At 61.1% G+C, this 57,671-nt stretch carries 35 protein-coding genes and 1 riboswitch (1 of these 36 running past the window's edge); of the genes, 19 read left to right on the top strand and 16 right to left on the bottom strand.

Features of this window, described 5'->3' with window-relative positions; all coding sequences use genetic code 11:
- Positions 1-175, bottom strand: a riboswitch (cobalamin riboswitch) (it extends 39 nt beyond the left edge of the window).
- 191 nt (positions 176-366) lie between these two features.
- Complete coding sequence (gene clpB, locus VF436_RS04105) at positions 367-2,949, bottom strand: ATP-dependent chaperone ClpB (protein ID WP_330902711.1); 2,583 nt, start codon at positions 2,947-2,949, stop codon at positions 367-369.
- Between the two features lie 255 nt (positions 2,950-3,204).
- Here clpB and otsB point away from each other — a divergent pair, with 255 nt between their 5' ends.
- From otsB to otsA, 3 genes are all read left to right on the top strand, one after another.
- A complete protein-coding gene (otsB, locus tag VF436_RS04100; protein WP_330902710.1) occupies positions 3,205-3,948 on the top strand; it encodes a trehalose-phosphatase in 744 nt (247 codons plus the stop codon).
- Positions 3,920-5,743, top strand: coding sequence for a glycoside hydrolase family 15 protein (locus tag VF436_RS04095; protein ID WP_330902726.1), 1,824 nt, complete (start codon positions 3,920-3,922; stop codon positions 5,741-5,743). Before otsB ends, VF436_RS04095 begins: the two co-directional genes overlap by 29 nt.
- A gap of 155 nt (positions 5,744-5,898) precedes the next feature.
- A complete protein-coding gene (otsA, locus tag VF436_RS04090; protein WP_330902709.1) occupies positions 5,899-7,263 on the top strand; it encodes an alpha,alpha-trehalose-phosphate synthase (UDP-forming) in 1,365 nt (454 codons plus the stop codon).
- A gap of 153 nt (positions 7,264-7,416) precedes the next feature.
- Here otsA and pgeF read toward each other — a convergent pair whose 3' ends face one another.
- Together pgeF and rluD are read right to left on the bottom strand one after the other, a co-directional pair.
- The gene (gene pgeF, locus VF436_RS04085; protein WP_330902708.1) at positions 7,417-8,187 is read right to left on the bottom strand and encodes a peptidoglycan editing factor PgeF; all 771 of its coding nucleotides are present in this window, start codon (positions 8,185-8,187) and stop codon (positions 7,417-7,419) included.
- The gene (gene rluD / locus VF436_RS04080) at positions 8,174-9,148 is read right to left on the bottom strand and encodes a 23S rRNA pseudouridine(1911/1915/1917) synthase RluD (RefSeq protein WP_330902707.1); all 975 of its coding nucleotides are present in this window, start codon (positions 9,146-9,148) and stop codon (positions 8,174-8,176) included. Before rluD ends, pgeF begins: the two co-directional genes overlap by 14 nt.
- Positions 9,149-9,331: 183 nt before the next feature.
- On the opposite strand from rluD, the gene VF436_RS04075 reads away from it, so the two are divergent.
- The gene (locus tag VF436_RS04075; RefSeq protein ID WP_330902706.1) at positions 9,332-10,168 is read left to right on the top strand and encodes an outer membrane protein assembly factor BamD; all 837 of its coding nucleotides are present in this window, start codon (positions 9,332-9,334) and stop codon (positions 10,166-10,168) included.
- A gap of 76 nt (positions 10,169-10,244) precedes the next feature.
- Here VF436_RS04075 and VF436_RS04070 read toward each other — a convergent pair whose 3' ends face one another.
- The 3 genes from VF436_RS04070 to VF436_RS04060 form a co-directional block, all read right to left on the bottom strand.
- A complete protein-coding gene (locus VF436_RS04070; protein WP_330902705.1) occupies positions 10,245-11,012 on the bottom strand; it encodes a GNAT family N-acetyltransferase in 768 nt (255 codons plus the stop codon).
- Positions 11,013-11,688: 676 nt separating this feature from the next.
- Positions 11,689-13,314: an NAD+ synthase gene (locus tag VF436_RS04065; protein ID WP_330902704.1), complete on the bottom strand. Its 1,626-nt coding sequence runs from the start codon at positions 13,312-13,314 to the stop codon at positions 11,689-11,691.
- Positions 13,315-13,414: 100 nt separating this feature from the next.
- Positions 13,415-14,083: an outer membrane protein gene (locus VF436_RS04060; RefSeq protein WP_330902703.1), complete on the bottom strand. Its 669-nt coding sequence runs from the start codon at positions 14,081-14,083 to the stop codon at positions 13,415-13,417.
- Positions 14,084-15,223: 1,140 nt separating this feature from the next.
- On the opposite strand from VF436_RS04060, the gene VF436_RS04055 reads away from it, so the two are divergent.
- Positions 15,224-17,140: an RICIN domain-containing protein gene (locus VF436_RS04055; protein ID WP_330902702.1), complete on the top strand. Its 1,917-nt coding sequence runs from the start codon at positions 15,224-15,226 to the stop codon at positions 17,138-17,140.
- A 458-nt stretch (positions 17,141-17,598) separates the two neighbouring features.
- Here the strand turns inward: VF436_RS04055 and VF436_RS04050 are convergent, their stop codons facing one another.
- Entirely contained in the window at positions 17,599-18,216 is a 618-nt protein-coding gene (locus VF436_RS04050; RefSeq protein ID WP_330902701.1) for a LysE/ArgO family amino acid transporter, read from the bottom strand.
- A gap of 94 nt (positions 18,217-18,310) precedes the next feature.
- Here VF436_RS04050 and VF436_RS04045 point away from each other — a divergent pair, with 94 nt between their 5' ends.
- Positions 18,311-19,195, top strand: a complete 885-nt coding sequence (locus tag VF436_RS04045) for a LysR family transcriptional regulator ArgP (protein WP_330902700.1) — start codon at positions 18,311-18,313, stop codon at positions 19,193-19,195.
- A gap of 190 nt (positions 19,196-19,385) precedes the next feature.
- On the top strand, positions 19,386-20,495 hold the full coding sequence (locus VF436_RS04040) for a zinc-dependent metalloprotease family protein (protein WP_330902699.1): 1,110 nt from the start codon (positions 19,386-19,388) through the stop codon (positions 20,493-20,495).
- Between the two features lie 711 nt (positions 20,496-21,206).
- On the opposite strand, the gene sucD is transcribed toward VF436_RS04040, so the two are convergent.
- The gene (gene sucD, locus VF436_RS04035; protein WP_330902698.1) at positions 21,207-22,079 is read right to left on the bottom strand and encodes a succinate--CoA ligase subunit alpha; all 873 of its coding nucleotides are present in this window, start codon (positions 22,077-22,079) and stop codon (positions 21,207-21,209) included.
- A 13-nt stretch (positions 22,080-22,092) separates the two neighbouring features.
- Positions 22,093-23,253 carry an ADP-forming succinate--CoA ligase subunit beta gene (gene sucC / locus VF436_RS04030; RefSeq protein WP_330902697.1) on the bottom strand — a complete coding sequence of 387 codons (1,161 nt, stop codon included), beginning with the start codon at positions 23,251-23,253 and terminating at the stop codon, positions 22,093-22,095.
- 487 nt (positions 23,254-23,740) lie between these two features.
- Here sucC and VF436_RS04025 point away from each other — a divergent pair, with 487 nt between their 5' ends.
- Entirely contained in the window at positions 23,741-25,324 is a 1,584-nt protein-coding gene (locus VF436_RS04025) for an ATP-binding protein (protein WP_330902696.1), read from the top strand.
- Positions 25,325-25,577: 253 nt separating this feature from the next.
- Here VF436_RS04025 and VF436_RS04020 read toward each other — a convergent pair whose 3' ends face one another.
- Positions 25,578-26,537, bottom strand: coding sequence for a LacI family DNA-binding transcriptional regulator (locus VF436_RS04020; RefSeq protein ID WP_330902695.1), 960 nt, complete (start codon positions 26,535-26,537; stop codon positions 25,578-25,580).
- A 171-nt stretch (positions 26,538-26,708) separates the two neighbouring features.
- On the opposite strand from VF436_RS04020, the gene VF436_RS04015 reads away from it, so the two are divergent.
- The 5 genes from VF436_RS04015 to VF436_RS03995 all read left to right on the top strand — a co-directional run bounded on the left by VF436_RS04015 (position 26,709) and on the right by VF436_RS03995 (position 35,963).
- Positions 26,709-27,242: a hypothetical protein gene (locus tag VF436_RS04015; protein WP_330902694.1), complete on the top strand. Its 534-nt coding sequence runs from the start codon at positions 26,709-26,711 to the stop codon at positions 27,240-27,242.
- A 130-nt stretch (positions 27,243-27,372) separates the two neighbouring features.
- On the top strand, positions 27,373-30,447 hold the full coding sequence (gene pgmB, locus VF436_RS04010; RefSeq protein ID WP_330902693.1) for a beta-phosphoglucomutase: 3,075 nt from the start codon (positions 27,373-27,375) through the stop codon (positions 30,445-30,447).
- Between the two features lie 77 nt (positions 30,448-30,524).
- Positions 30,525-33,014: a TonB-dependent receptor gene (locus tag VF436_RS04005; protein ID WP_330902692.1), complete on the top strand. Its 2,490-nt coding sequence runs from the start codon at positions 30,525-30,527 to the stop codon at positions 33,012-33,014.
- 188 nt (positions 33,015-33,202) lie between these two features.
- Positions 33,203-34,465: an MFS transporter gene (locus VF436_RS04000; protein WP_330902691.1), complete on the top strand. Its 1,263-nt coding sequence runs from the start codon at positions 33,203-33,205 to the stop codon at positions 34,463-34,465.
- A 73-nt stretch (positions 34,466-34,538) separates the two neighbouring features.
- A complete protein-coding gene (locus tag VF436_RS03995; protein ID WP_330902690.1) occupies positions 34,539-35,963 on the top strand; it encodes a sigma-54 dependent transcriptional regulator in 1,425 nt (474 codons plus the stop codon).
- A gap of 166 nt (positions 35,964-36,129) precedes the next feature.
- Here the strand turns inward: VF436_RS03995 and VF436_RS03990 are convergent, their stop codons facing one another.
- From VF436_RS03990 to VF436_RS03975, 4 genes are all read right to left on the bottom strand, one after another.
- Entirely contained in the window at positions 36,130-37,671 is a 1,542-nt protein-coding gene (locus tag VF436_RS03990) for a response regulator (RefSeq protein WP_330902689.1), read from the bottom strand.
- A 127-nt stretch (positions 37,672-37,798) separates the two neighbouring features.
- On the bottom strand, positions 37,799-38,242 hold the full coding sequence (locus VF436_RS03985; protein ID WP_330902688.1) for a response regulator: 444 nt from the start codon (positions 38,240-38,242) through the stop codon (positions 37,799-37,801).
- Entirely contained in the window at positions 38,239-40,074 is a 1,836-nt protein-coding gene (locus VF436_RS03980; protein WP_330902687.1) for a sensor histidine kinase, read from the bottom strand. The genes VF436_RS03985 and VF436_RS03980 overlap by 4 nt, the downstream gene beginning before the upstream one ends.
- A 176-nt stretch (positions 40,075-40,250) precedes the next feature.
- Positions 40,251-42,587 carry a GH92 family glycosyl hydrolase gene (locus tag VF436_RS03975; RefSeq protein WP_330902686.1) on the bottom strand — a complete coding sequence of 779 codons (2,337 nt, stop codon included), beginning with the start codon at positions 42,585-42,587 and terminating at the stop codon, positions 40,251-40,253.
- Between the two features lie 142 nt (positions 42,588-42,729).
- On the opposite strand from VF436_RS03975, the gene VF436_RS03970 reads away from it, so the two are divergent.
- The 5 genes from VF436_RS03970 (at position 42,730) to VF436_RS03950 (ending at position 49,601) form a co-directional block, all read left to right on the top strand.
- Positions 42,730-43,782, top strand: a complete 1,053-nt coding sequence (locus tag VF436_RS03970) for a LacI family DNA-binding transcriptional regulator (protein WP_330902685.1) — start codon at positions 42,730-42,732, stop codon at positions 43,780-43,782.
- A 49-nt stretch (positions 43,783-43,831) separates the two neighbouring features.
- Positions 43,832-45,142: an L-fucose:H+ symporter permease gene (fucP, locus tag VF436_RS03965; protein WP_330902725.1), complete on the top strand. Its 1,311-nt coding sequence runs from the start codon at positions 43,832-43,834 to the stop codon at positions 45,140-45,142.
- A gap of 9 nt (positions 45,143-45,151) precedes the next feature.
- A complete protein-coding gene (locus VF436_RS03960) occupies positions 45,152-46,129 on the top strand; it encodes a carbohydrate kinase (protein WP_330902684.1) in 978 nt (325 codons plus the stop codon).
- Positions 46,126-47,358: an AGE family epimerase/isomerase gene (locus tag VF436_RS03955; RefSeq protein ID WP_330902683.1), complete on the top strand. Its 1,233-nt coding sequence runs from the start codon at positions 46,126-46,128 to the stop codon at positions 47,356-47,358. Before VF436_RS03960 ends, VF436_RS03955 begins: the two co-directional genes overlap by 4 nt.
- A 269-nt stretch (positions 47,359-47,627) precedes the next feature.
- A complete protein-coding gene (locus VF436_RS03950; protein ID WP_330902682.1) occupies positions 47,628-49,601 on the top strand; it encodes a M1 family metallopeptidase in 1,974 nt (657 codons plus the stop codon).
- 28 nt (positions 49,602-49,629) lie between these two features.
- On the opposite strand, the gene VF436_RS03945 is transcribed toward VF436_RS03950, so the two are convergent.
- Both VF436_RS03945 and VF436_RS03940 read right to left on the bottom strand, forming a co-directional pair.
- On the bottom strand, positions 49,630-50,673 hold the full coding sequence (locus tag VF436_RS03945) for a diguanylate cyclase (RefSeq protein WP_330902681.1): 1,044 nt from the start codon (positions 50,671-50,673) through the stop codon (positions 49,630-49,632).
- A gap of 502 nt (positions 50,674-51,175) precedes the next feature.
- Positions 51,176-51,364: a hypothetical protein gene (locus tag VF436_RS03940; protein ID WP_330902680.1), complete on the bottom strand. Its 189-nt coding sequence runs from the start codon at positions 51,362-51,364 to the stop codon at positions 51,176-51,178.
- Between the two features lie 478 nt (positions 51,365-51,842).
- On the opposite strand from VF436_RS03940, the gene VF436_RS03935 reads away from it, so the two are divergent.
- Positions 51,843-57,671, top strand: a 5,829-nt coding sequence (locus tag VF436_RS03935) for a hypothetical protein (RefSeq protein ID WP_330902679.1), incomplete at its 3' end; no start/stop codon positions are given.

Here is a 57,671-nt window from a genome sequence, read left to right as displayed (position 1 = left end):
CGAGGGGCATCCCCCCCGGCATCCGCGCCTTCCCATGCTCGAAAGCACAGTGGCCATGCGAATCGATACTCGCCTACCGTTGCGGGGGCAGCTCTGGCATGGCCTGTGAAGACGCACCAGATTCCCGTTTAAGCCGCCGGCTGGAACCGTCGGCCACCTTGAGGCGCCGCGATCTTAGCAGCAGTGCCCGACACGTGTTAACGCACGACACGCCAAGTCATCGCATTCGGGCGCACCGCCGGCATCCCTGCCACTGGAAAGTATGACGAGCCAGTGCCACAAGATTGTCCGAACCCTCCCGTCTTTTGAAGGCAAAAAAATCCCGGCAAAAGCCGGGATTTCTGTACGTCGTTCGTGCCGTTTTTTTCAGGCTTTACGGAAGCTCAGATGGTTGCCCTCGGTTTCGACGGTGATCGTGTCGCCAGCCGTAAAACGCCCTTCCAGGATCTCCCTGGCCAACGGGTTTTCCAATTGTTGCTGGATGGCGCGTTTGAGCGGCCGCGCTCCGTAGACCGGGTCGAAGCCCACGTTACCAAGCAGGTCCAGCGCCTTATCATCGATCTGCATGGCCAATTGACGTTCAGCCAGCCGCTTTTCCAGATAGGCGAGCTGGATCCTGGCGATCGCACGAATCTGTGCTTTCTCCAGCGGACGGAACACCACTAGCTCATCGAGGCGGTTGATGAATTCCGGCCGAAAATGCGCTTGCACGACACCAAGCACGGACGCCTTCATTTGCAAGTACTCAGCCTCCGTATCGCTGGAGTGCTCCTGGATCATCTGCGACCCCAAGTTCGAGGTCATCACGATCACCGTGTTGCGGAAATCCACAGTGCGCCCCTGTCCGTCCGTCAGACGCCCGTCGTCAAGTACCTGCAACAGGATGTTGAACACATCCGGGTGTGCCTTCTCCACCTCGTCCAGCAGAATCACACTGTATGGCCGGCGACGCACTGCCTCGGTGAGATAGCCTCCCTCCTCGTAACCGACATAACCCGGAGGCGCGCCAATCAGACGGCTGACCGAATGTTTCTCCATGAACTCACTCATGTCGATACGCACCATGGCGTCCTGCGTGTCGAACAAGAACTCGGCCAAGGCCTTGCACAGTTCCGTCTTGCCCACGCCTGTCGGCCCAAGAAACAAAAATGAGCCATAGGGACGATTGGGATCGGAAAGACCGGCCCGCGCGCGACGGATGGCATCGGACACGGCACGCACGGCCTCATCCTGGCCAACCACGCGATGGTGCAGAGCCGACTCCATGTGCAGAAGCTTCTCTCGCTCGCCTTCGAGCATCTTGCTGACCGGAATGCCCGTCCAGCGTGAGACGACCTCGGCGATCTCTTCGTCGGTGACGCGATCCTGCACCAGCTTGAAATCCTGCTTTTCTGCCGCCTGCGCGGCAGCCAGCTGCTTTTCCAGCTCCGGCAGGCGACCGTATTGGATCTCGCTCATCCGCGCATAGTCCTGCTTGCGCTGCGCGGTTTCCAGATCCACGCGCGCCTGCTCGATCTGCTCCTTGACCTTCGTCGCCCCTTGCAGCGCGGCCTTTTCGGATTTCCAGACTTCATCGAGGTCGGAAAACTCGCGCTCAAGCTTATCGATATCAGTGTCCAGGTCGGCCAGGCGTTTACGCGACGCTTCATCGGTTTCCTTCTTGAGCATCTCGCGCTGGATCTTCAACTGGATCAGGCGGCGCTCCAGGCGATCGAGTTCCTCCGGCTTGGAATCGATTTCCATGCGGATGCGCGACGCGGCCTCATCCATCAGGTCGATGGCCTTGTCCGGCAACTGGCGATCGGTGATGTAACGATTGGACAGCGTCGCCGCCGCCACAATGGCCGGATCGGTGATTTCCACGCCATGATGCACGGCGTAGCGCTCCTTGAGCCCGCGCAGGATCGCAATGGTGTCTTCCACGCTGGGCTCGCCGACAAATACTTTCTGGAAGCGACGCTCCAGCGCTGCATCCTTTTCGATGAACTTCCGATATTCGTCCAGGGTGGTGGCGCCAATGCAATTCAATTCGCCTCGCGCCAGCGCTGGCTTGAGCATGTTGCCAGCATCCATCGCGCCATCGGCCTTGCCCGCGCCCACCATGGTGTGCAGTTCATCGATGAACAGGATCACCCGGCCCTCCTGCTTGGCCAGGTCGTTGAGCACGCCCTTGAGGCGTTCCTCGAATTCGCCGCGGAACTTGGCTCCCGCAATCAGCGCCCCCATGTCCAGCGCCAGTACGCGGCGATCACGCAGTCCCTCCGGCACTTCGCCCTTGACGATGCGTTGTGCGAGCCCTTCGACGATAGCGGTCTTACCCACGCCGGGCTCACCGATCAACACCGGGTTGTTTTTGGTACGACGCTGCAATACCTGGATGGTTCGGCGAATTTCCTCATCGCGGCCGATGACAGGGTCGAGCTTGCCACTCTCGGCACGCGACGTCAGATCGACGCAATACTTCTCCAGCGCCTGGCGCTGGTCTTCGGCGCCTTCGCTTTGCACTTTTTCGCCGCCACGCAGCTTGTCGATCGCAGCCTCAAGATTTGCCTTGGTCGCACCAGCAGCCTTCAGGGCAGCACCAAGCTCGCCCTTGTCTTCAAGTGCTGCCAGCACGAATAACTCGCTGGCAATGAACTGGTCGCCGCGCTGCTGGGCCAGCTTGTCGGTCAAGTTGAGCAGCCGCGTCAATTCATTACCTACGTGTACATTGCCTTCTTCCCCGCTGACCTTGGGCAGGCGCTCCAGCTGCTCGGCGACCCGCTGTCTCAAGGCCGGCACATTGACCTGAGCCTGGGTCAACAACGGTGCCGTCGAGCCACCCTGCTGATCGAGCAGGGTCGCCATGACATGCGCCGGTTCGAGCATGTTGTGATCGCGGCCCACGGCCAGCGACTGTGCGTCAGCCAGCGCCTGCTGGAAACGCGACGTAAGTTTGTCCATTCGCATGGAAGGTATCCCCGCTCAAAGATCAAGTCATTTTGGCGTCATTCGCCACTGCGCATGGATGTATGGACATGGATTTAACGCTTCAAGCGTCCCGGGCGCCAGTCAGCAAGATTTTGTTTAGGTGAAGGGAGCTCTTCACATGTGCTTTGCTACGGTAATCGGGTGTCTGTGCCACTTATTTGTCCCGCCATGCCCGCATCTTCGCCGCTGCCGGCGCCACCCCTGCCGTCAGGGCAGGATCCATGGGCGCTCTTTTTGGATGTCGACGGTAGCCTGATCGACTTTGTCGATCGCCCGGACCAGGTCCAGGTCGGCCAGGACCTGCTCGATATACTGCACCGTGCCTGTGGCGCCCTGGGTGGCGCATTGGCGCTGGTCAGCGGCCGGCCGATCGAGGACCTGATGCGCTTGTTTCATCAGCCGGCCTGGGCCATGGCCGGTATCCACGGCCTGCAATTGCGGCACGCCGATGGTGCGCGCCGCGATATCGAGCTCGATCACGCCGAACGGCAGCGATTACGCCACGCCGCGGACGCCTTGGCGTCACAGATCCCAGGCATCGTCGTGGAAGATAAAGGCATCGCCGTGGCCCTGCACGATCGCCGTAGCGACCCGGCCATGCCGCTCCTAAGCGAGGCAGTGGACGCACTATTGCTGGAGTTGCCCGATTACGAAGCGCAGCCAGGCCATCGCGTCATCGAGATCAAGCCGGCAGGCATGGACAAGGGACGGGCGGTAGCCGAACTGTTGCAGCGTGCGCCGTTCCAGGGACGCGTACCGGTCTATGTCGGTGACGACTTCACCGACGAGCACGGCTTCGCCACGGCCAACCTGGAGAATGGCATCAGCGTTCGCGTGGGTTCCCGTGAGCCCACCCTGGCCCAATACACCCTGGCCGGGCCTGCCGCCGTGCAGGCCTGGCTGATCCATGTTCTCAATGCCCTGGGAGTCACGTTGCATGACCGATTCGATGGAGGAAATCGCGTTCGCCCCGGCTGAGGCAAAAGGCGGTCCGCAGGCCGACCTGTCTCTGGGCGTCATCGGCAATGGCAGCGTTGCCGCGCTGATCGATGCGCAAGCCCGCATCGTATGGTGCTGCCTGCCGCGATTCGATACCGATGCCAGCTTCTGTGCCCTGCTTTCACCCAAACGCGAAGGTGGCGACTGGAGCATCGCGCTGGAGGATTTCGACCGCGCCGAGCAGCAATACCTGCCAAATACGGCCGTTTTGCAGACGCGCCTGTACGACAAGCATGGCGGCGCGATCGAGATTGTGGATTTCGCCCCGCGCTTCAGGGCACACGGGCGGTTCTATCATCCGGTATTGATTGCCCGGCGCGTGCGGCCCCTGTCCGGTTCGCCGCGCATCCGAGTGCTGCTGCGCCCGTTGTGTGACTACGGCGCGCGCGCGCCCCAGACTACCTCCGGCAGCAACCATATCCGCTATATGCTCAGCGACGTGGTGATGCGACTGACCTCCGACGTGGCGACACCACTGATCGAGCGCGGCTTGCCGTTCGGGCTGGATCGCGCGGCCCATTTTGTCCTGGGCCCGGACGAGACACTCACGCAAGGTCCGGCCGAGTTCATCCATCACACCCTGGACAGCACGATCGCCTACTGGCGTGACTGGGTCCGGTACCTGTCCATTCCTTACGAGTGGCAGACGCATGTTATTCGTGCTGCCATCACCCTGAAGCTATGCCAATACGAAGCGACAGGTGCCATTGTAGCGGCGCTGACGACATCGATCCCCGAGTCACCAGACTCGTCGCGCAACTGGGACTACCGTTATTGCTGGCTACGTGACGCGGCATTCACCGTGCGAGCGCTCAATCGACTGGGCGCTACCCGCACGATGGAGGAATACATCCGCTATGTATTCAACCTCGTGGCCGCTGATGACGACCAGGAGATCGGACCGGTCTTTGGCATCCTGTTCGAACATGAATTGAAGGAAATCCAGGTCGAAGCCCTGGCCGGCTATCGCGGCATGGGCCCGGTGCGTGTCGGTAACGACGCATGGCGTCAGCGCCAGAATGACGTCTATGGCTCGGTGGTGCTGGCTTCCGCGCAACTGTTTTTCGACCAGCGCCTGGAAACCCGGGGTGACCAGCGTACATTCACCCGTATGGAACGCATGGGCGAATTAGCCTTGCGCATGGCCGAGCAACCGGATGCAGGATTATGGGAATTTCGTGGTCGGGCGCATGTGCACACCTATTCGGCAGCGATGTGCTGGGCAGCCTGTGATCGGCTGGCGCACATCGCCACCGAACTGGGACTGGACGAGCGCGCCCGCTATTGGCACGACGAAGCCGTCGCGTTGCACGAACGCATCGTGGCACGCGCATGGAATGAAGAAAAGGGCCATTTTGCCGATGCCTACGATGGCGAGCGCCTGGATGCCAGCTTGCTGTTGCTGGCCGACATCGGCTTTCTCCAGGCCAGCGATCCGCGGTTCATCGCCACTGTGGAGGCGATCGGCAAGGAACTTGGCCGCGGCAATTACATGTTCCGCTATATCGCACCGGACGACTTCGGCGAACCGGAGACAAGCTTCAACATATGCACCTTTTGGTACATCGAAGCACTCGCCGCTATCGGCCGCCGCGACCAGGCCCGCGCCATGTTCGAAAATATGCTCTCCCGGCTCAATCCGCTGGGCTTATTGTCGGAAGATATCGCTCCGCAGACCGGCGAGCACTGGGGCAATTTCCCGCAGACTTATTCACTGGTTGGCCTGATCCAGGCCGCGATGAGGCTGTCGCGTCGCTGGGAAGATGCAATGTAACGAAGGTAAAGCCGGCGGCTGCGCTGCCTGAAAAGTCGCTCGCGATGCTCGCTGCAAAGGGTAGAGAGGGGAGCCGGGGGCGAGTTGTTGATCTTCCTCCTTACCCTTTACAGGCGGCGTCCCCGCCCCATTCACGCACTCCAAAGAGGAATCCCATGTCTCGCCTGATCGTCGTCTCAAACCGCGTTGCCATGCCCAACCAGACCGCTACCGGCGGGTTGGCATCGGCCATGCGCGATGCGTTGCGTGAGCGCGGTGGGTTGTGGTTTGGCTGGAGCGGGAAGACCGGCAAGCACACGGCCGGAGAACTGCACCGCCTCAAGGACGGCCCGGTCGAATACGCCACGATCGATCTGTCAAAGGATGATCATGATCACTTCTACGATGGCTACGCCAATCGCACGCTCTGGCCGCTTCTGCACTACCGGCCCGACCTGGTCGATTACAACCGTGGCCATCTGGACGGCTATTTACGAGTTAATACCCTGTTCGCCGAGCGGCTGGTCGAACTGATCGAACCGGGCGATCTGATCTGGATCAATGACTACCATCTCATTCCGCTTGCCTCGATGCTGCGTGAGCGCGGCGTGCGCAACCGGATCGGCTTCTTCCTGCACACGCCCCTGCCAGCGGCGGGCCTGCTGATCGCCCTGCCGCACCATCGTGAGCTGCTGGAAACATTGTCCAGCTACGATCTGATCGGGCTGCACACCGCGCGCGACCTGCGCGCCCTGGAAGACTATTTCCTGCACGAAGCCCATGCCGTCATGCGGCCAGGTCATCGCATGCGCGCGGAAAATGGACGCATTTTCCGCGCCGGGGTGTTTCCGATCGGCATCGACACCAAGCAGGTCGCGGACATGGCCAGACACTCGATCGACCAGGAAGAAGTACGGCAGTTGAGCGCCAGCCTGGACGGACGCGCCCTGATCATCGGCGTCGATCGCCTGGACTACTCCAAAGGCTTGCCAGAGCGCTTCCATGCCTATGAACGCCTGCTTGAACGCGCCTCGGATTTCCACCGCAAGGTGACTTTCCTGCAGATTGCTCCACCCTCACGTACGACGGTGCCGGAATATCGCCAGATCCGCCGTGACCTGGAGCGCAGCGCAGGACACATCAACGGCGTTTATGCCGCTCCCGATTGGGTACCGATCCGCTACGTCAACAACTCGTTCCCCCATTCCGTACTCAGCGGCTACTACCGTGTCGCACGCGTAGGACTGATCACGCCCTTGCGTGATGGCATGAACCTGGTGGCCAAGGAATACGTAGCCAGCCAGAACCCCAAGGACCCCGGGGTACTCGTACTATCCCGCTTTGCGGGCGCCGCACAGGAGCTGACGCAAGCCCTGCTGGTCAATCCGGCCGACACCGAGGAAGTGACCGACGCGTTGGAGCGTGCATTGAAGATGCCGCTGAAAGAGCGCCGCAATCGCTGGCACGCCATGATGGAGACCTTACAGCAGCAAGACATCACCGCGTGGCGTATCTCTTTTCTCGACGCACTGGCCGCATGAGCACGGAGGACCTGGAAACGGGTGACGGGGATGCAAGTCCGACAGCCATGGACAAACCTTCGAAGTTACGATGGCTTTAACGCAAGCTGGATGGCTGGACTCAAGTAGCCGGCTTTCGCGCCGCCAACACCCATCTCCCGCCTACCGCCGCGGCTACCCTTCCAGCCAGACCAGCGACGCAAACCGTCCGCTTCTGGCGCCCTCCCTGCGATAGGAATAGAACCGCTCATCGGTGCGCGTATCGAAGTCACCACCAAAAATCTGCGGCACGCCCATCCGTACCAGTCGATGGCGCGCGAGGCCCGCCATGTCGCATAGCCAATGCCCGGGTCGGGTAGCCTGGAAATAATCAGTGGCCGAGGCATCGACGTGCACGAAGGCATCCCGTACCGGCGCGTCGATTTCATAGGAGGCGGTACCGATGCAGGGACCGATCCAGGCCGTCACGCGTTGCGGCGATACCTGCATCTGCTCGACGGTCGCCTCCAGCACCCCAGCGGCCAGGCCTTTCCAGCCGGCATGTGCCGCGCCGATCTGGTGCCCGTCATCGCTGGCAAACAGTACAGGCACGCAATCGGCGGTCAGGATGGCCAATACGGTCCCCGGCACCCGGGAAACCGCGGCATCAGCCTGAGGCTCATGCTCCCCGGATAATGGACCCAGATCGGCTACCACCGTGCCATGTACCTGCTGAAGCCAGCGCGGCGTCGAAGGCAGGCCCAGCGCCTCACGCAGTGCGCATCGGTTGGCGACGACAGCGTCGATGTTGTCGCCACTGCTCAGGCCCAGGTTGAAACGCTCGAATGGCGGGGCGGACACGCCCGGGCCATGGCGTGTGGTGACCGCGGCCCGGATACCTCGCGGCGCCGGCCAATCGGGAAACACCCAGGCCAGGTCGCCCATACCCGGCTCAATAGTCGTCATGGCCGTGAACGGACAGGTCGCTGCGCAAGGCATCGATCAGGGCCTGCTGGTCGGCCGGGCGCTCGGCCGCGAACGACAACGGCTCGCTCGTGACCGGGTGTTCAAACGCCAGCCGCTCCGCATGCAGCGCCTGACGACGAAATCCTCGCAGGGCCGCGACCAGCTCGGGCGAGGCGCCCTTGGGGAGCTTCAGGCCGCCGCCATACAGGGGATCACCCACCAGCGGATGATTGATATGGGTCATGTGCACGCGGATCTGGTGGGTACGCCCCGTCTCCAGGCTGCATTGCAGCAGGCTGTGTGCGCGAAAACGCTCGCGCAGCCGGTAATGGGTGACGGCGTGCTTGCCGTCCTCCTCGTCACGCACGGCCTGGCGCAGCCGATCGCCCATATGGCGGCCTATCGGCGCATCCACCGTGCCGCCGGCCACCAAGGTTCCCACCACGACCGCCTCGTACTGGCGCTCCACTTCGTGCCGGGACAGCATGTCCACCAAGCCGGTATGGGCCGCCAGCGTGCGCGCGACCACCATCAAGCCCGATGTGTCCTTGTCCAGGCGGTGCACGATACCACCGCGCGGAAGCTCGGCCAGCCGGGCGTCATGGTGCAGCAAGGCATTGAGCACGGTGCCGGCCGGGTTGCCGGCTCCCGGGTGCACGACCAGCCCTGCGGGCTTGTTGAGCACCAGCAGGTAATCATCCTCGTGAACGATGTCCAGGGCGATATCCTCGGGCTGGGAGGTGACTTCGGCGGCCAGTTCGGCCTCCACGACGACCTTTTCTCCCCCCCTGAGCAGGTATCGAGGCGGCATATGGGTGCCATCCAGGGTCACCGCCCCCTCCTTGATCCAGCCGGTCAGCCGGGAACGGGAATAATCGGGGAACATATCGGCCAGGGTCTGGTCAAACCTGCGACCTGCCGCCGACAAGGGGACGATGGCTTCGTGGCGAACTACAGTCATGGAGCAAAACTCACGGCTCGGGGATATGGACACTCGCAGGACATCCCGCAAGCTGGCAGGCGGCCGGGCAAAGAGGACCTTGGGGAGGACACCGGCGGGAAAACCGTCGGATCCACCGCCCAAGTCCCGAGTCCCGGCGCTATAGGCTATCATCCACCGTTCGACACTCAGAAATCCGACCCCATGCGCGTAACCAAGCCGGCCCTGAAACTCCTCATTGTGCTCGTCATCGCCGTGGCGATGAGCAGTTGCTCGATGTTCCGCCACAAGCGCGACAACGTGGACACGATGCCGGTGGAGAAGCTCTACGCCTTTGCGCACAACTCGCTGGAGAACGCCGACTATGCGGCGGCGACCAAGGCCTATCAGCGCCTGATCGCCCGCTTCCCTTCCGGCGACTACAACGAGCAGGCCCAGCTTGACCTGGCGTACTCGCAGTACAAGGACAACCAACCGGATGACGCATATTCCACGATCAACCGGTTCATCAAGACCTATCCCACGCAGCAACATGTCGATTACGCCTACTACCTGCGCGGCTTGATCAACTTCGACCGCACCAGCGGCGCCATCGAGCGTCTGATGCATCGTGACGAGAACCAGACGCGCCGCGACCAGGGCTACAACCTGCAAGCGTTCGACGATTTCTCCGAACTGACCCGCCGCTTTCCTGACAGTGCCTATTCGACCGACGCCCGCCAGCGCATGATCTACCTGCGCAACGTGCTCGCCCAGTTCGAAATCAACGTCGCCGAGTTCTACCTGCGCAATAAGGCCTATATCGCGTCGGCCAACCGGGCGCAGTACGTGATCGAGCACTACCAACAGGCCCCGCAGACCGGGGACGCGTTGGCCATTCTGACCCGCAGCTACATCGCGCTGAATCAGAAGAGCCTGGCCGACCAGACGCGCCAGGTGCTGGCTTTGAACTACCCGGATCATCCATACCTGAAAGATGCCAAGTGGCCGCATCCGCCGTCCACGCTGCGCAAGATGATTCCGTTCTCGGGGCATCACTGATCGCCAGCAAGGCTGACGACGAGATCGAACGAGCGACAATCCGAGGCCGGCAGTGCTTGCCACTGCCGGCCTTTTTTCATGCTGAAACCGTGAGAAGCCGGCCGAACCGGATAAAGCCCGCACGGCGGTAGACGCGATCCTCGTTGGCCTGCTCGGTCATCAGGAAAGGACATTCCACTCCCTGCACGAAGGCATGATCGGCCAGTAGCGCGGTCATGGCGCGCCCGATACCACGACGGCGGGCCTGCGAGGCCACGCCGAGAGCGGCGATCTCGGTCACTCCATCGACCGGAGGCGTATAAAGACCGGCGCCGAGCGGCGAACCCTCTGGGCAACATGCCAGGGCCACGGCGCCACCCTGGTCCACCACTTGGTGAAGCCGCTCCACGTCAGCCTCGCTGGTGTGCGTGAAGCCGTAAGCATGGTTCTGCACCGTAGCGGCCGCATGCAGTTCGGCCTCCGACTCGGCCAATGTCCAGGCGACACCGTCCAGGTCGCAATCGGCAACCAGTTGATCGCGCGCACAAGTCATCAGCGACAACGGCGGTGCGATGATGAAATCCTGCGCCTGCAATTGGGCCAGCAACGCAGGAGCCAGTTCATCAATGTACTCCAGGCGCGGGGTCCGGCGTCGGCGCAGGAACATATCCTTGAGCATGCTGACGGCAAAACGGCCAGCCAGCGCGCCATCATCGGGCATAGCATAATTGCGTGCAGGCACATCGCTATTGGGGTCGAACGTAACGGTGAACGGGGCCAGCCGCTGCACTTCACCCTGTGCACCCATGCGGGCACGCAAATAGGCTGCAACACGGCGCAGGGCTGTGTGTTCATGCGTAGTCATAAGTCGGGCACTTCTTTTGGCAGCACGCGTGCGCGCGACCTTAAAGGCCGCCACACAACGCAAACGATTCAACCGCACCGATCAGGCGCGGGACGAAAACTGCTGGGACACGCGTCCTTTAGGGACGGAGATCGTCAGGCTCGGAAGCGCTGTATCGACGAATCGATCAGCAGGCGGCAAGCAGCCGGTGAGTGACGATGGACGCGTGCGTGGCGATGTAAATCATGAGCGCACTCCTCGTGAGTGAGGATGCGGATAATTATTGAACCGGACGATCCCGTCAAGTGCAGAACGTGGACCGTCGCGGCTCCGCAGATCCAGAGCCCAGCCTGCGGCCAGGCCGCTTCGCGACTGAAGTCGCTCCTGCATGAGAGCCTGGGCAAATCGTGATCAATGCGTACTAAGTGCCTGAAGACAAAACGTCAAAATAGACTTGTCCACAGGTTTGCGCCAGCCACATCCACAGCGGCTGTGGAAAACATTCGCGCTTCGTCGATGGCCAGCAACCACATCGCTGATCGATTCACGTACGAGCGACTTCAGTCGCGATGCAAGTCGCGGCTTGGAAGTTGACAGCGCCAGTCTGCGTCTACACCCCAGACCGCTTCGCGAACAAAATCGCTCCTGAGCGCTCGATGTTTCCCGGGGTAACGAGGGTGTCGACGTCGGGGTGAGATCACTTCCAGCCGGAGGTGATCGGGTAACGACGTTCCCGCCCGAAAGCCTTCGTTGTGACCCTGGGCCCCGGTGCGGACTGCCGTCGCTTGAATTCGTTGATCAACACCAGGCGTACGACACGACGTACGGTCTCAGGATCGAAACCATGCTCGGCTATCTCTGCCTGCGACTCCTCGCCTTCGATGAAGCGTTCGAGGATGGCATCGAGTTCGTCATAAGGCGGCAGGGAATCCTGGTCGGTCTGGTTGTCGCGCAGCTCCGCCGAGGGCGGACGCTCGATGACTTCCGGGGGGATGGCCCAACCACCCTCGCCGGCCACGCTGTTGCGCCACTGCGAAAGGCGATAGACCACGGTTTTGTATACATCTTTCAACGGTGCGTACGCGCCGCACATGTCACCGTAAAGCGTGGCGTAACCCACCGCCATTTCGCTCTTGTTGCCGGTGGCCAACAACAGGCGACCGTGCTTGTTGGACAGGGCCATCAACATCACGCCGCGAGTGCGTGACTGCAGGTTCTCTTCGGTAATATCCGGCCCCTTACCATCAAAGGCCGGTGTCAGGGCATCGACGAATGACTGATAGGTCTCCTCGATGGAAATCACGTGGTAGGCGACACCGAGTTTCTCCGCTTGCACGCGTGCGCCATCGAGCGACAACTGCGAGGTGTACCGTGAGGGCATCATGATGGCGGTCACCCGCTCAGGCCCTAACGCATCGACGGCCAACGCCAGCGTCAACGCTGAATCGATACCCCCGGAAAGACCCAGCAGCACACCGCTGAAACCGTTCTTGTTGATGTAGTCAGCAATGCCTCGCACCAAAGCCCGATACAGGGTGCTCTCTGCGGGCTGTTCATCGGCGGCGGGCCAATCCTGAGGGCTGAATGTCCGCGTCTGCGGATCGAATCGGGCCCATAACAAAGTGTCGGCAAACGTCGGCGCCCGCGCAGCGATGCTGCCATCGCCGTTGATCAGCACCGAACCACCGTCATACACGACCTCGTCCTGGCCGCCCACCATGTTCACGTAGGCAATGGCGCAACCTGTCTCGCGGGCGCGCGCCACCAGCACCTCCTCGCGCGTCTGTTGCTTGGCGCGGTCCCACGGCGAAGCATTGATCACAACCAGCAATTCGGCTCCAGCTGCCGCGGCCGCAGCAGCTGGCTCGGCCTCCCAGACGTCTTCGCAGATCAACGCCCCCACCGTGACGCCATGGATCGAGGCGACCTGCGTTTCGTGTCCGGGACGGAAATAGCGCTTGTCGTCGAATACACCGTAATTGGGCAACGCCTGCTTGTGAGCGGACCACTCCACTTTGCCATGACGAAGCAGTGCGGCAGCGTTGTATACCTCGCCTTCGCTGTGCGGGTATCCGACCAGGGCGGCGACACCATCGGTTTCGCGCGCAATGGCCTGCAGTTCGCTCTCGCAAGCGCTAAGGAAACTCGGCCGCAGAAGCAGGTCTTCCGGAGGATAGCCACTGAGCGTCAACTCCGGAAAGGCAATCAACGCTGCACCGCCAGCCTTGGCCTGCCCCAACAGTTCACGAACTCTGGCCGCATTGGCGGCAACCGCGCCGACCGGGAAATCGAATTGGGCAAGCGCTAGACGGAACACGGCCATGTGGAACCTGAAACGGCAAGATGGACTTCGCCATATTAGCGCATTGCCCGTCTGACCGAAGACTGCCGAAACAGTCCCCGGCACCTCAACGAAGAAGCGATCAGAACGTCTTGCGCACACCTACGTAGACATTGTGTTCGCCATAGCGCGCCTGCAATTGCTCATCCCGAGCCATGGCGGCATTGGCAAACCGGTTCCTTCCGGTAGAAAACTGCCCTGACCTCACGTAGCGGTAACCCGCATCGAGCACGACATCCGGGGCGACCTGAAGCCCGGCACCCAGGCCCAGGCTATAGGCAGGCCGGAACGTGGTGCGCAGGGCAAACGCCCGATCCGGCCTGGTCTGCCAGCCATCCGCACGAATCCAGGCTCCGCCAACGCCCGCCATGCCATGGATCGAAAGATGAGGAGACACGGCCCAATCGCGATAGACATTGACCATCAAGCGTTGCGCGCGCGTCTTGAGTCGGTTGTCGTTATTGACGAACGGAGCCCACCTAGCCACGTATTGGCCCGTGGACGGCAAGGTGTATTCCAGTTCCGCGCGATATGCCTTGGCAAACGTCATACCCGCCGCTAACGAGCCATTGAAGCGACGCGCATCCTGGGGGGAGGTGACACGATGGCTCACCCGGGGACTGGTTAAAGTCATATCAGTCATCGGGCGCTGGACACCCAATAGCTTGCCACTTACGTAAAAGCCCTCTTGTGCAACCACCGGCACGCTGAAGAGCATGCCGAGCCCGAGGGCAACGATCCTGAAGTCCATATGTTTGACATCCTGTTTTGTATACGCGCGCATCAAGCGACATACGCCGACACCGCAGCGAACATATTACGGACTTCAAACCAGAAAAGGCCCGTTTTCGGGGTTTTTAAATGTTCGCATTTTGCATACCTACCCATACAAAAAGTAATGATCAACCTCGTGATTGAACCACCCCAGCGTGGTCTGCTCCGCAGGTCGGCCGTTCGGCCAGGCGTTCGGCACAGCGAATGGATATGCATGGCGAGCCGCGGCCATCAGCGCACTAGTCCTCCCCCTGGACCGAAGGGCTTGAGCGTACGCAACACTCGCCCCATAGCATCGAGCACGAGTTCTATATACAGACGCCCTTGCCAAGTCCCGGAACTGACCGCACACCCGATCCAGCCGATAGGGCACCACTAGATCGCTGAGCATCGTCTTCGCGCCACATCGGCCGATGAATGCCGTTTCCATCGCCCGATTTCACGCACGTGGTGGACGTAGCGGTTCTCCGTCCCACAACCGTGGATAGCGACGCTTGAAGGCTCGTCTGGCTCCGCTCGCGGCGGCGCCTTGGCCAAATCGGCTCGCCTGGCCGCATGTAGGTCGCAAATCGATGGGACGAGGTGACATTTTGCAGATCGACTGGACGCCACAGATACTCCCTTGTTCCTTAAGAGATGTCCTCATGGCTTGACTCGGCAGTCGAGCTGCGCGTGGGCAAAATACGCTGATGCCTTGCTCAGGATCTCGTTAGCTTGGCGCATCTCAAGCGACTCGTGCGCGCAGGTGGGCAAGCCATCGCGCAGTCCCAGGGCGCGCTCGTCCAGGCGTCCTCCGTTGCACAGTGTCTGCACCACACGACGATCACGACTATCGACCCGATCCTCGCCGACAGCAACATCTTGTCCCTGCGATGCACGAACATCATCCGCGTCGCGCGTTCTCGCGTTCTCGCGTCTCAACAGATTACTTCGCTGACATACTCATTACCCTATCCTCTCAAAGCCCGGAGTCTTCAACCACGCCGGGACAACTCAACGGCAAAAGCCTCACTAAAGCTTGAACCCAGCGCAGCAGTACTTACGGACAAAACCGGCATTCACGCAACTCTCTGACATACATGCTTCTCCTGCGCCATGACGGCGCGAAGGAGTAAACATGTTTAGATGTAAAATGGCAGCCCGAAAAATGGGGATCAATGGAGCACTCGTATTTACTGCGATCATGTCATCGTCAATTTCTACGACGAGCCAAGCATTACCTTCTCAAGTCAAAGTGGTTCCTTTGCGTGAGGTTGCTCTACTTTCCGTGCAACACGGACATGGCGTAACAGCCACCAGAGCACCACTTGAAGCAATATTTCAACCCATCACGCAAACAGACCCCATGCTTATGGAGATCGGCTGGGTGGATGCCAACGCGCTTGATGATCCTGCCGTACGTAACGAGGTGGCGATCATGTTTGACAATGGCATGGCCATTTTTATCTCACGTGACGACCCGTCGATATCGAGCGACATCATAAGCAAGTTGTTTGGAGCTTCATCTGACGTGGAAGCCGCCATCTATCGTCGCGATAGCGAAGGCAGGCTGGAAATCCTTGCCGCGGAACCACTGCCAGGCAACAATTCTGCTTTGGTCAAAGCGACACGAATCGCAGAAGCGCTAGCACACCGTATCACGGAAGAAAAACAAGGCGCACTCTCACTCAAAAATGCTCATTTGCAGCCATTTTCTGCCAAACATTCAAGCCTCGCCTTCAAGATGAAGGATGGCATTCCTGTAGAAGTACCACGCCAAACCGCCCGAGTGATTGTGTACGGCCCAAACGGCGCATCCATCACACAGGATGTAACGATTCTTCGCGACTCTTCCATCAGCCGCGATGTAAAGAAAATTATCGCGACATCGAAGTACAATGCACCCGCTTCGCTGTACGGATTTCAAGCCGGATATTTGCAGATACCAACCATGTACAGACTCACGCAATCACTTCTTGCGCCGGGCACCCAACCAGTACTCACAGAGCAATATCCAGATAGCGATGGCCGAACCGAGATCGACCTCAGTAGTTCTCGCGCCACAAAAACAAGCTATGGCTTCGGTCTTTCCGCGGAACGCTCGGCCGGCCTGCAAGGAAAGGTTCCCTCTGTATCGGCCAAGGCTGGCTTCTCATTTAATTTTGCAAAAGAGTACACAGAAGAAAAAATTATAAAATTCTCGCTAAAAGATTACTACGTCGCCAAATTTGGGAGTTTCGCCAATCCTATCTCATACTCTTATTGGGAGGTTAGCATGGCACCTTTCATACGCGACAAACCAGATTATTTTGGCAGCTCCCCAACCACTGATCGCGTAACACCTCTCATGCAACATTTTGGCGGCGATACCTTCACTGTGTGGGAGGTCCCTGGAGAATTTAGAAATCCGCTGACTATTAGTTCGAACTATGCAATTCGCTATGCGCGATTTGGTAAGAACAAAGGGCTTCCACCCGATCTCTTTAATGGCCCGAAGGCTCAAGTCTCTATTCAAGCAGACTCCCCCTATTTGGAGAGCGAAATTACGGTAATGCTACGCTCAGCAAGCGGTGGCGGCTGCCTTAACAGTGCGACCAATTCGCTGACGGAGTGCCTTGCTGACAATATTTCCCTGCATTGGAATTTCGATGCGGAGAACCGCTATCGCGCCCGTAGAAATCAACAATGTCTTACCGTTGTGCCAGGCAATCGTGTCAACCTGGAGCCATGCAACTTGGCTACCACTCAAAAATTCATTTGGGTCGCCGATCGCATTCACAGCCTGCGCGATGGAGACGACACAACCTTACGGCTTCATGCCGATGGAACCACCATCCGCTATGAGAAATCGACTGCGCAGGCATTCCCAGTCAATCCATTTGACCATCTTTTGAATCCGTGGTCGTCGTATCCTCGCGCCCCTCAAGCGACCGATTTTGTACCTGACATTGAGGTTCGTTTACCGCAAAAAATCCCAAGCGACTGGCCAGAGCTCTACAAGGCAGCATTGGCGAATGAACGATGGGAAGTCATTGTACTGCGTGAAGGCATCTGACGCTGCGTGACGAACTACGGCGTTCATCCAGGACGAGTCAAGACAGGGCCCTGGCTGGAAAGGGCACCTGTCTTTCTTATTTCAAGGTGTTGGCCAGGCCAAGAGGTTGCGTGATCGAGGTAAGCTGAACCTGATGGGTCTAGCGAAGATCAGCACCTGGACACATCTGGCTTTTGAGCACACGTGATCCGGCTCGACGGCATCGACCGTGGCGGAAGTCCTCTCCAACAGAAGGGAGGCGTCCAGCAACGGCAACACGATGCTACATCGACCGCCTTATGATTCATTGAATTCGTAAACCGGCAGCCGCCAGACAAGCGCTTCCAGCCTCCTGCAAGAACTTCTTCTCATTGTCTCCACGAAGCTTCGAAGGGCGCGGATACACCTTGAGGCCGGGTTTTGATGGAGCGACGGGTGCTTTATGTTGATCTGGGCGCCAAAGCGATTCGCCAGAACGATCACGCGCCCACCATCCCTACTATCATCAAAGCGGCCAATACCAGCATCAGTACTGCCACGCCAGCATCCAGCCATTGCCACGCGGAAGGCTTGGTAAACCAAGGCAACAACCATCGGGCCCCAAAACCCAACCCGGCGAACCAGGCAAAACTTGCTGTCACTGCGCCAGCAGTAAACCACGCTCGCTCGCTGCTGTGCGCAAAGCGTGTCGACAGGCTGCCCAGCAATACGACGGTGTCCAGATAGACGTGCGGGTTGAGCAAGGTAAAACCAAGGCAGGTGAGCAGGACGCGCCACCTTCCCCGTGCCATGGCATCACCGGAGCCCCACTGCCCCTGCCCCTGAATCGCTCGTCGCGCCGCAACAATGGCATAGGTCAACAGGAACAACGCGCCAGCAGCCCGGGTGACCTGGAGCAACCAGGGCGTGCCTTGCACCAGGGCACCCATGCCTGCCACGCCCGCCACGATGAGGCATGCGTCGGCCATTGCGCACACCAGCACGACCTGGCCAACGTATTGGCGCATCAGTCCTTGGCGCAGCACGAAGGCATTCTGCGCTCCGATGGCAACGATCAGGCTGGCACCTGCACCAAGACCATACAAGTAAGGATTCATGACACCTCACGCCGTGACTGGTTGCAGCACTTTCGGTGACTTCACTTATTAAGTAAAACTTATTTTTCTTAAGTAACTTTAGAATGACTTCATCATGAGCCTGATCCATCCCCAACTCGTCGCGCTTCATGCCGTTATCGAAGAGGGAAGCTTCGAAAAAGCGGCCCGTCGGCTCTCACTGACACCATCGGCGATATCCCAACGCATCAAGACGCTGGAGGATCGCCTCGGCCAGGTGCTGGTATTGCGCCAGGTACCATGTCGGACGACGATTGCCGGCGCGCGTCTGCTACGCGGCGTGCAACAGATGCGACTTCTGGAGCGCGAGGCCTTGGAGACGTTCGCTGAACCACTGGCCACGCGCGAGCCCATCGCGATTGCTGTCAATGCCGATTCACTGGCCACCTGGTTGCTCGACGCCATTGCCGGCCTGCACGAGAAACACGGACTCCTCTTTGATATCCATGTGGAGGATCAAGACCACTCCACGGCCCTGCTGCGTAACGGTTCGGTCATGGGTGCAGTCACCAGTGACGCCCTCCGCCTCCAGGGGTGCCACGTTCATCGGCTAGGAACAATGCGATATCTCCCCGTTGCCTCGCCCTCTTTCGTAAAGCAGCATTTTTCTGAAGGTCTGGGTGCCAGTTCGATGTCGCAGGCGCCCATGCTGGTATTCAATCGCAAAGACGATCTGCAACGTCGATTTATTCGCAGCATCACGCGAGCCAAGCTGGCCCCACCCATCCATTACATACCCTCGCCCCATGCGTTTGTCGGGGCTGCTGAGTATGGTCTGGGTTGGGGCATGGCTCCGGAGTCCATGGCAAAGCAGCGCATCAAGGAAGGCACGCTTTGCGCCATCGCACCAAGACGCTGGCTCGATGTGCCGCTATTCTGGCAACACTGGGCCTTGCAATCACACACGCTGGATTTGATCGCAACGTGGCTTGATCGCGCCGCAAAGCATGTATTGCGATAGCGCGACTTCATCCGCTGGCTGCCACCATGGCGGGTTACTCATGGCGTCGCTGCGATGTCAGATTCCTTGAAGCGGCCGTTGAGCCATATAGGTAGTATCCAACTGCCACCGGCGGACATACGCAACGTCCGTTTCCCTCTAACGTGCTCGTCGCTGTAGACCACGGCGATTAAGAGGGAAGCACTCCACTATGTACAAGAAGTTTCAGGCCGCATGGATCATGTGTCTGACAAGCATGGGCGCCAGCGCCCATGGGTTCCCCAACGGTCCGCTTGAGGGCCATTTCATTGCTCCGGAACTCCTGTCGAAACCGACCATCAATGCAAGCCATGTCGTTTCACCGCAATTCACATCGCCCATTCTGCATGGCCTGCATCCGGATAGGAACACCTCGATCGAGCGCCATAACGATTACACCGTCAGCAGCGCGACGCTGAGGGACGAAGCCAACCGGCCCCAGGGAAGCCTGGTCATGGTTCGTCATGATGACGGCCACCTTCTTGCGCTGGTTGAAACGCCACAGCAAAGTGGCATGATCCTGGCTGATGGTATCGGTACGCAACAGTGGTTCGACGCCTCGCCTGCCGACTATATGCAACCTGACGCCGAGCCCATGACGGAACCGGCATCCCCCATGCTCGTGCGTGAGTCGGCAACGGATGAAGCCGACGTGGATTCGGAGGGCTTCATTGTCATCGATCTGCTCGCCGGATTCTCCAGGTCGGCTGCCGATCGTGTCGGTGATCCGCAGGCTTTCGCATTGGCCCAGGTCGAATCCGTCAATCTTGGATTGCGAAATTCGCAGGTGGAAAAAGTACGTCTGCGTCTGGCGGGCATCCAGATCATTGAAGAAGACTACCCCGTACACAACGGCGCGAACGGTGCACTGAAAAAAGCATTGGCCCTGTTCGACGCCGGCATGAAGCAATACGGCGCCGATCTGCTTGCCAGCTATTTCAATGCCAGCTCGGGTAACAATGCCGCAGGGTGGGCATACATCGGAGGCCGTGTCAGTGTCCAGCAAGCGAAGTATGCCAATGCATTCCGCCATGAAATTGCCCATAACGTAGGTGGTAGTCACTGCAATACAGGGCAAGCCCACTACAAGTTCGGCTACAACAATGGCAACTCCAAGACCATACTTTGTGGTAACAGCACGAGCTTTTATTCAACGCCACTGCTGCTGGATGACGCTGGACTGCCCCGAGGTAACCCGGCAACCGCAGACATGGCCAGGCTTTGGCGTGAACGCGCCGCCAAAATCTCTTCGCTCGCCAAGGCCGTCGTACCGCTCGATTGAATTTGGTGTCTGGCAAAAAGTCGAAGTCGCGGCATGTCCGCGACTTCGTCTTGTGAAGTGATCCACGCTGTGCGTCGTCGGCACTCCCATTGCGTTGCCTGGCATGTATAAACCTGATGCCGCCATGGCAACACATAGCCATGAGACCTTCCGGCGTGACGCGATCGGTATCAGTGCATGGCGCAAGCGACTGGGATTTCAGAGCTACGCTTTGTCCATGGCGCCACCGCGCGTGTCGTGGGACCGCAATGGACGTATCGACAGGCCATGCAGCGGGCCGGCGACTTCTTCGCCTGGACGCAGACACAGCCGAACCACAAAGGCAACCAAGCATCGCGCTTGCCGGCTTGACCACTGACGAGAGCGAACCGGCGGCGCAGACGGCAGAAGCGGATATTCTCAAGGCGCATGTCATCGGTAGCCTGTAACCTGGGAAATTCGCTGACTTCGTGATGCTCGATGTCGCCGAGTCAGCCGTACCGACCGATGCTGTCGATCATGTCGTCATGAGTGCCTCGACGGCCGATATCGTCGATGTCCATGTCGGAGGAACTCGCCAGGACAACTGCCACCATCGCCAGTCGCCGAATCATTGCGACCAGCAAGCCCCCAGGCACAGGGTTAGTCGGCTTCTCATCATCGAAGGCTGAAGACGAGCAAAAAAAGGGCCGCTTCGCAGCGACCCTTTTCGGTACGTCGAAACGTACCGGATTACTTCATCAGCTTGGCAAGCGTCTTACCCAAGTCGGCAGGCGACTTCACCGTCGTCACGCCAGCCTTTTCCAGAGCGGCGAACTTGGCTGCGGCCGTGCCCTTGCCACCAGAGATGATCGCACCGGCATGGCCCATGCGCTTGCCGGCCGGAGCCGACGCGCCGGCGATGAACGACACGACCGGCTTCTTGACGTACTCGCCGATGAACTCGGCGGCGTCTTCTTCGGCCGAACCGCCAATCTCGCCCACCATGATGATGCCTTCGGTCTGCGGATCGTCCTGAAACAGCTTCAGGCAGTCGATGAAGTTCAGGCCGTTGATAGGGTCACCGCCGATGCCGATGCAGGTCGACTGGCCCAGGCCCTCATTGGTGGTCTGGAAGACCGCTTCGTAGGTCAGCGTGCCCGAACGCGACACGATACCCACCTTGCCTGGCTGGTGGATGTGGCCTGGCATGATGCCGATCTTGCACTCGCCGGGCGTGATGATACCCGGGCAGTTCGGACCGATCAGCACGGTCTCCGGATGCTGGGCCAACACGTTCTTCACGCGCAGCATGTCCAGCACCGGAATGCCCTCGGTGATCGCCACGATCACGCGGATGCCCGCATCGACGGCTTCGAGGATCGAGTCGGCCGCAAACGGCGGCGGCACGAAGATGACCGAGGCATCGGCACCGGTTTCGTCCACGGCTTCCGAGACAGAGTTGAAGACCGGCAGGCCGATGTGCTCACTGCCGCCCTTGCCCGGAGTCACGCCACCGACGACCTTGGTGCCGTAATCGAGCGCCTGCTGCGCATGGAAGGTGCCCTGCTGGCCGGTGAAGCCCTGCACGATCACCTTGGTGTTTTTATTGACGAGAACGCTCATGCTTGGATGCTCCTCACTTCGCGGCGGCCACGGCTTTCTGCGCCGCGTCGTTGAGATCATCAGCCGGCGTGATCGCCAGGCCGGAGTTGGCCAGCAGTTCGCGGCCCTTCTCGACATTGGTGCCCTGCAGGCGCACCACCACCGGAATCTTCAGACCCACTTCCTTGACTGCGGCGATGATGCCTTCGGCAATCATGTCGCAGCGGACGATGCCGCCAAAGATGTTGACCAGGATGGCCTTCACCTTGTCCGAGGAGGTGATCAGCTTGAACGCCTCGGTCACGCGCTCCTTGGTGGCACCACCGCCGACGTCGAGGAAGTTGGCCGGCTCGCCGCCCGCCAGCTTGATGACGTCCATGGTCGCCATGGCCAGGCCAGCGCCATTGACCATGCAACCGATGGTGCCGTCCATCGTGACGTAGTTGAGGTTGTGCTGCACGGCAGCCGCCTCGGCCGCGTCTTCCTGGCTCAGGTCGCGCATGGCGGCCAGGTCGGCGTGACGGAATTCGGCGTTGTCATCGGAATTGACCTTGCCGTCGAGGGCGGCGAGGTTGCCGTCTTCGAGGATGGCCAGCGGGTTCAGTTCAACGAGGGAGAGATCCTTGTCGTTGAACAGCTTGTACAGGCCCAGCATGATCTTGGTCAGCTGACCGACTTGCTTGGCGTTGAGATCCATCGCGAAGCCGAGCTGGCGGCACTGGTACGGCTGCAGGCCTTCGACGAAATCGACCACGATGGTGTGGATATCTTCGGGCGTATCCTTGGCGACCTGCTCGATGTCCACGCCGCCATGCTTGGAGGCAATGAACGACACCGACTTGGAGTCGCGGTCGACCAGGATCGACAGGTACAGCTCCTTGGCGATGTTGGTGGCATCGGTGACCAGCACCAGATTGACCGGCAGCGCGCGGCCAGCGGACTGGTAGGTTTCCATGTTGGTGCCCAGCATGCCCTTGGCGGCAGCACGGACATCGTCGAGGCTCTTGCAGAACTTGACGCCGCCGGCCTTGCCGCGGCCACCTGCGTGGATCTGAGCCTTAACCATCCACTGCGAACCACCAAGGTGCTTGGCGGCGTCGACAGCGGCATCGGGAGAGTTGGCAACCTTGCCCGGCGGCACGGCAATGCCGTACTGCGCGAACAGTTCTTTAGCCTGGTACTCGTGGAAATTCATTCGATACCTCGAGCGAACGGGGAAACATTGGCGCCATGCACCGATGGTCAGGCGCAGGCGAAGGGGAACGGACGGCGGGTACACAACGCGCTGCCGAGTGCAGTGCGCCGCCGCCATGCCTTCACATGACGAAAAACCGCGCAATACGGCCAGGTATTTTCGCGGAAGCGGCCCGTGATGGAAAGGGGTTGTGCGCTGCGACAAATTATGGGAGGGCGAATTGTGGCTGGGGTCGAAAGGGGATTGGCGGCCGATGGCAGCCGTCTCCCAGGGGCAAGCGCCCATGCCGCGACGGGGTCTGGCGGTGCTTGTGATCACCCCGGGGCGCACGGACTTGCGCCCCCGTCATCCGTTTCCAATACCGCCCCCACCTCCAAACCCGCGCAGCCAACCGCCTATACTCCTCCCACCCGCCCAACGAGTGCCCGCCCAGGTGCAAACCTCAGCGTCGCCCGCTTCACCCGCTCCTCGCCCCGCCCCCGAGGCGGTGCGCCATGAACTATCGTTCCTCAATTACTTCCGTCTGGTCCAGGCACTGATCTACATCGGCTTGGCCTTCAGCCCTCCCTGGCTGGGCTGGCCCAAGCTCATCGATGTGAGCTTTGCGCGCAACGTCGCCCTGGTATTTCTGCTATTTACCCTGGGCGTGTTGATGGTGACCCGCAAGGGCGTACAGCGCAGCCGGCTGGTCGTATCGGGCGCGTTGGTAGTCGATATCGTCGCGGCCGTGCTGGCCGTGACCTCGATGCATGACGCCCGCATCGGCATCGCCATGATGCTGGCGGTGAATCTCAGTGCCGGTGCGCTGATTCTGCCACTGCGCCTGTCGCTATTCTTCGCTGCCCTTGCCACGCTGGGCATCCTGGGCCATTCGGCCCTGGAACTGCCGCAGGTCGATTCGAGCATGGATCGTGAACTGCTGGAGTCGGGCTTGTTCGGCCTGGCCTACTTCGCCAGCACCCTGCTCTGTCATGTGCTCAGCCGCCAGATGCGCGCCACCGAGGCGTTAGCCGAGCAGCGCAGTATCGACCTGGCCAACTTGTCCCAGGTCAATGAACTGATCATCCGCCGCATGAAGACCGGCGTGCTGCTCGTGGACGACGCCAACCGCATTCACCAGATCAATGAATCGGCCTGGATGCTGCTGGGCAACCCCTCCGCCGACCAGCGTGACCTGGGCCGCCTGGCCCCGGAACTGTCAAGGCGCCTTTATCACTGGATGACCTCCGGCAAGCTCGACGAAACCTCCACGCAACTGGCCGATGGCGTACCGGAAGTAGTGCCGCGTTTCACCCGGCTGGCCCCGAGCGACGACTCCCACGTGCTCATCTTCCTGGACGACACCTCCCTGGTATCGCGACGAGCCGAAGAGCTGACGTTGAGCTCCCTCGGGCGATTGTCCGCCTCGATCGCCCATGAGATCCGCAATCCACTGGCGGCGATCCGCTATTCGGCGCAGTTGCTGGCCGAATCGACCGACCTCAGCAGCACTGACCAGCGCATGGTGGAGATCATCAACAACCACTGCGTGCGCTTGAACGAGATCATCGAGAACATCCTGCAGCTGTCGCGTCGCGAGCGCTCACGCCCGGAAACGCTGGATCTGGGTCGTTGGGCATTGAGCTTCGTCGAGGAGTATCGCCAGGGTAACGATCTGGGCGAGGATTCCCTGCGCGTCATCGCCGGCAACGAACCGGTGGCCGCCATGGCCGATCCGCAGCAATTGCAGCAAGTAGTGTGGAATCTGGTACAGAACGCCTTGCGCTACGGCCGCATGCCCGGCCAGCCGGCACGCGTGATGGTCGTGGCCCGGCATGGCGAGCACGGGGTGCCGATCCTTGAGGTCATCGACCGTGGCCCCGGTATCCCGCCCAAGGTCGCAGCCCAGATCTTCGAACCGTTCTACACCACCCATGAGTACGGCACGGGTCTGGGCCTGTACCTGGCCCGCCAGATGAGCGAGGCCAACCAGGCTTCGCTGGAGTACGTACGCGTTGCCGGTGGTGGCAGCTGTTTTCGCTTGGTACTTACGCCAGCTTACCGAGGCAAGAATGCCGAGGTCGAAGCGTAACGGGGGAAGCCGCTCGCTGGCGCTCGCTGTAAGGCCGGCAGCTTTGCTGCCTGTGAGGCCGCTCGCTAGCGCTCGCTGTGAAGTCGCCTGCGATGCAGGCTGTGAGGAGGTAAAAGCAGGCTACGGTGAGCTGGACGGAACGGCTCTTTAATGCTCTGCTTTTCCCGTTTACAGGCAGCGAAGCTGCCGACCTCGCAGCGAGCGCCAGCGAGCGGCCTCACAGGCGGCGCAGCCGCCGGCCTCACTCATTCACTCACGTCGCCCGCTCGACTAACTCCACCGGCAACGATTCCGACTCCACGGGTTGGCCCTGGATCAACGCCAGCGCCTTGCGCGCAAGCAGGATGCCGCCGGCTTGCCAGTCCTGGCGAACAGAACTCAAGGGGGGCATGAAACTGGCGGCCAGGGGCATGTCGTCGTAGCCGACCACCGAAACATCGACCGGCACCTTGCGGCCCAAGGCTTCGATGGCGCGCACCGCGCCCATGGCCAGCAGATCGCTGCAAGCGAAAACCGCATCGAAGGCGACACCGCGCGAGGCCAGCGATTCGATGGCGTCGACACCCGAGGCCACCGTGAATTCGTCGCGACGGATCAACAGCGGCTTGATGCCATGCTCGGCCAACGCGTCGACGAAACCACTCAGGCGCTCGAAGATTTCCAGGTGGCTGGGATTGCCAATGAACACCGGGTTTTGCCGTCCATGCGCCACGAACCGCCGCGCTACGGCGGCACCGCCGGATCGGTTGTCGCTACCCACGACCACGTGCTCGTCATGCTCGGCCTGCGCACCCCAAACCACCATGGGCAAGCCCAGTTTGTCGAAACGGCGAACGGCGTCCTGACGCACACCCTGGCCCAGCAAAATCATGCCGTCGGCAGCCTGGACGGCCGCGGCCGTCGCTCCCTGGCGTGTGGTCAACAGGACGCTGTAGCCGGCGGCAGTCAGCTCCTGCGATATGCCGCCAAGCAGCACCAGCGGATAGGGATCGAACATAGTTCGATCGCTGCTGGGCTTCATCTCCACGATCACCGCCACGGTGTGACTACGCCGCAACCTCAGGTTGCGGGCACTGACGTTCAGCTTGTACCCATGTTCGCGAGCCAGGGCCTGCACATGGTCACGTGTCTTGCGATTCACCAGCGGACTGTCGCTCAAGGCGCGCGATACCGTGATCTTGGAGACACCCGCCAAAGCAGCAAGATCAGCCATGGTCAGGTTGGTGGGGGTCGAGGCTTCCGACTTCCCTTTCCCGTGTTTGCCACTCATAGATACTCAAAGCCCGACATAAGTCTCACCCCATCCTGACCTCGCAAGACGGATCGCACCCCACGGCAGCGATCGGCCCTACATTCGGCGTACTCCCATTCCGGGGAGTACACCATGTCATCCGCCAAATTTCCGCTAGTGCTGCGTGCCATCGCGTCCGTCCTATTGTCGCCTATCGCACTGGCGGCCAAGGCGGACAGTTCGCTCACCGACACCAGCGCCAGCTCCCGAATCAGCTTTTCCGCCCTCGGCCGATCACTGTTGCCCGACTACGGCGACATGGCAATTCGTACGCACGTCGATCCCGGGGGGCCGAGCCATGACGTTCGTTGCCCCATCCAGCCCTTCGACAGCGATGCTGAAACGTTCCAATACCCGGTGATGGAAACGCGGTCGCAACGGTATCCATGTCGCTGGCAAGAACCACAAAGCAGCGACCCCATCGCCGAAGGGCAGCATTTCATCTCAAGCCACCTGCAAACGAACAACGTCCAGCGCGAAGGCGGCCGGCTTTATCCAAATGAACGAACTTTATTCGAAGGGTTCTGGCCGAGTATCGGTTACGTCGATGACCAAACGGGTGATGCCAAGTCTGGGAGTTCTTCGTACAAGCAACCTCATCCAAAGCTAAGTCTCCGTAAAATCTAGAAAAATACTGCATTGCAGCAAATGATATCGATGTCTTGATATCGATATCATTTGCTGCAATGCTCGCGCCCCGCTCACCCCTGGAACGCTCCGGGACATCACCCAAGACACGCCTCGCGAGGGATTTACGTTGGAACACCAAGACTCGATGCCGGCTCCTGCCGCCTGCTCGGCATCGCCCAGCACCGTTGCGACCGATCCCTGGATACTGGTTCGGCGCGAGAGCGAACTCTCCGGCGCGGCGCAGGAAGAAAGTCTGTTCGCCCTGGCCAATGGCAACCTGGGTGTGCGTGCTGGCCTGGAGGAAGGCGATAGCCCGACGCAAGGCAGCTTCCTTGCCGGTGTGTGGGAACGCACGCCGATCGAATACCACGAACGCTTCCCCGGCTTTGCCGCGCATACCGACACGCGCGTGCCGGTCGCCGACGCCACCCGCATCCACCTGCGCCTGGGCGATACCCCCGTGCGGCTGGAAGACGGCCAATGGCTGGATTTCTCTCGCCAGCTCGACCTGCGCACAGGCATGTATCGTCGACACCTTCGCTGGCGATCGCCCGATGGCTTCACCCTGGATATCCATGCCGAGCGCGTCGTCAGCCTGGGCGTGCCCGGCCTGCTCGGCATCCGTTATCGCGTGACGTCCGTGGACTACGAAGGACCGATCACGCTCGAATCGGCGATCAGCACGGCACGGGATGCGGTCGAACAAGGACATGACCCGCGCATCGGCGCACGCCTGGATGGTGGCCTGGTCAACACCGATACCTTCGCCGAAGAAGAAATTTCCTGGATCGGGCAGAAAACTACCCATAGCGATATCCGGGTCATTTGCGCCCAGGGACACATCGTCCTGGATGGCAGCCTGGCGTTTCGGCACGCCGCCCTCGTCCCGCATGGCGTCATGCAGATGTACGACGGCATGCTCATGCCCGGTTCCAGCGTGGCTATCGAAAAATTCGCTGCCTATAGCTGGACACAGCCGGGCGACTGCGAACCGCACGCCGAACTGTATGCGCGCGCCGAAGACACCTTGCGCCAAGGCCTCAATAATGGCTTTCCCGCGCTGCTCGCACGCCAATCGGCCGAACTGGATCACCTGTGGCGTGACGCGGACATCGCCATCGACGGCGATGTGGAAAGCGAGCAGGCACTGCGTTTCAACCTCTTTCATGTGTTCCAGTCCAGCTCTCGCGACGGCAACGGCAGCACCGCGGCCAAGGGGCTGACTGGCGAAGGCTACGAAGGCCATTACTTCTGGGATGCCGAGATCTTCATGCTGCCGGTGCTGGCGACGCTTTCGCCGACCCTGGCGCGCAGCATGCTGAGCTATCGCTACCGCACGCTGGACCGTTCACGCCTGCATGCGCGCGAACTCAATCATCCACGAGGGGCGCTGTACGCCTGGCGCACCATCAGCGGCGACGAATGCTCGGCCTACTTTCCGGGCGGGTCGGCGCAGTATCACATCAATGCCGCGGTCGCCTGGGCTATCCGCCTTTATGTTGATGCCAGTGGCGATACGGATTTCATGCGCGATCACGGTGCGGAAATGTTGTTCGAGACCGCACGCGTCTGGCTGGATGTCGGCCATTTCAATGCGCGCCGCGCTGGCGCGTTCTGCATCCATGAGGTCACCGGCCCGGACGAATATTCCGCGCTGGTGCACAACAACCATTACACCAACCGCATGGCGCAGAAACACCTGCGCGATGCGGCCGATACGGCCGCCTGGATGGCCGGCGCGGCCCCGGTGCAGTACGCCCAATTGCGTGAGCGTATCGGGCTGAGCGACGACGAGATCGATCTATGGCGAAAAGCGGCCGACGCCATGTATCTGCCGGTCGACGACAAGCTTGGCATCTTCCCCCAAGACGACAATTTCCTTGAATTGCCGCGCCTGCAGGTACAGGCCGAGGAAACCAAGCGTCCCCTGCTGCTGCGCCTGCATCCGATGACGATCTATCGCCATCAGGTATGCAAGCAGGCCGATACCGTGCTTGCCCTGATGCTGGCCGGCGAAGATGTGGATGCTGATGCCAAGCGCCGCAATCTCGAATACTACGAAGGCGTCACCATCCACGACTCCACATTGTCGGCGTCGACATTCGGAGTCGTCGCGGCGGAAGTCGGACAAGTCGGCAAAGCCTATCGCTATTTCCAGGATACGCTGCGCGTGGACCTGGACGATTCGCACGGCAACGCCGCGCACGGCATCCACATGGCGGCGATGGCCGGTAGCTGGCTCGCCTTCAGCTGGGGCTTCGGCGGCCTGCGCGTGATCGATGGCAAGCCTTCGCTCGTGCCGCGCCTACCTGCGGCATGGAACGGCTACCGCTTTGGTGTGCGCTGGGGCGACGCCCTGTTGCGCATGACAGTGTCGCGAGATGGCGTGCGTTATCGCCTGGGACGCGGTGACAGCCTGGATTTCCTGCATAACGGCAACCCGGTCCGGTTGCTGGCTGGCGAAGAGCTGCACTTGCCGCGCGCCGACGCACGCGAGTCAAACGCCGATGCGAAGGCGGTCATATTCGACCTGGATGGCGTCATCGCCGACACCGCGGTCGTACACCTGGCTGCCTGGAAGCAGCTCGCCGAAGAACTCGGCGTACCGTTCACGATGACCACCGCCGAGCGACTCAAGGGCGTCGATCGCATGGGTTCGCTGGAGATCATCCTCGAAGGCAGCAAGAAGTCGTATACCTCCGAGGAAAAGACCGTGCTTGCCGACCGCAAGAACGCCTATTACGTCGAGCGCATTCAGCATTTCGGACCGCAGGATTTGCTCCCCGGTGCACGCGACGCCGTCGAATCGGTGCGTGCCGCCGGATTGAAAACCGCGCTGGCATCGGCCAGTCGCAATGCCCCCACACTGCTCGACCGCATGGGCATCGCCCACCTGTTCGACTACGTCGTCGACGCGGCCACGATCGAGCACTCCAAACCCGACCCGGAAATCTTCCTTGCCGCCGCCAGGGGCGTGGACATCGCGCCAGCCCTGTGTATCGGCGTGGAAGACGCCGTAGCGGGAGTGGCCGGCATCAAGGCGGCCGGCATGTTCGCCATCGGCATCGGCGACCCGACAGAACTGGCCCAGGCCGACACGGTACTGCCAGGCCTGCAATCTTTCGCTATCAACGATTTTGTTCGACAGCACGACCCACTTCCGGCCTCGCTGCAGGCCGGCACCATCCACACAACCACATGAGTCAAGCCCGGCCAGGCCTCGTCCGATTCCCTGTCGGATGAAGCGAGGCCTGTCCGGTTCACCTGGGGAGGAACACCATGAGCCAAGTTACGACGCGTCGTCTGCTGACTGCCGCCATCGTCGCCGCCTTGATGGCAGGCGCCGTGCACGCACAGGACGCGCAGACCACAGCAGGCAGTGGCAAGAACACCAATACCAACAACAAGAAAGAGGTCAGCAACCTGGACCAGGTGGTCGTCACCGGTTCGGCCAGCACCGGCGGCATCAAGAAAATCGACGCAAGCTATGCCATCTCCACGCTGTCGCTGGATGACATCAAGGATGTGGCGCCGGCAAGCACAGCGGACCTGCTCAAGGCCGTGCCCAGCGTCTGGGTGGAATCAAGCGGCGGCCAGACCGGTGCGAACGTCTTCGTACGTGGTTTTCCCGGCGCCGGTGATGCGCGCTTCGTCACCACCGAACTCGATGGCTCGCCACTCTACGGCAGTTCGGGCCTGTCTTTCATGAGCACGCCGGACCTGTTTCGCCTGGATGATTCGATTCAGCGCGTGGAAGTCTTGCGCGGCGGCCCCGCCCCGATCTTCTCGGCGGGCCAGCCCGGCGCCACCGTGAACTTCATCCAGAAGGACGGCACCGACACACCCGAAGGCGCGGGCACCATTCGCGCCACCGTCGGCACCAAGGATTTCCACCGCGTGGATTTCTATTGGGCGGGCCAGATCGCCAAGGACTGGTACCTCGGCGGCGGCGGCTTCGCCCGCGAAGGCGACGGTGTGCACGATGCGCAATTCCCGATCAACCGGGGTGGCCAGTTCGAGGCGATCATCACGCACAAGTTCGATGACGACAATGGCTCGTTCTCGTTCTCGGCCCGTCATACCAACGACAACGATGCCTTCCTGACCTCTTCGCCGCTGGTCAGCATCAACGGCAGCGTACATCGCCTGGACGGTTTCGATCCTTCGAGCGATACGTTGCTCGGCAACGACCTGCGCCACGTCGCCTTGCAGGTATCGCCGGGCAATCCGCCTGGCACCATCAACAAGGACGTGTCGCATGGGCGCGGCATGAACCTCTCGGTGTTCGGTTCCAAGTTCGACTGGAAGTTCGGTGATGGCTGGTCGGTCAGCAACCGTGCCAATTTCGTGCGCGGTGACGTGCCTACGCTGGCGCTGTTCAATGGTTCGGCGCCGCCGCAAACCATGTCTCAGTTCATCAGTGACTCGGTCACCGCCGCCAATGGCATGCCGGGCGTCGTTGCCGCTGGCGGCCTGGCCACCACGGGTACCGGCGTTTATACGCACGGTGGCGGCACGGTCGATCCGAACCAGCAGGTGCTGGAAACGGGCCTGTGGAGCGTGGACAAACGTATCCGCTCGTTCACCGATGAGCTGCGCATCAACAAGGAACTGTTCGAAGGCAACACGCTGACCTTCGGTGCGTACGTAGCAACCTATGGCACGCGCGACCAGTGGTACCTGGGCAACAATGTGCTCACCACACTGGAAAACAACGCGCGCCTGATCGATGTCACGCTCAACAACGGCGCCCAGATCTCGCACAACGGCTTTGCCAGCGGTTCGTCCGACGCCTTCTATGAAGCCTGGAGCGGCCGTAACGTGGCCGGCTACCTGAGCGATTCGTGGAAGGTCAACGACCAGTGGCTGTTCGATGTCGGCGTGCGTATGGAAAACCAGCACGCCAGCGGCGTGGCCGAGGGCAATACCACAGTGGACCTGGATAACAATCCGCTGACGGTCTACAACAACAGCTCGTCGGTACCGAACGGCCAATTCACCTCGTACAAGCAAAGCTCATCGCATGCCTCCTGGACGGCCGGCGCCAATTACAGCTTCACCGAGCACATGTCCGCGTTCCTGCGCTTGAACTCGGGTTTGTTGATGCCCAGCTTCGACGATATCCAGGGCGGTACGCCGCAGATTCAGAAGGTTCGCCAGTACGAACTTGGCTTCAAGAGCGAAAACAAGTTCTATAGTGCCTATCTGACCGCGTTCTACAACCACTTCAGCGACCTGCCTTACCAGGCCTTCATCTCCACACCCGACGGCGGCTTGCAGAACGTCACGCTGGCCGGCACCACCAGTGCGCACGGCCTGGAATTCGAAGGTACGATTCGTCCCACCGAGAATTTCCAGGTACAGGCCATCGGTGACTATACGCACGCCCGCTACGACAATTACGGCGACTTCTCCGGCAATGTCGTGCAGCGTCAGCCCAAGCTGCAATATCGCGTGACACCCAGCCTGTTCGTGCCGACCGACTGGGGTTTCCTGCGCTTCTTCGCCACCTATACTCATGTAGGCAAGCGCTTCGGCGACCTGGGCAACGATCAGGTCCTGCCGGGGTACCACACGATCGATATCGGTGCCGAGGCGGACGTGGGCGAGCATTTCAACTTCCGCCTGACCGGCACCAACATCAGCAATACGCTGGCGCTGACCGAAGGCAACAACCGCGTGCTTGGCGGCGCCACCGCCGGCGACGTAGTGTATGGCCGCGCGATCTTCGGTCGTAGCTACATGTTGTCGGCGCTGTACCGGTTCTGACAAAGTTCGAGGCAGGCGACAGGTAGCGTGGGCGTACTGAGGCACGCCCACTCGGATCGAGAGGCGCAACAAGTCCCGCACGCCACTGCCACGCCCTCACGCGGCAGTGGCGTGCGGATCCGCGCATCAAGCCCAACTACCCTCTCCCGGCATGGCCTCGCCATCTATCTGTTATCCGAGAGCTCCGCTTGAATCGAATCCTCGTCGTCGCCTCGCTGGGCCTGAGCTACATGATCTATGCCGTGCTGCTCAACAGCGTCGGCACCGTGATCTTGCAAAGCATTCTTTCTTTCGGCATCGCCAAGCAAACCGGCAGCGTGCTGGAAGCGTGCAAGGATCTTTCGATCGCCGCGGTGTCTTTCCTGGCTGCATCGCAGTTGCCGCGCTTCGGTTATCGACGCGCGATGATCATGGCGCATGCACTGGTTGGCCTGGCCTGCATGGCCATGGCTACGATGCCCAGTTTCCTCACGACCAAGCTGCTGTTCGTCGTCATCGGGGTCACCTTCGCGCTGGTCAAGGTGAGCGTGTATTCCTCGATTGGATTGCTCACCGCCACGCGCCAGCAACACGCCAGCCTGATGAACGTCATCGAGGGGCTCTTCATGCTCGGCGTGCTTTGTGGTTACTGGCTGTTCGGCGCGTATATCGACCCTCACGATCCTGGCCGCTTGAGCTGGACCCAGGTGTACTGGATACCGGCTGCCGCCAGTGCGCTGGTCATCGGCATGTTACTGATCACCCGACTCGACGAGCGCGCCATGAAGGGAAGCGTGGTGCAACGCAGCGGCGGCGCATTCGTGGAAATGCTGCGGCTGCTCATGCGCCCCCTGGTCTATGCCTTCATCCTGTCGATCTTCATGTACGTGCTGATCGAGCAGAGCCTGGGCACCTGGCTGCCGACCTTCAACCGCGAGATCCTGCACCTGCCTCCAGCCATGAGCGTGCAGGTGGCGAGCATCTATGCCGCCTCCCTGGCCCTGGGCCGACTGCTGGCTGGCTACCTGCTGCGACGGGTGTCCTGGTATGCCCTGCTCAATGCCTGCGTGGTGGCCATGGCCGTCCTGGTCGTCGTGACCATGCCGCTGGCAGCCCGAGTGGAGCTCCGCCCGGATGTGAACTGGCTCAATGCGCCGCCGGTGGCCTACGCGCTGCCACTGATCGGGTTGCTGATGGCACCGATCTACCCGGTGGTCAATTCGGTGATGCTCAGCGCCCTGCCGGTCGAACGGCACGCGTCGATGACCGGACTCATCGTGGTGTTCTCGGCCCTGGGCGGCACGCTTGGCTCCTTCATCACCGGGCTGGTCTTCAGCCATATCGGTGGCGATCGCGCCTTCTACATGACCCTGGCACCAATGGCTGCGATTCTGATGGCCCTGTTCGTCTTCCGCCGGGAAGCCCGCATAGTGGCGCCGGGTGCGCCCGTTGTGGCCGACGTCACATCCTGACCCTGGCAAGAATCCTTTGACAGGTTTCATGACAGCGTTATCCTCACGGGATAACTGAACAAAACCTATTGCCATGAGCCAACAGACCGTCCTGGTCATCGACGACGAACGCGACATCCGCGAGCTGCTTACTATCACCCTGGGCCGCATGGACCTAAAGGTGGACTCGGTAGGCACTGTGGCCGAGGCCCGCCGCGCGCTCGGTGAAAGCAGCTACGACCTCTGCTTTACCGACATGCGCCTGCCCGATGGCAATGGCCAGGAGGTAATCGAGCTGATCGCCGCCAACCACCCCGATACGCCAGTGGCGATGATCACCGCCTACGGCAACGTCGATGCCGCGGTCAACGCGCTCAAGGCCGGTGCCTTCGACTTCGTCTCCAAGCCGGTGGACATCCAGATGCTGCGCCAGCTGGTGCGCACGGCTCTGCGTCTGGCCGACGAAAAACGTAGCGGCGCTGGCAAGGTCGGTGCATCGGGCGAGCGCCTGATCGGCGAATCGCCTGCCATGCAGCAAGTCCGCGGCACCATCACCAAACTGGCCCGCAACCAGGCGCCGGTCTACATTGCCGGCGAATCAGGCGTGGGCAAGGAGTTAGTTGCTCGCCTGATCCACGAGCAAGGCCCGCGTGCGGCCGGCCCGTTTGTGCCGGTCAATTGCGGCGCCATCCCGTCCGAACTGATGGAAAGCGAATTCTTCGGCCATCGCAAGGGCAGCTTCACCGGCGCGGTGAACGACAAGGAAGGCCTGTTCCAGGCCGCTCACGGCGGCACGCTGTTTCTCGACGAAGTGGCCGAATTGCCGCTGCACATGCAGGTCAAGCTGCTGCGTGCGATCCAGGAAAAAGCCGTGCGCCCGATCGGTGGTCGCGACGAGATTCCGGTCGATGTGCGCATCCTCTCGGCCACCCACAAGAACCTGGCCGCGCTCGTCGAACAGGGCCAGTTCCGCCAGGATCTGTTCTATCGCATCAACGTGATCGAGTTGCGCGTGCCGCCACTGCGCGAGCGCCGTGGAGACGTGCCGCTGCTGGCTACGTTCATCTTGCGCCAGCTGGCCAACAAGAGCGGCGCCGCGCCTGGCCGCCTGTTGCCCGCCGCGCAAGCCTCGCTAGACAGCTACGACTTCCCCGGCAACGTGCGCGAATTGGAGAACATCCTCGAACGCGCGATGGCCATGTCCGATGGCGAAACCATCGACGTGGACGACCTCATGCTGCCACAGCGCAGTGCGCGCGTGGAAGCGCCGCCATTGCCTGCATCCACCCAGCAGCACACGGCATCGATCCCACCTGCCATCCCCTCTGGCCCCACTCCCATGGCAGCGCCGGCGAACCCGGGCGACGGCGGTCTGGACGACTACATCAGCAACCTTGAGCGCACGGCGATCATCAAGGCGCTGGAGGAGTCGCGGTATAACAAGACGGCCGCTGCGAAAAAGCTGGGCATCACGTTCCGGGCGCTGCGATACAAGCTCAAGAAGCTGGGGATTGATTGATCAAGGGCGACAAAGCCGGCCGCGTGGCTGCCGGTAACGGGTAAACGGGAAAAGCAGCAGCCGGGAAACTACGGCGCTTTCTCTTCCCTGTTTACTATTTACCGTTGATAGCGAGCGTAGTGAGCGGCTTCGCCGGCCTCACAGCCCACACTTGCTGCGAGAACCCTCAGTCCCGATGTGCAGCCCGGATTGCTTCGCGCAGCACCTTCAGCAATCGCCGGGACGAAATCGGCTTGTCCACCAGGAACAGGTGTTCCAGCGTCGGCAGCTCGGCCATGTCCGGCGGGTGGTCGGGACGCGCCAGCAGCACGACGCCATGGTTATAGCCATGCTCGATCAAGGCAGCCAGGGTGCGTACGCCCGTGAACAGGTTCATGTCGGCGTCCATCACCACGAGATCCGGCACGCCGTGTGCCTCGATCCATTGCAGGGCTGCCGTACCGCTCTGGCTGGCATGTGCCTGGTAGCCCCAGGCATCGAGCGTATCACTGAGCAGCGACAGTTGGGCGGCTTCTTCCACCACCACCAGCACGCGTTCGGCGTTGCCTTGCAGACCCAGTTCTTCGTCTCGCTCGCTGGCATCGCTGCCCGAGTCGGCCAAGGGCAGGTACAGACTGAAAAAGGTGCCCTTGCCTGGCGTGCTCTGCACTCGCATGACGCCGCCATGACTGGCGACGATGCGCTTGCACGACAGCAAGCCCAGGCCGGTGCCGGTCTCCTTGGTCGTAAAGAACGGCTCGAACAAGCGACCCAGCACCTCCTCATCCATGCCAAGGCCCGTGTCGGACACGGTGATGCGCAGATAAGGGCTGGCGACCGATTCCTCCCCGTCCATGAAGAACTCCGGCGGCAGGCTCACCTGCGCGGTCTCGACCCGCATCTGGCCGCCATAGGGCATGGCCTGGATTGCGTTGAGGCACAGGTTCAACAGACACTGCTGCAATTCGGTGTGATTGCCCTCGAAGGTCAGCTGTTCATCGTCTGCGACGATATCCAGCTCCACCGATTTGGGCACACTGCCCTGCAAGAGCAGGCGCAAGGCATCGAGCAGGGCTCCGATACGCACCTGTTCGGCGCGTCGGGCGCCGCGCGCAAAGGACAACATGGACTGCACCATATCCAGGCCACGCTTACCGCAATCGCGAACGAGTTTGCCCAGACGGGCGAGCCGGGGATCATCCTGGTAGTCCTGCAAGCTATCGCCCGCCAGTAAGAGGGGCTGCAACAGGTTGCGCAGGTCGTGGCTCAAGCCGCCCGCCAACATCGCCAGGCTCTCGAAGCGCTGGGCCCGGATCAATTCCGCCTCGGCACGTCGTCGCGCCCGCTGTGCATCGGCTTCACGCAACGCCCTGCGCACCGCGCTGACGAGTCTGGCCGGATTCTGCTTGAGAATGTAATCAGTGGCGCCATTGCGCAGTGCCTCGATGGCCGCCTCTTCGCCCAATGTGGCCGAGATAAAGATGAAGGGCAGATCCTGGTCGCGCTCGCGCAGAAGCTCCAGGGCACGCTGCCCAGAAAAGCCGGGCATGCTCAAGTCCGAAAGCACGATGTGCGGCAGGAAGTCTTCCAGTTCACGCAGGAAGCTAGTTTCGTCGTCCACCAAGCGGGCCTGATAGACCATGGCATCGGCATCGAGTTCGGACAGCACAAGCTCAGCATCGAGCTTGCTGTCTTCGATCTGCAAAATGCGGATACCGCTATCGGGCATGAAAACTCTCGGCAGGAACAAACGGCTAAGCGGGTGTATACCGGGGTGCCCGATCCGGCCACGATGGGCGGACCGACCTTCCCGGATCGATGCGATCGACACGATCCCTTGGATGGCTATCCTACGCTCAATCCTTGTCTGGACGCTGGTTGAGTACCGCCCAGAATTGTCCCAAGGTGCGCACCGCATCAAAAAACTGATCGACATCGACCGGCTTGATGACATAAGCATTGACACCCAGGTCCCAGCTACGCGCCAGGTCGCTCTCCTCGCGCGAGGAAGACAGTATGACCACCGGGACCTGCCTGAGTCTTTCATCGGCCCGCATGCGGGTCAGTACGTCCAGCCCGTTCATGCGCGGCATCTTGATATCCAGCAGCACTACCGCCGGCTCGACCCGCTCCTGCCCGGAAAACACCCCCTGGCCGTAAAGATAATCCAGGCAGTCGACACCGTCCTCCAAATGCACGATCGGATTGGCAAGATTGGCATCCTTGAGCGCATCGATCGCCAGTTCGGCATCGGCCAGGCTGTCCTCGACCAGGAGAATGGGACGCAGATAACGGGTCATGAGCGTGCCTGGGTAAAAGAATCGGCCAGATCGGAGGCCGGCAAGGTGAAGTGGAAACGCGCCCCCTGCCCGGGCTGCCCATCCGCCCAGACGCGTCCGCCATGGCGGGCGATGATCCGCCGCACATTGGCCAGGCCAATGCCATTACCCGGAAATTCCGAAGCTCGATGCAGACGTTGGAACACGCCGAAAAGTTTGCTGGCGTATTGCATGTCGAAGCCGGCACCGTTATCGGCAACCACGAACTCATAGTCTCCGTTTCGCAGTCTCTCTACGCTCACCTGGATACGGGCGACCGCGCATTGGCCAGTGTATTTGACCGCATTACCCAGAAGATTCTGCCATACCGTACGCAACATGTTTTCATCGCCGATCACGATAGGCAGCGGCTCAACATGCCATTCGATGCGACGCCCGGCCACGTCGTTGTCGCTTTCCACGAGCGCACGCGCATCATCGACCTGTGACTGCATATCTACCGGCTGCAGGCGCAAGGCGCCGCGCCCCAGGCGCGAAAATACCAGCAGGTCATCAATGAGCTGGCCCATCCGCTGGGCGGCCTCAGTGATCACATGCAGATAGTGATGGGTCTGCTCGTCCGCATCCTCGCCCAGATGACGGCCAAGCTTGCCGGCAAAGCCGGCGATGTGGCGCAGCGGGGCCCGCAGGTCATGCGATACCGAATAGCTGAAGGCCTCCAGTTCGCGGTTCACGTCGGAAATCTGTTGCACCTTGCCTTCGAGTTGCCGATTGAGATCCTTGACCTCGCGCTCGGCCAGCGCGCGGCTGGTGATGTCGCTGACTGTCAAAAGCAACGCCGGCGCATCGCCGTCTTCCTGTTCCAGGCGACGCGCATTGATCACTACGTGACGATCGATGGCGCCGGCCGTGCGCTGGGTCACTTCGTAATCCCACAGCTCACGATCGAGCGAGAGCACGTCGCGCAGGCGTTGCAGCAGCGAAACGTCATTCCACACACCATCTCCGATATCTGCCAGCTTGACGGCATACCGCGACGCCGGCAATCCATACAGCTCGCGGAACGCCGCATTGACCAGGAGCGTGGTCAGGCTGCCATCGAGCAATGCGATCGGTTCGCGTACGGCCTGCACGATCAACTGCGAACGCATGACCGCTTGGCTTTCGCGCCGTTCGGCATGCAGGCGCCGGGATATCTGGCGTTCGGAAACCACCACTACCACGCCAAGCAAGAGCACTTGGGCCAGCGCGGTGATGCCCAGCACCACCGCGCTGTCGAACGATTGCCGCTGCGCATTGGCAAGCCGACTGGCCAGCACGCCATCCTCATTGCTGACGATGTCGTCGATGAGGTCGTCGAGCTTGAACAATTCCCCGGCGTCACGCAGTGCGTTGTTGGCACCCTGGGTATCGCCGCGCACGTAGCGCAGGCGTGCCTGCTGCATCAACGCCATGCGGCCATTGACCACGGTGGACAAAGAACCGATCAGCGATTGCTGATCGGGATTGTCGCGAGTCATGTCGCGCAAGCGCGCCAATAGTTGTGGCGACTCATCGTCGACCTGGATCGCGCGCTTGCGCACGCTGGCATCGTTGTCGCCATCGAGCATGCGGTATACAGCGGCCTCGCTGTTGCGCGTAACGTAGGCAATGCGGAAGGTAATCGACTTCACCTCCTGCGAATGGCTAACCAGTTCGGCTGCGGACAGGGCCTGTCGGCTTGCGCTGCGCGTGACCAGATAAGGCAGCGCAACGATCACCATCACGGCAAACAGCAGGCCGCCCAGGCGCCAGCGCTGGCTGATGGCCGTTTGTACGCGATAAGGCAGCTTTCGCAGCGAGGCACGAGACATTCCGGCATGGTTGCAGAAAGTGACCGGGCGGCCAAGGGCGAGAAGCGAGAGATCAGGAGTGCGTGGCGAGAGCGCCCTGGCGGAGGCGACCGATCGCCTCCGCCGCCCGGACTTGCGTCCTCACTACTGGTTACTCACTCCCAGGCTCTGGCTCCTGACCCAGCTTCCAGCCTCAGTCAGTGCGCGTACGGGCTCATGCCCGAGGGCCGAGAGGCTACCGCCTTGCCCCAGTTCTTGTTCGGCTCGGCCTGCATGGTGAAATGCAAGCGGCCACCGGCCACGATTTCGCCATGACGCAGATATACGCGATCAAGCGGCTTGCCGTTCAAGGTGACCTCGCCCACATAGGGATGCGCGTCATCCAGCGGTGCCGCCGTCACTTCGAACTGCTTGCCGTTGGGCAGATGCAACGTGGCTCTGGACACGAATGGACGGCCGATCGCGTATTGGTCGCTAGCCGGGGTCACTGGATAAAACCCCAAGGCCGTGAAGACATACCAGGCCGACATCTGGCCCAGGTCATCGTTGCCGGCCAAGCCATCCTGGCGCGGAGCGTACTGGGTATCCATGATCTGCTTCAGACGCGCCTGGGTCTTCCAGGGCGCACCGGCATAGTCATACAGGTAGGCCAGGTGATGACTGGGCTCGTTGCCATGGGCATACCAGCCGATCAGGCCAGTGATGTCCTCGACGTTCTTGAAGTGCGACGGATCGACCTTGGCATCGAACACGCTATCGAGCTTGCTCGCGAACGCACCATCGCCACCCATCGCGGAGATCAGCCCGGCCACGTCCTGCGGCACATACCATGAATACTGCCAGGCGTTACCTTCGGTGTAGTCGGTGCCATAGCCGGCCGCATCCGGGTCGAACGGCTCGCGGAACTGACCATCGGTCTTTCGCGCGCGCATGAAGCCGGTCTTGGGGTCGTAGGCATTGCGCCAGTTGGTGGCGCGCTTCTCGAAAGTGGTAGCCACGCTGCCCTGACCCATCGCCTTGGCCATCTGCGCGATGGACCAGTCGTCATAGGCGTATTCGAGTGTCTTGGATGCGCCCTCTGGCTCTTTGTCGATCGGTACGTAGCCGAGTTTCATATAATCACCCAGGCCACCATAGGGCTTGTAGGTGGCACTGGCGACCATCGCATCGAGCGCACGCTTGGCGTCGAAACCACGCACACCCTTGATATAGGCATCGGCGATCACCGGCACGGCGTGGTAGCCGATCATGCACCACGTTTCCAAGCCCTGGTAGGCCCATACGGGCAGGATGCCGAACGGACTGGCTTCACGCGCGGCAATCAGCGATTGCACGAAATCCGTGCTCATCCTGGGCTTGAGCAACACCATCAGCGGCTGCTGAGCACGGTAGACGTCCCACAATGACCAGGTCGAATAAAACTGGAAGCCGCTGGCCTTGTGCACGGCGTTGTCCGGCCCCCGATATTCGCCGTTGACGTCGGACGCCAGCGTCGGCGACAGGAGGGCATGGTAGAGCGAGGTATAGAAGCTGGTGCGCATGGCCTGTGGCGCATCCACATCGATGCTGGCCAGCGCCTTGTTCCACAACGCCGTCGCTTCGTCGCGGCGCTTGTCGAAATCCCAGCCCTCGCCGCCCGACGCCAGGTTGGCGAGCGCGTTGTCCTCGCTGACCGAGGAAATGGCGACCTTGGCCTCAAGCGGCTTGGTCAGGGACCCGAAATTGAACACTCCCACCAGCGCACGGCCAGCCTGGGCGTCATGGTCCTCGGCTTGGTGACCGGGCCCCTTGAAACCCTTGTAGGGAGCATCGGTATCGCGGTTATAGAGCGTGCGCGACACCATCGGTTGCGAGAATTTCATCGCAAAGCACAAATGGCGGCCCGGCGCCCAACCATTGGTCTGGCGGCAGCCGGTGACGGTGCCGTCGGCGAGTACCCGGACCGACGACCACAGCACCTTGCCAGCGTAGTCGTAGATGCTTGGGCGCAGGTCCAGCAGCACGTGCGCCGGCTTGCCCGTCGGGTAGGTATAGCGATGCCAGCCCACCCGGTCGCCGGCCGTCAATTCGGCACGGACATCGTAATCAGCCAGCGTTACGGCGTAGTAGCCGGCCTTTTCGACCTCGGTATCGTGAGAGAAGCGCGAGCGATAGCCGCTGCCGGGCTTGGCCGGATCGCCCGCATCCAGCCGCACATCACCGGCGATCGGCATCACCAGCACGTCGCCCAGGTCCGAATGGCCCGAGCCTGAGAAGTGCGTATGCGAAAAACCCATGATGGTGGGGTCGCCATATTGGTAACCGGCAGCCCACTTGTAGCCATGCTTGAAGTCCGGCATGGCCGTGTCCGGCGACAACTGGATCATGCCGAACGGCACCGTCGCGCCCGGGAAGGTGTGTCCATCACCGCCCGTACCGATACGGGGGTCGACCTCGGCCGCATGCCCGGCCGGTTCGGCGGCCTGGACAGAAAAAGCCAGCGCCAGAGCCACCAGGCCCGGCAACAGACGCAAGGAGGTACGCACAGCAGTCATGGAATCCCCGGACATGGACAAATTTGGATCGTTCCAAACGGACACTACCACGCCCTGCCCACCGCGCGCATGTTGCGCTGCGCGATGTACTGCGGGCGCGTGTTTGGCTACATTTGGATCGTTCCAATGCAGATGATTGACGATGGAAAGCCTACCGCCTGCTCGTCGTAAGGTCACTCTGACGGATATCGCCGCTGGCTGCGGGGTGTCGCGAGCGACTGTTTCACTGGTTTTACGGGGAAGTCCGCTGGTCAACAAACACACGCGAGCGCGTGTGGAGGAAGAGCTGCGCCGACAAGGGTACGTCTACAACCGTGCCGCTGCCAATCTGCGCCGCCGCACGTCTTCGAGCATCGCTCTGGTCATCAACGAACTGGGCAACCCGTTCTTTGCCGAATTTGCCGCTGGCGTTGACGAGACCTTGGGAGCAGCCGGCTTCGTCACCTTGCTGGGTAGCACCAGCGAATCGACCGAACGCGAACAAGCCGTACTAGGCTCGCTGATCGAACATGGCCCCGGCGGCATCATCCTGTCGCCAGCCGAGGGCAGCGAGGCCAGCACGGTATTGAGCGCGGTCGGGCCGCAAATGCCAGTGCTGCTGTTCAACCGCGAGCTCGGCGGCAGCCTGCCCGAGTACGCGCACTGGGACCGCCTGATGCTGGACAACCAGCGCGGTGCTCGCATGGCGACCGAACACCTGATAGCCCAGGGACATCGCCATATCGCGTTCTTCGGCGGCCATAACGATTCCAGCTCGTGCAGCCAGCGCTATGCCGGCTACCAGCAGGCAATGCACGCGGCAGGCCTGTCCGAGGCCGCGCATTGGCGCGTGCAGACCGCACCGACCCGTGTGGATGCCGCCCATCATTGCAATGAACTTTTCCGCGCCGATCCGGCGCCGACGGCAGCGGTCTGCTACAACGACGCCGTCGCGCTGGGTCTGATGCTGGGGTTGGCCCAACGTGGTCTGCAGCCCGGTCATGACTTCGCCGTCACAGGCTTTGACGATATTGCCGAAGCAGCTTTCAGCATGCCGCCACTGACCACCCTGGCCACCAGCCCCCGCGCACGCGGTCGCCAGGCAGCGCAACTGTTGCTGGCTCGGCTTCGCGATCCACAAGCCGACGCCAGCACCACGACCGCCCCTGTGCAATTGGTCGTACGCGAAAGCAGCGGCCCCCTCCGCTCCCCTTAAAGTTAGTAACAACTCGCGAGGACCCCCCATGGCACCCACCCCTCCCTCCATGCCACAAAGCGCTTCCACGCAAGACGGCAGCGCACGCTACACCGACTATCCGATGGCGATGGGCGTACTCACGACCATCTTCTTCATGTGGGGTTTCCTCACTTGCCTCAACGACATCCTGATTCCTCACCTGAAGGCGGTCTTCGAACTGACCTACTTCAAGGCCATGCTGATCCAGTTCACCTTCTTCGGTGCGTACTTCCTCATGGCGCTGCCGGCTGGCCGACTGGTCGCTGGGCTCGGCTACAAGAAGGGCATCGTGGCAGGCCTGATCGTGGCAGGCATCGGCGCCGCCACCTTCTGGCCGGCCGCTGGCATGCGGTCGTATCCGTTCTTCCTCGGCGCCCTGTTCGTCCTGGCCACCGGCATCACCGTGCTGCAGGTGGCCGCCAACCCCTACGTGGCACTGCTCGGGCCGGAAAAGACCAGTTCCAGCCGACTCACGCTGGCGCAGGCGCTCAACTCATTCGGCACCTTCCTGGCGCCGTGGTTCGGCGGCATGCTCATCCTGTCGACGACGGTGAAAAGCGCCGACGACATCAAGCAGATGGCCCCGGCCGATCAGGTTATCTATCGCGCGCATGAAGCCTCTGCCGTGCAGGGGCCGTACATCGGTTTGGCCATCGTCCTGGTGTTGCTGGCAGTCTTCGTCTACCTGTTTAACCTGCCCAAGCTGAAGGAAACCACCGAGCAGGCCGACAGCGGGAGCCATAGCCTGCTCGATGCGCTGAAGATTCCGCATGTACTGTTCGGCGTGATCGCGATCTTCTGCTACGTCGGAGCCGAGGTGGCGATCGGCAGTTTCATGGTCAATTACATCGCTGCGCCGAACATCGGCCACATGAGCGAACAGGATGCCGCGCACTACGTCTCGCTATATTGGGGCTGCGCGATGGTCGGTCGGTTCCTCGGTTCGGCCTTGCTGGCCATGATGTCACCCCGCCGCCTGCTGGCGATCTTCTCGGTGATCAACATGCTGCTGGTTCTCACCACCATGACGACCTCGGGCAATATCGCCATGTGGTCGATCGTGGTCATCGGCCTGTTCAACTCGATCATGTTCCCGACCATCTTCGCACTGGGCATCGAGCGCCTGGGGCCGCTGACCGGCAAGGCATCGAGCCTATTGATCATGGCCATCGTGGGTGGCGCGGTCATTCCTCCGCTGCAGGGTTTCATCGCCGACCAGATCGGTATCCAGCATGCCTTCTTCCTCCCGCTGATCTGCTACGCGTACATCCTGTTCTACGGCGCCCGTGGCTCGAAGATCATCGACTACACCCTTCCGACCGCGGCCTCCGGCCGCTGAGACCCCTAGATGCCAGGCAACATCCTTTGTTTCGGTGAAGCGCTGATCGATTTCCATAGTGAAGGTCGTGATTCGAGAGGTTTTCCACACAGCTTCGTCCCATTCGCCGGCGGTGCGCCGGCGAATGTGGCCGTAGCCGTCGCCCGCCTCGGAGGGCCCGGTGCTTTCGCCGGCATGCTCGGCAAGGACATCTTCGGCGACTTCCTGCTCGACAGCCTGCAACAGGCGGGCGTCGATTGTTCGGGCGTGACACGTACCGGCCAAGCCAATACCGCGCTGGCCTTCGTGGCGCTCGATGCCCATGGCGAACGTAGCTTCAGCTTCTATCGCCCGCCATCGGCCGATCTGCTGTTCCGATCCGAGCACTTCCGTGACGAGGATTTCAACAAGGCGGCAGTCTTCCACGTGTGCTCCAACAGCATGACCGAACCGGCCATGGCCGCGGCCACGCGCGAAGGCATGCGGCGTGCACGCGAGGCCGGCGCACTGGTCAGCTTCGACCTGAACCTGCGTCCGGCGCTGTGGCCGGCCGGCGTCAACGCACGTCCGGAAATGTGGGAAGGCCTGCGCCTGGCCGACGTGGTCAAGCTCAGTGTGGAAGAATTCGATTACCTGGCGGTCGATGGCCGCGAAGCTGTCCTGGATCACTTGTGGCAAGGTCGGACACGCCTGCTTATCGTCACCGATGGCGGCAACGGCCTACGCTGGTTCCATCCCGATGCCGAAGGCGAATTGCCGGTATTCACGGTGCCGGCGGTCGATACCACCGCCGCTGGCGACGCATTCGTCGGCGGCCTGCTGCTGCGACTGGCCGAGCTTGAACAGGGTGAAGGCCGCCTGGATAAACTCGTGCAGGAACTCCCCCGCCTGCACGCCACCTTGCGCTTCGCTGCCGCATGCGGCGCGCTGACCGTGACCCGCCAGGGTTCGTTCACGGCCATGCCTGGCGAATCGGAGGTCCTTCAATTCATGGAGAGCTACGCATGAGCACCCCCACTCCGGACTTCCGCTCCGAAGCCTTCCTGCTCGACCACATCAAGCAGACGATGGCCTTCTATCATCCGCGCTGCATCGATGCGGAAGGCGGCTTCTACCAGTATTTCAAGGACGACGGCACGATCTACGACAAGAGCCACCGTCACCTGGTAAGCAGCACGCGCTTCGTCTTCAACTACGCCATGGCCTCGATCGAATTCGCAAATCCCGAATATCTCCAGGCGACCCACCATGGCTTGAAATACCTGCGCGACGTGCATCGCCAACCCAACGGCGGCTACGCCTGGACGATTCGCGACGGCAAACCCGAAGACCTTACCTATCACTGCTACGGCGTGGCATTCGTGCTGCTGGCCTACTCCACCGCGTTAAAGGCCGGCATCAAGGACGTCATTCCATGGATGGATGAGACCTGGGATCTGCTGGAAAAATACTACTGGGATGCCGACGCCGGGCTATACCGCGACGAGTGTGACGATCACTGGCACTTCAGCGACTACCGTGGCCAAAACGCCAATATGCACATGTGCGAGGCGATGCTGGCCGCGTACCAGGCCAGTGACGATACGCGTTATCTCGACCGCGCCCTGACGCTGGCGTACAACATGACCGAACGCCAGGCCGCCAAGACCGCCGACAAGCCAGCCACGAACGGTGGCCTGGTCTGGGAGCATTACGACACGCACTGGGAGGTGGACTGGAAATACAACCTCGACAATCCCAAGCACCTGTTCCGCCCTTGGGGTTTCCAGCCCGGTCACCAGACCGAGTGGTCCAAGCTGCTGATGATCCTCGAACCATTGCTGCTCGAACGCAATCGCGAGGAAAAGTGGCTCGTCGGCAAGGCGCGCCACCTGTTCGATACCGCCCTGCAACATGCCTGGGACGACACCCACGGCGGCATCGTCTACGGCTTCGATCCCGACGGCAAGGTATGCGACGGTGACAAGTACTTCTGGGTGCAGGCCGAGTCGCTGGCTGCTGCTGCGTTGCTGCATGCCCGCACGGGTGATGCCAGCTACGACCAGTGGTACGAGAAGATCTGGGCATACAGCTGGAAGCATTTCGTCGATCACACGCACGGCGCCTGGTATCGCATCCTCACTCAGGACAACAAGAAGTACGACGACGAGAAAAGCCCCGCCGGCAAGGTCGATTACCATACGATGGGCGCCTGCTACGAAGTCATCGCACTGATCCGCGCGGGCGGTACACCGTAAGATTTATCGCCGGTCGGCGACCAGGCCCTGCCAGTCACCGATCGGCATGGCGTGGTATTTCTGCTTTCCAGCTTCATGACGGGCCTTACGAGGCCCGTCTTTCGCGCACACTCCCTCCCCTGACCAGGCCATGGTCCGCCATGGCGTCGTGATGCATGCCATGTCGCACTGGCGCCGGCACGCCGCTTGCCGTATGACATCTTCTTCGCCGCGCCGTACCGATACGACGTGCTGCCTTGCCAGGAAGGCACATCACCCACGAGCCACGCATGAAGAAAATCCCGAATCTCGCCGGCGCCATCGGCGTCGCCCTGTTTTCCCTGGCCGGCACAGCCGCAGCGACGGATAACTCCCATTTCGATCCGCACGAAACTTTCGCGCCGTTCAACTATCCGCAAGCCGTCAATGCATATCGCTCAGGCAGCGGCAAACCTGGCCCGCTCTTCTGGCAGAATCGCGCCGATTACAAGATCGAGGCTTCGCTCGATCCGGCCACGCGCACACTCAGCGGCAACGAGATCATCACCTATACAAACCATAGTCCCGACGCACTGGACGCACTGTGGTTGCACGTCGAGCAGAATCGTTACCGCAAGGATGCGCGTGGTGCTTTCACATCCAGCGCATTCCCTGAGGAATTCACCGATGGTTATCGCATCGCCTCGGTCGAGGTGGAAGATGCCAGGGGCCATCTGCAAAAAGCCACCTGGACAGTAGCTGACACCCGTATGCAGATCCAGTTGCCTGACGCAGTGAAGGCGTCCGGAGGCACGGTTCGCGTGCATATCCATTACAGCTTCACGGTGCCTGGCGAATTCGGCGGGCGCATGGACTACAACACCAGCAAGAACGGCGACATCTACGAGATTGCGCAGTGGTATCCGCGCCTGTGCGTCTACGACGACCTGCGTGGCTGGGACACCGCGCCTTATCTCAACAGCGAGTTCTATCTCGAATACGGCGACTTCGAGTATGCCGTGACGGTACCCTGGGACATGATCGTGGTCGGCTCGGGCCAATTGCTCAATCCACAAGAGGTGCTGACCACCACCGAACAGAAACGCCTTGAACAGGCTCGGCACAGCGACAGCACGGTGATGATCCGCTCGCCGCAGGAGGTGACCGATGCTCATAGCCGTCCCAAGCAAAGCGGCACGCTGACCTGGCGCTTTCGCATGGAAAATACGCGCGATGTCGCCTTTGGCGCATCCAAGGCCTTCGTTTGGGATGCCGCCCGCATCAACCTGCCACAAGGCCGCACGGCGCTGGCCATGTCGGCCTATCCGGTGGAAAGCGCAGGCAACGACCGCTGGGGCCGTGCCACTGAATATCTCAAGAGCTCCACCGAATATTTTTCGAGGCAGTGGTATCCGTATCCTTATCCAGTCGCCATCAACGAAGCCGGCACCGCTGGCGGCATGGAATATCCCGGCATCACCTTCGACGCCAAAGTCGTCAAGGACCGTGTTCTGCACATGATCATCGCCCACGAGATCGGACACACCTGGTTTCCGATGATCGTAGGCACCGACGAGCGCCGCAACGCATGGATGGATGAAGGCTTCAACACCTTCATCGATGTCTACGAGGGCGACGCCTTCAACCACGGCGAGTATGCGCCCAAGCGCGATAGCGAATACGCTCCCGGCGGCGGCAATCCAGCCGATGAAATGGCCCAGGTCATGAAGGATCGTGATGCACCGCCATTGCTGATCGGTGCGGACATGGTGCCGGAAAAGTATCGGCACCCGATGACGTATTTCAAATCGGCATTCGGCCTGGTGCTGCTACGCGAGCAGATCATTGGACCAGAGCGCTTCGATCCGGCGTTCCGTCGTTATATCCAGACCTGGGCCTACAAGCACCCTAGTCCTACCGATTTCTTCCGCTTCATGGAAAGCGACACTGGTGAAGATCTAGGCTGGTTCTGGCGCGGCTGGTATCAGCATAACTGGCAATTGGACATGGCCGTGCAGAAAGTCGCACCCACAAAAGGCGACTGGAGCCACGGCGCGGACGTGACGGTGGCCAATCTCGACCAGCTGGTTATGCCCAATACACTCGAACTGCGCTACGACGACGGCAGCAAGACCGACGTGCGTATTCCGGTGGAGACATGGCAACAGCATCGCAGTTTCACGCTCCACGTCGATGGCAAACACAAGGTAGTCAACGCTACGCTCGATCCGGAGCACAAACTGCCTGATTCCGATCGCGGCAACGACGTGCTCACTGTCCGATAATCATCGCCGGTCATCACAGGCCATTCGATCAGGCCGGCTCGACGAGCCGGCCTTGGTGGTCATAAGGCATGATCCGGTTACGTCCATGCACTTTGGCGGCGTAAAGGGCCTGGTCGGCGGCATCGATCCAGCTTTCCGCGCTGGACATCCAGTCCTCAAGCACAGCAATGCCGATACTGACCGAACATTCCACGCCGCTGGAGCGAATCCCCGCCATGCGCTGACGGATGAGTTCAGCGATGTCGGCGGCTACAGCCGCATTGGCACCCGGCAACAACACGACAAATTCGTCTCCGGCGAAACGCGCCGCCGTATCCGTGCTACGAATCGACCGCCGCAACAGCCCGGCGAACTGACGCAATACCTGGTCGCCGGCCGCATGCCCACCGAGGTCATTGATGCTCTTGAAGTGGTCCACATCCAGCATCAGCATCGCCGCATCCTGCCCTCGCGAACGCGCGGTACGCAGTTGCGCATACGCCAATTCGCTCCAGTAGCTACGACTAGCCAGGCCAGTCAGGGCGTCCCGACGTCCGATTTCGCGCAACGTGGCATTTTGCTGAACTACGCGCCGGGCCAGGCTATGAGCGGCAAAACTGGTGGCACTGGGATAAATCAGCAGCAACGGCGCGCAAGCGATGATCACCAGTTCGGAGCTGTGCATCTGCACGTGAAAGCCCGTTACGGCTGCCGTAAAAGCGCAAGCCATGACCTGCGCGGGCAATGTCCGCGCCAATAATCGCCAACCACCCACGTTCAGCTTATCTGCCGAAAGCATGCTGACCAGCAGCAGGCTGGGTAGCAGGTTGAACTGCATCAGGGCAACCCAGACTCCCCCCATGGCCGAATCCACCCCGAGGTTGATGTATTCGGCAAAACGCTTGCGGGCATGGTTGGAAGCGATGGCATAGGCCACATGAGGCCAGACGAAGGCATGGCAGATGGCCAGTAACCAGGGAACCGGGCCTGCGTGGAGCTCGAAGAACACCGCCGCCACGCACAGAAACCCCGCGCCCAGACCCCAGGCACGTAGGCGTCGTATTCGCTTAAGGAACCGGATGTCGTCCGCCATGACACTTCTCGCAACCGTCGTCCGCTACGAAAGGCGAAGCAAAAGATGTGCCCAAATCCGCGGTTCGTAAGGGAAAACGATAGAACGTCATGTCATGATCAAGCCGTCCTTTTCACAATCGTGAACCGGCGCCTCCTGGCGAAGAGGTGATGGTGCAGCGCAGAAAATTGGACTGGTAGACTGTGATTGCCAGCCGCAAGCCGAGATGGCGCCAGCAGGGGTTCGCGATACGTCAGGGGTGATGGTGTCGCGGACTCGACGTACCGCCGAACCTGTTGGCGCTCATCGACGCAAAAAAATGGCCCGGGCTTGCGCCCGGGCCAGCCGCAACGTCCATTGTTGCAGGGATGGGACAGGGGGATCCCATCAGTGTGGCCTGCAGGGGGTCAGGACCACACATTCTTCCAGACAAACCACGCTCTCAGCGAAGGGAGGTTGGGCATCCTGCCCAGCATGGTTGTTGGAAGCCGTTTGCCAGGGACCTGTCGTCCCGGCGAATTGGTTATCTCTCTGAAAAAGTGACTTTCACAGCGTATTCCGTGGCATGGGCCTCGCGTTCGGCGATATGCGTAGCCAACGCGACGGCGTCGTAGATGTCCTGCCGAAAAGCCAGTGGACGGTTTTGGCGCATCACATTCCAACCATGACGCCGGCTACCGGCCACACAATATTCGATTCGGTTTGTCGTCATATTCTGCCTCCCGACTGAGTCAGTGCCGTTCCGATGGAGATATGGTCGCGCTACCCAGGGGGCGGGAGATATAAAACTAGTATGAAAAATCGTCCCGAGACGAAGATCAGGCCTACGCACCCTCCCCAATCTCCTACAGACATGGCATTTCGAGCAGGACCACGGATGCCATCGCGCGGATGGCCATAAGCGCATTTCACAAGTCCATGTTTTTCATGAAAATTCCAAACCGTGAATTGGGTCACGAAGCTTCACGCCACAGCAATTGCATCGCTGCGACGAGCGATCTATACAAACACCGTCAGTTGCGTTGGCTGTCCTGGCATACGCAAGGGGACTGATTCGTAAGAGTTGCGTGTCGGGGCTCGGCCTCCACGGCCAAAGCGATCAGCTACGCCAGCTCATGAAATCGGCATCGCCAGCTTGCATCAGTCCGGTCTCATGAGGTGGTCAATCTCCTTGATGAGGATTGACGCTTATGAACAGCCATCGCCGGATGCAGATTCTGCGTGCCACACCCGTCTCGTCGAAATCGACGAATCGCATACGGACATATCGACATCCATTGTGTTTCAAGCAAGGCCTCCTTGCCGCTGCGCTGCTCGGCAGTTGGGGTCAGGCCACGTCCGCGCAGAACATCACCCTGGGACAGTACAACCCGCAACTCAACGACAACGAAATCGGTGCCACCGTCGTTGCTCCTGGAGCAACCGTCAATCTCGGTGGCCCTCAGCAGTTTCTCAGCGGCGATTCCGGTGCACGCAACACCACGCTGGGCGCCCTGCTCTCGATCAATCGCATCACCACTGGCGCGCAGTGGATCGGCGCTGAACGCCTCAATCCAGGCACGCAAAATTATGGGGTTACCGTGCCCGATCCCATTACCGGCGGCACCCGTGTCACATCCACCTATGCCACGGCCAATCTGATGCCGTTGACCGCAGTGACCGAGGCGACCACGGTGCCCGACGACGTGGATGTCAATGGCGCACAGTACATTGACATGCGCGTGGGGACCGTCAATCAGGGCGGCGGCACGATAAACGTGAACATCGGCGGCGGCGCGGGTTCACTCTCTACCGCCGCCTCCAATGCCTGGACCATCGCGGCCAAACAATCTTCGCTATTCTACGCCGATGGCAGTGGCGGCAACACAAGCTCGATCAATTGGAACGCCAATAACCGCATCAGCTTCATCGGGGACGTGGCGCCCACCACGGCCCAAAGTTACAGCGTCACTTACGTCTCCACGTACGGCGGCACATTCAGCGTGACCACGACCGATGGCATCGTCAGTACCCATACCGTCAACAACGATGCGGATCTGCGCACGTACAACGACTGGCTAATCACTCAGCTGCAAAGCGGCAACCTCGATCCCACGCAATACAACGCCAACTTCAGCAAGGCTTATAGCTCGGCGACGCAAAGCATTGGCTATACCGCCAGTGCGACCTCTCCCGATGAAGTCACCCTGCCTATCGGCGATCGCATCGTCCTGCACTTGGTCGGCGCGCAAGCTACCGGCACGATTGCCGCGGGGGCAACACTCGAGGTGTCCAACGCCAATAACGGTGCCATACGCGCCGAAGCTGGTGCACAGGCGATCAACAACGGCACGCTGGCGACGATAAATACCGCCGGTAGCGGCACCGCGCTGTACCTGACAGGCAACGGAACCTCCGGTCAGAACAATGGCGTGATCAACGGCAATGTCTTTCTCGCGCCCAACGGGAGTGCCACCAACAGCGCCTATGGTTCGAACGTCGTGGATCTTTTCGACAACGCGACATTCAGCAACACCGGTGTCCTGAACCTGGCCACGGGCGCGACCAACGGCGCTGGCGCATCGGCCGGCATACGGCTCAACGCGGGCACCCGTGCCAGCAGCAGCGGCATCATCAACGTGGGCGTTACCGGGTCGCGCTCCAACGGCTCGATGACCGGCGTGCTGCTTAACGATCCGACGGCCTCGTTCACCAATACCATTGACGGGCTCATCTACATCGGTCGTGGGCCGCAGACCCGTACATCGAGCAATCCCGCCGATGTGGCGATCAACCAGGGTTCACTCACCGCCGGCATCACCGTCAACGGCAACGCCACTGCACTCAACGAAGGCACGATCACCCTGGGCACCAAGACGCAAAATGCCGCGGGCATCGTCGTCAACAATGGCATCAACGCCAACGTGGTCAACAGCGGCACGATCAACATCAATGGCGCCGCGGCAACGGTGCCACGCGAGAGCGACGGTATCCTGGTGACCAATGCCGGCGGCGTCAGCAATACCGGCGACATCAATCTCAACGGCGTCAACGGCGTGGGAATCAAGGTGCTCAGCACCAATGCCACCGCATCTCAGGCGACGTCCACCGGCAGCATCAACGTCGCCGGAGGCGCCGACCCAGGCAGCGGCACACGCAACTTCGGTGTCTGGGTGGAAGGCCAGGGCTCGGGCACGGCCACCGCCGCCATCGGTGGCGCCATCAATCTGCTGGGCAATGGCGCTATCGGTATCCACGCGCGAGGACGCGCCACGATCGATGTCGAGGCATCGGCCATACCTGCGTTTGCAAACGGCAGCAAGCAAATCGCCTTTTTCGCTTATGGCCCGAATGCACAGATCAACGTGGCCAGTTCCGCGCTGGACGTCACCACCACGGGGTCGACCTTGTTCCGCGTGGAAAACGGCGCCAACTTCGACGGTACCGGCCTGACCCTCACTTCGTCGGGCCAGGGCTCGCTGGCCGTGCTGGGCACGGGTGCACCGTCGAGCATCAGCACACAAAATGCAAACATCAACGTAAGCGGCGCAGGCGCCACCGGCGTGATGGTGGAAGGCGGCGCGACGGGTTTGATTGATGCGGGCACCGTGATGCAGCTAACCGGCGACAGCGCGGTTGCCGGTATCGTCGACGGGCAGAAACATAGCCTTACCGGTGCCTCCAGCGGTGCCCCGGTCGCCAGTACGAGCCTGGCGAGCGCGGCAACGCTCACCTCGGACCAGTCCAACCTGATCGGATACATCGCACGCAACCAGGCCACGTTCACCAACAGCGGCGACATCGACTTCCACGGCGCGCACGCCACCGGCATCAGTGTGCAATCGGGTTCCACCGGAACCAACAGCGGCAATATCACGGTAGCCGACGGCGGTGTCGGCATGGCGGTTGACAGCAGCGCCACCAACACCACAACAACGGCGAACAATACCGGCACTGTGGTAGTCGATAGCGGCAGCGTGGCTGATCGCACACGAGGCATCGTGGCAACAGGGGCCAAGGCCACAGCCAACCTGCAAGCCGGTGCTCAGGTGCAGCTCAACGGCGTGGGAGCCATTGGCGCCGAAGCGATCAATGGCGCCACGATCCATCTGTCGTCCGGTGCCACACCCGTATTCGACAATACCGATCAGATCGCCTTTCACGCGCAAGGCTCCGGTGCCAGCATTATCAGCGCCGCCGGCTCGCTGGATGCCAGTACGGATCGATCGAGCATCTATCGCATCGATGACGGCGCCACGCTCAGCCTCAGTGGCAGTCCCATGCTGTCAGCCTCGGGCGCGGGCGCGCATGCCATCGACGGCTCCGGCGCCGGCAGCACCGTGATCACCGGCAACGCGACTTTCGATATTTCCGGTGATGGCGCCGTTGGCGTGCAGATGGACGGTGGCTCGAGCGGCACCATCAGCGCCGGAACCAGCGTGCAGGTCAGTGGCGCCGGTATCGGTGGCGTGGTCGATGGACAGCGCACGGGCATCGACGGCACGACGCTCGGGTCGCCGGTTGCTACCACGCTGGTCAACCAGGGCAGCGTCTCGGGAAGCGCAGAAGGTGCCACCGGATTCATCGCACGCAACCTGGGCACGCTGGTCAACAACACCGCCGTGACGATGAGCGGCACTGGCAGCACGGGCGTGTTGCTGCAAGACGGCGGCACATTGACCAACAACGCCATGCTGCATGTTGCCGATGGCGTTGGCATCCAGGTCGAAGGGGCCGATTCACACATCCTCGGCCTGGGCACCACCACGGTCGATAACGGCATGGCCGGCATTCGCCTGCTCGATGGCGCCCAGACAGTGCTAGATGGTCAGGGCGGCAATCTCGTCACGCATGGCAGCGCGCACGGCATCCTGCTCGACACGGACGCGTCGTCCCTGATGGCCAGCCATGCCACGATCACCACCGACGGCAGTGGCAACGGCATCGAGAACGCGGCGGAAATCGCCGATGTCTCCTTGAGCGATCTCACCATCCATAGCGGCGACGGGGCGGGCATTCGCACAGCCACTGCCTTCGATCCCTCCTCGACCGTGACGATGAATGTCGATGGCGGCGGCACGGGTCTGGCCTTTCGCCATGCCGATGGCAGCGTCGCCAGCGGCGATCTGGTATTGGGCACCGGCTATGTGGTCCATGCCTTGGGCGCTGGCGCCAGCGGCATCCAGGCGCTGACCACGGGGCACGTGACCACCGCCGCCCACGTCGATATCGACAGCACGGCGGGCGGTGCCGCGCTGATTGCCGGTACGGCAGCCAGCACCATCCAGTCCGGCGAACTGACCTCGGTCAGCTCCCGCGCCCCGGTGGTCGACCTTGCCAACGGTAACGGCACGGTGTTCACTAACCAGGGCACCATTCAGGCCGTCAGCGCCACGGGAATCGCCTTGCGTGGCAGCGCAGGTAACGACACGCTCAACCTCATCAGCGGTTCCGTTCGTGGAGACATCGCCACCGGCGATGGTAGCGACACGTTTCAGTGGACCGCCGGTACGCTCGAAGGCAGCCTGAGCATGGGCAATGGGGCCAATAATACTGCGACCGTGCAGCACGTGGATCTCGGACAGACACTGCACCTGACAGCAGGGACCGGTGGCGGCAATACACTTAATCTCAATGCAATCGCATCACGCGGGGGTTCGTTCACCACTGACGACCTGTCCCGAGGCGTCAATCTGGGTACGGGATGGAACACCATCAACTTCAATGACGGCACCGCGTTCACGCTGACCGACAATCTCAAGCTCGCCAACAGCGACGTCAATATCGACGCCAGTTCCACCTTGTTCACCGGTGACGAGGTATACCCGACGATTTCCGGCGCCACGCCCACGTCCGCGCGCGTCACCAATGCCGGCCTGATCGACCTGACCCAGGGCACCGGATCTCCAGGCAACCGCTTGACGATTGCCGGCGACTACGTGTCGCAGGGTGGCCAGGTCAACATGGTCAGTACACTCAATTTCGGCGGCGCGCTCGCCGATCAGTTCACAGATCGACTGCTGATCCAGGGCAATGCATCCGAACCGGGTGGCTCGACCGTACTGCACATCACGCCTTCGGCGGTCAGCACGGGCGAGTTGACCGACTTCAATCACAACAGCGCCGTGGATGCCAACGAAGGCATTTCCGTCGTGCAGGTTGCTGGCACATCCAGCGCCGACATGTTTCGGCTGGCCGGTGGCTTCGTTGAAGTAGGCCCTTGGCAATATGGCCTTTATGCATTTGCCCCCGGTGCCAGCGATGCGGCCCAGCGGGTCGTTACCGGCAACGACAACGCGTTCTGGGATTACCGATTGGCCAATGTCTATCGATGTGAAACGGACTGCATCGCGCCGACCCAGTCCAATCCACCACCCACGCCACCACCGGGCGCACCCGCCAATCCGCCGTTGCCGCCAGCCGATGACACGACCACCCTGGCCCCTGCCCCGCTCGCGCTCCCTGATGATGGATGCGTGGTCGATGGCATTGACAACTGCGCACCGGGGCGCCGTGCGGTGGCACCGCAAGTGCCCACCTATATCAGTGCGCCCGTCGCCCTGGCCAGCTATGGCTGGGAGATGCTGGACAACCTGCACAAGCGCCTGGGTGAGGTTCGCCATGAAAATGCCCTGGACCCGGGCACGGCGGGCGAAGCGTTTGCGCGCTTCATCGGTGGTGACTATACGTACAACACCGATCGCAGCTTTCGTCAATACGGCTACAACTACGATGAAGATATACGCGCGCTGCAAATTGGCGTGAATATCCTGGACATCGACAGCGACAAATCCGCCTTTCGCGGCGGCGTGGCCTATACCCATGGCATCACGCGTGTGGACCCGCGTGCCGCCGATGGTTACAGCCGCAGCAAGTACTACAGCAATAGCATCGCCGCCTTCCTGACTTGGCAAGACTCTAGTGGCTTCTATGTGGATGCCGTGGTATCGGGCGATCGCCACCAGGGCGACGTAGACACACAAGGTCGCCAGTCCATCGGCCGCCTGCGCGCTACCGGCTGGACGGCATCCCTGGAAACG

Source organism: Dyella sp. (assembly GCF_036384435.1).
Lineage (GTDB): Bacteria > Pseudomonadota > Gammaproteobacteria > Xanthomonadales > Rhodanobacteraceae > GSA-30.
Note: the sequence above shows the minus strand (reverse complement) of the source record. Positions and strands in the feature narration are given on the sequence as shown.

Excerpts from the sequence above, each read along its gene's own strand:
- clpB (WP_330902711.1), bottom strand. The coding sequence starts at position 2,949 with ATGCGAATGGACAAACTTACGTCGCGTTTCCAGCAGGCGCTGGCTGAC.
- VF436_RS04095 (WP_330902726.1), top strand. The coding sequence starts at position 3,920 with ATGGAGGAAATCGCGTTCGCCCCGGCTGAGGCAAAAGGCGGTCCGCAG.
- otsA (WP_330902709.1), top strand. The coding sequence starts at position 5,899 with ATGTCTCGCCTGATCGTCGTCTCAAACCGCGTTGCCATGCCCAACCAG.
- pgeF (WP_330902708.1), bottom strand. The coding sequence starts at position 8,187 with ATGACGACTATTGAGCCGGGTATGGGCGACCTGGCCTGGGTGTTTCCC.
- rluD (WP_330902707.1), bottom strand. The coding sequence starts at position 9,148 with ATGACTGTAGTTCGCCACGAAGCCATCGTCCCCTTGTCGGCGGCAGGT.
- VF436_RS04075 (WP_330902706.1), top strand. The coding sequence starts at position 9,332 with ATGCGCGTAACCAAGCCGGCCCTGAAACTCCTCATTGTGCTCGTCATC.
- VF436_RS04070 (WP_330902705.1), bottom strand. The coding sequence starts at position 11,012 with ATGACTACGCATGAACACACAGCCCTGCGCCGTGTTGCAGCCTATTTG.
- VF436_RS04065 (WP_330902704.1), bottom strand. The coding sequence starts at position 13,314 with ATGGCCGTGTTCCGTCTAGCGCTTGCCCAATTCGATTTCCCGGTCGGC.
- VF436_RS04060 (WP_330902703.1), bottom strand. The coding sequence starts at position 14,083 with ATGGACTTCAGGATCGTTGCCCTCGGGCTCGGCATGCTCTTCAGCGTG.
- VF436_RS04055 (WP_330902702.1), top strand. The coding sequence starts at position 15,224 with ATGTTTAGATGTAAAATGGCAGCCCGAAAAATGGGGATCAATGGAGCA.
- VF436_RS04050 (WP_330902701.1), bottom strand. The coding sequence starts at position 18,216 with ATGAATCCTTACTTGTATGGTCTTGGTGCAGGTGCCAGCCTGATCGTT.
- VF436_RS04045 (WP_330902700.1), top strand. The coding sequence starts at position 18,311 with ATGAGCCTGATCCATCCCCAACTCGTCGCGCTTCATGCCGTTATCGAA.
- VF436_RS04040 (WP_330902699.1), top strand. The coding sequence starts at position 19,386 with ATGTACAAGAAGTTTCAGGCCGCATGGATCATGTGTCTGACAAGCATG.
- sucD (WP_330902698.1), bottom strand. The coding sequence starts at position 22,079 with ATGAGCGTTCTCGTCAATAAAAACACCAAGGTGATCGTGCAGGGCTTC.
- sucC (WP_330902697.1), bottom strand. The coding sequence starts at position 23,253 with ATGAATTTCCACGAGTACCAGGCTAAAGAACTGTTCGCGCAGTACGGC.
- VF436_RS04020 (WP_330902695.1), bottom strand. The coding sequence starts at position 26,537 with ATGGCTGATCTTGCTGCTTTGGCGGGTGTCTCCAAGATCACGGTATCG.
- VF436_RS04015 (WP_330902694.1), top strand. The coding sequence starts at position 26,709 with ATGTCATCCGCCAAATTTCCGCTAGTGCTGCGTGCCATCGCGTCCGTC.
- VF436_RS04005 (WP_330902692.1), top strand. The coding sequence starts at position 30,525 with ATGAGCCAAGTTACGACGCGTCGTCTGCTGACTGCCGCCATCGTCGCC.
- VF436_RS03995 (WP_330902690.1), top strand. The coding sequence starts at position 34,539 with ATGAGCCAACAGACCGTCCTGGTCATCGACGACGAACGCGACATCCGC.
- VF436_RS03990 (WP_330902689.1), bottom strand. The coding sequence starts at position 37,671 with ATGCCCGATAGCGGTATCCGCATTTTGCAGATCGAAGACAGCAAGCTC.
- VF436_RS03985 (WP_330902688.1), bottom strand. The coding sequence starts at position 38,242 with ATGACCCGTTATCTGCGTCCCATTCTCCTGGTCGAGGACAGCCTGGCC.
- VF436_RS03980 (WP_330902687.1), bottom strand. The coding sequence starts at position 40,074 with ATGTCTCGTGCCTCGCTGCGAAAGCTGCCTTATCGCGTACAAACGGCC.
- VF436_RS03975 (WP_330902686.1), bottom strand. The coding sequence starts at position 42,587 with ATGACTGCTGTGCGTACCTCCTTGCGTCTGTTGCCGGGCCTGGTGGCT.
- VF436_RS03970 (WP_330902685.1), top strand. The coding sequence starts at position 42,730 with ATGGAAAGCCTACCGCCTGCTCGTCGTAAGGTCACTCTGACGGATATC.
- fucP (WP_330902725.1), top strand. The coding sequence starts at position 43,832 with ATGCCACAAAGCGCTTCCACGCAAGACGGCAGCGCACGCTACACCGAC.
- VF436_RS03960 (WP_330902684.1), top strand. The coding sequence starts at position 45,152 with ATGCCAGGCAACATCCTTTGTTTCGGTGAAGCGCTGATCGATTTCCAT.
- VF436_RS03955 (WP_330902683.1), top strand. The coding sequence starts at position 46,126 with ATGAGCACCCCCACTCCGGACTTCCGCTCCGAAGCCTTCCTGCTCGAC.
- VF436_RS03950 (WP_330902682.1), top strand. The coding sequence starts at position 47,628 with ATGAAGAAAATCCCGAATCTCGCCGGCGCCATCGGCGTCGCCCTGTTT.
- VF436_RS03945 (WP_330902681.1), bottom strand. The coding sequence starts at position 50,673 with ATGGCGGACGACATCCGGTTCCTTAAGCGAATACGACGCCTACGTGCC.
- VF436_RS03940 (WP_330902680.1), bottom strand. The coding sequence starts at position 51,364 with ATGACGACAAACCGAATCGAATATTGTGTGGCCGGTAGCCGGCGTCAT.